General features: G+C 56.8%; 53 protein-coding genes (2 of these 53 running past the window's edge). 17 read left to right on the top strand and 36 right to left on the bottom strand.

Annotated features, from left to right (window positions below; translation table 11 throughout):
- The 5 genes in view from ACR0IU_RS11030 to ACR0IU_RS11010 are tightly spaced (at most 12 nt apart) and all read right to left on the bottom strand, a layout consistent with a single transcriptional unit that may run on beyond the window.
- On the bottom strand, window positions 1–449 hold the 5' portion of the coding sequence (locus ACR0IU_RS11030) for an Ldh family oxidoreductase (RefSeq protein WP_170771378.1). Its footprint begins 562 nt before the window's first position; only the first 449 of its 1,011 coding nucleotides appear in the window; it begins with the start codon at window positions 447–449; the stop codon falls past the left edge of the window.
- 12 nt (window positions 450–461) lie between these two features.
- Entirely contained in the window at window positions 462–1,091 is a 630-nt protein-coding gene (locus ACR0IU_RS11025) for a DUF3726 domain-containing protein (protein ID WP_480716271.1), read from the bottom strand.
- Window positions 1,088–2,773, bottom strand: coding sequence for a hypothetical protein (locus tag ACR0IU_RS11020; protein ID WP_480716270.1), 1,686 nt, complete (start codon window positions 2,771–2,773; stop codon window positions 1,088–1,090). The genes ACR0IU_RS11025 and ACR0IU_RS11020 overlap by 4 nt, the downstream gene beginning before the upstream one ends.
- Window positions 2,770–3,747 (bottom strand): membrane dipeptidase, encoded by a 978-nt coding sequence (locus ACR0IU_RS11015; protein WP_480716269.1) that lies wholly within the window; start codon window positions 3,745–3,747, stop codon window positions 2,770–2,772. Before ACR0IU_RS11015 ends, ACR0IU_RS11020 begins: the two co-directional genes overlap by 4 nt.
- Window positions 3,747–5,201 carry an aldehyde dehydrogenase family protein gene (locus tag ACR0IU_RS11010; RefSeq protein ID WP_480716268.1) on the bottom strand — a complete coding sequence of 485 codons (1,455 nt, stop codon included), beginning with the start codon at window positions 5,199–5,201 and terminating at the stop codon, window positions 3,747–3,749. The genes ACR0IU_RS11015 and ACR0IU_RS11010 overlap by 1 nt, the downstream gene beginning before the upstream one ends.
- Window positions 5,202–5,288: 87 nt before the next feature.
- Here ACR0IU_RS11010 and ACR0IU_RS11005 point away from each other — a divergent pair, with 87 nt between their 5' ends.
- Complete coding sequence (locus ACR0IU_RS11005; protein WP_480716267.1) at window positions 5,289–6,161, top strand: LysR family transcriptional regulator; 873 nt, start codon at window positions 5,289–5,291, stop codon at window positions 6,159–6,161.
- A gap of 128 nt (window positions 6,162–6,289) precedes the next feature.
- Window positions 6,290–6,712, top strand: coding sequence for a hypothetical protein (locus ACR0IU_RS11000; RefSeq protein WP_480716266.1), 423 nt, complete (start codon window positions 6,290–6,292; stop codon window positions 6,710–6,712).
- Here ACR0IU_RS11000 and ACR0IU_RS10995 read toward each other — a convergent pair.
- From ACR0IU_RS10995 to ACR0IU_RS10975, 5 genes are all read right to left on the bottom strand, one after another.
- Window positions 6,709–6,954: a MoaD/ThiS family protein gene (locus ACR0IU_RS10995; protein WP_480716265.1), complete on the bottom strand. Its 246-nt coding sequence runs from the start codon at window positions 6,952–6,954 to the stop codon at window positions 6,709–6,711. The two genes, ACR0IU_RS11000 and ACR0IU_RS10995, sit on opposite strands and share 4 nt — an antisense overlap.
- Complete coding sequence (locus ACR0IU_RS10990; protein ID WP_480716264.1) at window positions 6,951–9,203, bottom strand: xanthine dehydrogenase family protein molybdopterin-binding subunit; 2,253 nt, start codon at window positions 9,201–9,203, stop codon at window positions 6,951–6,953. Before ACR0IU_RS10990 ends, ACR0IU_RS10995 begins: the two co-directional genes overlap by 4 nt.
- Window positions 9,203–9,682 (bottom strand): (2Fe-2S)-binding protein, encoded by a 480-nt coding sequence (locus tag ACR0IU_RS10985; protein ID WP_480716263.1) that lies wholly within the window; start codon window positions 9,680–9,682, stop codon window positions 9,203–9,205. The genes ACR0IU_RS10990 and ACR0IU_RS10985 overlap by 1 nt, the downstream gene beginning before the upstream one ends.
- Window positions 9,679–10,545, bottom strand: coding sequence for an FAD binding domain-containing protein (locus ACR0IU_RS10980; RefSeq protein WP_480716262.1), 867 nt, complete (start codon window positions 10,543–10,545; stop codon window positions 9,679–9,681). The genes ACR0IU_RS10985 and ACR0IU_RS10980 overlap by 4 nt, the downstream gene beginning before the upstream one ends.
- A gap of 128 nt (window positions 10,546–10,673) precedes the next feature.
- Entirely contained in the window at window positions 10,674–13,886 is a 3,213-nt protein-coding gene (locus ACR0IU_RS10975; protein WP_480716261.1) for a reductive dehalogenase, read from the bottom strand.
- A gap of 77 nt (window positions 13,887–13,963) precedes the next feature.
- On the opposite strand from ACR0IU_RS10975, the gene ACR0IU_RS10970 reads away from it, so the two are divergent.
- Window positions 13,964–14,866, top strand: a complete 903-nt coding sequence (locus tag ACR0IU_RS10970) for a LysR family transcriptional regulator (RefSeq protein ID WP_480716260.1) — start codon at window positions 13,964–13,966, stop codon at window positions 14,864–14,866.
- Here ACR0IU_RS10970 and ACR0IU_RS10965 read toward each other — a convergent pair.
- On the bottom strand, window positions 14,857–15,708 hold the full coding sequence (locus tag ACR0IU_RS10965) for a LysR substrate-binding domain-containing protein (RefSeq protein WP_480716259.1): 852 nt from the start codon (window positions 15,706–15,708) through the stop codon (window positions 14,857–14,859). The genes ACR0IU_RS10970 and ACR0IU_RS10965 overlap by 10 nt on opposite strands.
- A gap of 103 nt (window positions 15,709–15,811) precedes the next feature.
- Between ACR0IU_RS10965 and ACR0IU_RS10960 the strand changes: the two genes are divergently transcribed.
- Window positions 15,812–16,513, top strand: a complete 702-nt coding sequence (locus ACR0IU_RS10960; RefSeq protein ID WP_480716258.1) for an SDR family oxidoreductase — start codon at window positions 15,812–15,814, stop codon at window positions 16,511–16,513.
- A gap of 3 nt (window positions 16,514–16,516) precedes the next feature.
- On the opposite strand, the gene ACR0IU_RS10955 is transcribed toward ACR0IU_RS10960, so the two are convergent.
- The 3 genes from ACR0IU_RS10955 to ACR0IU_RS10945 are packed head-to-tail and all read right to left on the bottom strand — an operon-like array spanning window position 16,517 to window position 21,053.
- On the bottom strand, window positions 16,517–17,788 hold the full coding sequence (locus ACR0IU_RS10955) for an NAD(P)/FAD-dependent oxidoreductase (protein WP_480716257.1): 1,272 nt from the start codon (window positions 17,786–17,788) through the stop codon (window positions 16,517–16,519).
- Window positions 17,789–17,829: 41 nt separating this feature from the next.
- On the bottom strand, window positions 17,830–18,864 hold the full coding sequence (locus tag ACR0IU_RS10950) for an ACP S-malonyltransferase (RefSeq protein ID WP_480716256.1): 1,035 nt from the start codon (window positions 18,862–18,864) through the stop codon (window positions 17,830–17,832).
- On the bottom strand, window positions 18,861–21,053 hold the full coding sequence (locus tag ACR0IU_RS10945) for a dehydrogenase E1 component subunit alpha/beta (RefSeq protein ID WP_480716255.1): 2,193 nt from the start codon (window positions 21,051–21,053) through the stop codon (window positions 18,861–18,863). The genes ACR0IU_RS10950 and ACR0IU_RS10945 overlap by 4 nt, the downstream gene beginning before the upstream one ends.
- Before the next feature lie 191 nt (window positions 21,054–21,244).
- Between ACR0IU_RS10945 and ACR0IU_RS10940 the strand changes: the two genes are divergently transcribed.
- On the top strand, window positions 21,245–22,144 hold the full coding sequence (locus ACR0IU_RS10940) for a LysR substrate-binding domain-containing protein (RefSeq protein WP_480716254.1): 900 nt from the start codon (window positions 21,245–21,247) through the stop codon (window positions 22,142–22,144).
- Between the two features lie 7 nt (window positions 22,145–22,151).
- Here ACR0IU_RS10940 and ACR0IU_RS10935 read toward each other — a convergent pair whose 3' ends face one another.
- Both ACR0IU_RS10935 and ACR0IU_RS10930 read right to left on the bottom strand, forming a co-directional pair.
- Window positions 22,152–22,904, bottom strand: coding sequence for a nuclear transport factor 2 family protein (locus ACR0IU_RS10935; protein WP_480716253.1), 753 nt, complete (start codon window positions 22,902–22,904; stop codon window positions 22,152–22,154).
- Window positions 22,905–23,052: 148 nt separating this feature from the next.
- A complete protein-coding gene (locus ACR0IU_RS10930) occupies window positions 23,053–24,210 on the bottom strand; it encodes an acyl-CoA dehydrogenase family protein (RefSeq protein WP_480716252.1) in 1,158 nt (385 codons plus the stop codon).
- 211 nt (window positions 24,211–24,421) lie between these two features.
- Between ACR0IU_RS10930 and ACR0IU_RS10925 the strand changes: the two genes are divergently transcribed.
- The 5 genes from ACR0IU_RS10925 (at window position 24,422) to ACR0IU_RS10905 (ending at window position 32,169) form a co-directional block, all read left to right on the top strand.
- Window positions 24,422–25,054: a pyridoxamine 5'-phosphate oxidase family protein gene (locus ACR0IU_RS10925; protein ID WP_480716251.1), complete on the top strand. Its 633-nt coding sequence runs from the start codon at window positions 24,422–24,424 to the stop codon at window positions 25,052–25,054.
- A gap of 111 nt (window positions 25,055–25,165) precedes the next feature.
- Window positions 25,166–27,640, top strand: a complete 2,475-nt coding sequence (locus ACR0IU_RS10920) for a heavy metal translocating P-type ATPase (RefSeq protein WP_480716250.1) — start codon at window positions 25,166–25,168, stop codon at window positions 27,638–27,640.
- Complete coding sequence (gene cueR / locus ACR0IU_RS10915) at window positions 27,637–28,026, top strand: Cu(I)-responsive transcriptional regulator (protein ID WP_480716249.1); 390 nt, start codon at window positions 27,637–27,639, stop codon at window positions 28,024–28,026. The genes ACR0IU_RS10920 and cueR overlap by 4 nt, the downstream gene beginning before the upstream one ends.
- A 101-nt stretch (window positions 28,027–28,127) precedes the next feature.
- On the top strand, window positions 28,128–29,000 hold the full coding sequence (locus tag ACR0IU_RS10910; RefSeq protein ID WP_170771418.1) for an NAD(P)-dependent oxidoreductase: 873 nt from the start codon (window positions 28,128–28,130) through the stop codon (window positions 28,998–29,000).
- Between the two features lie 103 nt (window positions 29,001–29,103).
- Window positions 29,104–32,169 (top strand): aminotransferase class III-fold pyridoxal phosphate-dependent enzyme, encoded by a 3,066-nt coding sequence (locus tag ACR0IU_RS10905; RefSeq protein WP_480716248.1) that lies wholly within the window; start codon window positions 29,104–29,106, stop codon window positions 32,167–32,169.
- Between the two features lie 46 nt (window positions 32,170–32,215).
- Here ACR0IU_RS10905 and ACR0IU_RS10900 read toward each other — a convergent pair whose 3' ends face one another.
- A complete protein-coding gene (locus tag ACR0IU_RS10900; RefSeq protein WP_480716247.1) occupies window positions 32,216–32,692 on the bottom strand; it encodes a hypothetical protein in 477 nt (158 codons plus the stop codon).
- On the bottom strand, window positions 32,689–32,856 hold the full coding sequence (gene hemP, locus ACR0IU_RS10895; RefSeq protein ID WP_010441016.1) for a hemin uptake protein HemP: 168 nt from the start codon (window positions 32,854–32,856) through the stop codon (window positions 32,689–32,691). Before hemP ends, ACR0IU_RS10900 begins: the two co-directional genes overlap by 4 nt.
- A gap of 221 nt (window positions 32,857–33,077) precedes the next feature.
- Between hemP and gph the strand changes: the two genes are divergently transcribed.
- Entirely contained in the window at window positions 33,078–33,746 is a 669-nt protein-coding gene (gph, locus tag ACR0IU_RS10890) for a phosphoglycolate phosphatase (RefSeq protein ID WP_480716246.1), read from the top strand.
- A 220-nt stretch (window positions 33,747–33,966) separates the two neighbouring features.
- Here gph and ACR0IU_RS10885 read toward each other — a convergent pair whose 3' ends face one another.
- Both ACR0IU_RS10885 and ACR0IU_RS10880 read right to left on the bottom strand, forming a co-directional pair.
- Window positions 33,967–35,139 (bottom strand): acetate/propionate family kinase, encoded by a 1,173-nt coding sequence (locus tag ACR0IU_RS10885; RefSeq protein WP_480716245.1) that lies wholly within the window; start codon window positions 35,137–35,139, stop codon window positions 33,967–33,969.
- Window positions 35,140–35,349: 210 nt separating this feature from the next.
- On the bottom strand, window positions 35,350–36,618 hold the full coding sequence (locus tag ACR0IU_RS10880; protein WP_480716244.1) for a cytochrome-c peroxidase: 1,269 nt from the start codon (window positions 36,616–36,618) through the stop codon (window positions 35,350–35,352).
- 15 nt (window positions 36,619–36,633) lie between these two features.
- On the opposite strand from ACR0IU_RS10880, the gene ACR0IU_RS10875 reads away from it, so the two are divergent.
- The gene (locus ACR0IU_RS10875) at window positions 36,634–37,104 is read left to right on the top strand and encodes a tetratricopeptide repeat protein (protein ID WP_170476070.1); all 471 of its coding nucleotides are present in this window, start codon (window positions 36,634–36,636) and stop codon (window positions 37,102–37,104) included.
- Window positions 37,105–37,134: 30 nt separating this feature from the next.
- Here the strand turns inward: ACR0IU_RS10875 and ACR0IU_RS10870 are convergent, their stop codons facing one another.
- From ACR0IU_RS10870 to ACR0IU_RS10845, 6 genes are read right to left on the bottom strand one after another with little or no spacing between them, the layout of a single operon-like run.
- Window positions 37,135–38,196, bottom strand: coding sequence for a TRAP transporter substrate-binding protein (locus ACR0IU_RS10870; protein ID WP_480716243.1), 1,062 nt, complete (start codon window positions 38,194–38,196; stop codon window positions 37,135–37,137).
- Window positions 38,197–38,216: 20 nt separating this feature from the next.
- Complete coding sequence (locus tag ACR0IU_RS10865; protein WP_170476074.1) at window positions 38,217–39,506, bottom strand: TRAP transporter large permease; 1,290 nt, start codon at window positions 39,504–39,506, stop codon at window positions 38,217–38,219.
- A complete protein-coding gene (locus ACR0IU_RS10860) occupies window positions 39,507–40,094 on the bottom strand; it encodes a TRAP transporter small permease (RefSeq protein WP_480716242.1) in 588 nt (195 codons plus the stop codon).
- 53 nt (window positions 40,095–40,147) lie between these two features.
- Window positions 40,148–40,663 carry a flavin reductase family protein gene (locus ACR0IU_RS10855; RefSeq protein WP_480716346.1) on the bottom strand — a complete coding sequence of 172 codons (516 nt, stop codon included), beginning with the start codon at window positions 40,661–40,663 and terminating at the stop codon, window positions 40,148–40,150.
- Window positions 40,663–41,553 (bottom strand): aldo/keto reductase, encoded by an 891-nt coding sequence (locus tag ACR0IU_RS10850; protein ID WP_170771431.1) that lies wholly within the window; start codon window positions 41,551–41,553, stop codon window positions 40,663–40,665. The genes ACR0IU_RS10855 and ACR0IU_RS10850 overlap by 1 nt, the downstream gene beginning before the upstream one ends.
- Window positions 41,553–42,707, bottom strand: a complete 1,155-nt coding sequence (locus ACR0IU_RS10845; protein ID WP_480716241.1) for an LLM class flavin-dependent oxidoreductase — start codon at window positions 42,705–42,707, stop codon at window positions 41,553–41,555. Before ACR0IU_RS10845 ends, ACR0IU_RS10850 begins: the two co-directional genes overlap by 1 nt.
- 105 nt (window positions 42,708–42,812) lie before the next feature.
- Here ACR0IU_RS10845 and ACR0IU_RS10840 point away from each other — a divergent pair, with 105 nt between their 5' ends.
- Together ACR0IU_RS10840 and ACR0IU_RS10835 are read left to right on the top strand one after the other, a co-directional pair.
- On the top strand, window positions 42,813–43,523 hold the full coding sequence (locus ACR0IU_RS10840) for a GntR family transcriptional regulator (protein WP_010440994.1): 711 nt from the start codon (window positions 42,813–42,815) through the stop codon (window positions 43,521–43,523).
- Between the two features lie 12 nt (window positions 43,524–43,535).
- Window positions 43,536–44,636, top strand: a complete 1,101-nt coding sequence (locus ACR0IU_RS10835; protein ID WP_480716240.1) for a Gfo/Idh/MocA family protein — start codon at window positions 43,536–43,538, stop codon at window positions 44,634–44,636.
- Window positions 44,637–44,645: 9 nt separating this feature from the next.
- Here the strand turns inward: ACR0IU_RS10835 and ACR0IU_RS10830 are convergent, their stop codons facing one another.
- From ACR0IU_RS10830 to rplK, 5 genes are all read right to left on the bottom strand, one after another.
- Window positions 44,646–46,502 (bottom strand): SLC13 family permease, encoded by a 1,857-nt coding sequence (locus tag ACR0IU_RS10830; protein WP_037321196.1) that lies wholly within the window; start codon window positions 46,500–46,502, stop codon window positions 44,646–44,648.
- 200 nt (window positions 46,503–46,702) lie between these two features.
- Window positions 46,703–47,623: a hypothetical protein gene (locus ACR0IU_RS10825; protein WP_480716239.1), complete on the bottom strand. Its 921-nt coding sequence runs from the start codon at window positions 47,621–47,623 to the stop codon at window positions 46,703–46,705.
- Window positions 47,620–48,288 carry a class I SAM-dependent methyltransferase gene (locus ACR0IU_RS10820; protein ID WP_480716238.1) on the bottom strand — a complete coding sequence of 223 codons (669 nt, stop codon included), beginning with the start codon at window positions 48,286–48,288 and terminating at the stop codon, window positions 47,620–47,622. The genes ACR0IU_RS10825 and ACR0IU_RS10820 overlap by 4 nt, the downstream gene beginning before the upstream one ends.
- 159 nt (window positions 48,289–48,447) lie before the next feature.
- On the bottom strand, window positions 48,448–49,146 hold the full coding sequence (gene rplA / locus ACR0IU_RS10815; protein WP_010440987.1) for a 50S ribosomal protein L1: 699 nt from the start codon (window positions 49,144–49,146) through the stop codon (window positions 48,448–48,450).
- Window position 49,147: 1 nt separating this feature from the next.
- Entirely contained in the window at window positions 49,148–49,597 is a 450-nt protein-coding gene (rplK, locus tag ACR0IU_RS10810) for a 50S ribosomal protein L11 (RefSeq protein ID WP_010440985.1), read from the bottom strand.
- A 381-nt stretch (window positions 49,598–49,978) separates the two neighbouring features.
- On the opposite strand from rplK, the gene ACR0IU_RS10805 reads away from it, so the two are divergent.
- The 3 genes from ACR0IU_RS10805 to ACR0IU_RS10795 all read left to right on the top strand — a co-directional run bounded on the left by ACR0IU_RS10805 (window position 49,979) and on the right by ACR0IU_RS10795 (window position 53,827).
- A complete protein-coding gene (locus ACR0IU_RS10805; RefSeq protein ID WP_480716237.1) occupies window positions 49,979–51,196 on the top strand; it encodes a peptidoglycan-binding domain-containing protein in 1,218 nt (405 codons plus the stop codon).
- 302 nt (window positions 51,197–51,498) lie between these two features.
- Window positions 51,499–52,374: an alpha/beta fold hydrolase gene (locus ACR0IU_RS10800; protein WP_480716236.1), complete on the top strand. Its 876-nt coding sequence runs from the start codon at window positions 51,499–51,501 to the stop codon at window positions 52,372–52,374.
- 268 nt (window positions 52,375–52,642) lie between these two features.
- Window positions 52,643–53,827: an adenylate/guanylate cyclase domain-containing protein gene (locus ACR0IU_RS10795; RefSeq protein ID WP_480716235.1), complete on the top strand. Its 1,185-nt coding sequence runs from the start codon at window positions 52,643–52,645 to the stop codon at window positions 53,825–53,827.
- 53 nt (window positions 53,828–53,880) lie between these two features.
- On the opposite strand, the gene nusG is transcribed toward ACR0IU_RS10795, so the two are convergent.
- The 5 genes from nusG to ACR0IU_RS10770 form a co-directional block, all read right to left on the bottom strand.
- On the bottom strand, window positions 53,881–54,414 hold the full coding sequence (gene nusG, locus ACR0IU_RS10790) for a transcription termination/antitermination protein NusG (RefSeq protein WP_010440977.1): 534 nt from the start codon (window positions 54,412–54,414) through the stop codon (window positions 53,881–53,883).
- A gap of 199 nt (window positions 54,415–54,613) precedes the next feature.
- Window positions 54,614–54,811, bottom strand: coding sequence for a preprotein translocase subunit SecE (gene secE, locus ACR0IU_RS10785; protein WP_010440974.1), 198 nt, complete (start codon window positions 54,809–54,811; stop codon window positions 54,614–54,616).
- Between the two features lie 79 nt (window positions 54,812–54,890).
- A complete protein-coding gene (gene ccoS, locus ACR0IU_RS10780; RefSeq protein WP_170476097.1) occupies window positions 54,891–55,049 on the bottom strand; it encodes a cbb3-type cytochrome oxidase assembly protein CcoS in 159 nt (52 codons plus the stop codon).
- A gap of 5 nt (window positions 55,050–55,054) precedes the next feature.
- Window positions 55,055–57,232 carry a heavy metal translocating P-type ATPase gene (locus tag ACR0IU_RS10775; protein WP_480716234.1) on the bottom strand — a complete coding sequence of 726 codons (2,178 nt, stop codon included), beginning with the start codon at window positions 57,230–57,232 and terminating at the stop codon, window positions 55,055–55,057.
- Between the two features lie 4 nt (window positions 57,233–57,236).
- On the bottom strand, window positions 57,237–57,327 hold the 3' portion of the coding sequence (locus ACR0IU_RS10770; protein WP_170476102.1) for a FixH family protein. Its footprint extends 368 nt past the window's final position; 91 of the gene's 459 nt are visible here — the last part of the coding sequence; its start codon lies beyond the right edge, outside the window — the gene reads right to left on this strand; the stop codon is at window positions 57,237–57,239.

The raw sequence follows: 57,327 nt of genomic DNA, 5'->3' as shown, positions 1-57,327 counted from the left end.
GGCGCAATTGAGGCCGGAGCGTTGGTGAAACCCAGACCAACCAGGCCGGCCTGCGCCAGACGATAAGTGTGATATCCAAGAACGCCGCAGTTATAGCTGTTTCTGATCGCCAGCGCCGCAATCCCCTGCGCGCGGGCAGCGGGGATCAAGGCGTCGAACCCGGCTTCAATGGCGGAATGCGCAAATCCGGTGGCAGCATCGACTGTAACGACGCCGGGGCGTGGCTGCGCCAGAACGGGCTGTGCCAGCCCATCAACCTTGCCGCATTGAACATGCTCACAGTAGATCGGGATATAGGCCAGACCATGGCTGGCAACCCCGTCAGCCTCGGTTGCCGCGGTCGCAACCGCCAAGGGACGCGCGTTTTCTTCGCTCGTCCCCGCAGCCACCAGCGCGCGAAAGGACAGGTCTTCAATTTCAGCAAGTGAAAGGGTGCGGGTTTCAATCATGTCTGTCTCTTTTCAGTCATTGTCAGAAAGCCCAGCCCCTGCGCCGAGCAAACGGGATTCTTCAGTCGCAGGAGCATAGGTAAGATGGGCAAAACGGTTGAGTATTGTCCATGCCGCCGGATCAGGCGTTGCACGCGTCTGTCGTGAACACGGCTCGATCAGTAGGTCGCTGAATGCAACCTCGACATGATCCGCGCGAACCGGGCAGTCGTTTCTCGGCATCAATCTCGCACCATCCGTCAAAGCCTTGAAATCGCCCGCCGTGACTGAAACCACCGCGTTGTGCATGCGCGCAGCATAGGCCGCAAATGGCAGTAGCATCATTGGCGAAGCAACCTGTCTGATCCGGATCGGGCCCGCCAACAGCATGTGCGCACAGTCGGAAAGCAGAGCACCGACCATCAGTGGGCATAGGTCTTTGCGACCAACCCAGTCTCCGTCCAGCCCTGCGGGAACATGATCTTCCAGTGACCCGGCAAACTCGCCTTCCAGCACGCGCGACAATTCGACCGTTCCGTCCAGCCCCTGCGTACAGAGCCATCGCGTCGCTTTTGCGGCCTCTTCAGAGATGCCCCAGGCATAGCCCGCACCCCGCGTTGCACGCTTGGCCGTGGCTTCGATTTCATTAAGGGAAAAACTCATTGGGCGCGCTCCGGATACACCCACAAATCCGCGTTCTCCGGACTCAGTTCCTCGGGGTAAGGTGCCCCCGAATACATGCAAATACGCACCCAACGATCCGAGCGCGGGTCGAAATGCGTGGCACCAAAGAACGACAATTTGGCGCGCAACATGTCAATCGGCAGAACCTCCGCACTGATCGTATTGTCGCTGATTTCGCCATATGGTGCCAGACGGCTCATCTGCGCACGACGTACGGCGTGGCGGTGTTCTGGGTGGCGCAGCAGGAATTCGGCGATCGGACTTTCGCCCGACCAGTCCGCCAAAGCCTTATCGGCAAGCGCGGAATCACGTGCCGGAGCAAGAGGTTGCTCATACTCCTCTATCGGTTCTTCAAACCGTTCCCCCAAACGAGGCTCAAGCTTTTCTTCCGACACATACCAGGCGCGCGCGCAGTGTTCAGGCGCCGACCAGTCAAGATCGAGCGCCCAGCCAAAACTGGAGCGGATCAGGTCGCGCACCTGTGCGACTGGCATCGCGCCGTCAATTGTAAAGGCCGTGCTATTGCCATCCGCCATGCAACTGGCCAGCCCGTCCACCAACTCGCCATATGGTTCAAGGATCAAAGAAGCCAGTAACTCTTGCCCTTCTTCGCTAAGCGCGGTCCGGGACCACAGGATCAGGCGATCCCAAGGCTGATCTTCCGTCAGATCGGTCTGATCGAGATGCGCGGCTATCGCGCCCAGATCGGCATTCAGTGCGGTGAGTTTTTCGATCTGGATCGGGTGTTCGGACCGCCACCACGAGATCGACAATTTACTGCGCTCGAAAATCTCGCGGAACATGGCCACTTCGGCCTCTGTCGCGGCATCAAGGGACCGAACGCGCGCGATGGCCTCTTCACGGACCATGATCCAGTTGTTGAACAGGATCGGGTGATTGACGATGAAAGGCGCCATGCCCAATCCAGTCGAGTTGCCGATCCCCAGCCAGCGGGCGATATCGGGGTCAAGCTGCGCGGTCTGTGTACCACCCTTAGCCTTTGCCATATGCTGCACCAGATCACGGACGAATATTCGCGTCAGATATACCGACAGCATCTCGGCCTGAAACGGGCCGCTGACCTCGGGGCGGTCTGCGATCTTTTCCCGATCCGCCGCACCGAACTTGCCCGATCCGTAAACCGCAGTTGTGCGCATCAGATAGCCAACCTTGTAGATCTGCGCGAGATCCGGTTGCTGGCCCGCAGCCAACTGGTCGACCACATGAGCCCACAACCGAACAGAACGGTTGGCACGCGACAGCGACAACTCGTTTTCACTGACACGCCCGGCCTCTTGCAGTGGTACGTTCCGAGACAAACGTTGGATATCGTCCTTGGTGGGAACGCCATCAAACAAGGTGAAGGTGGCATCCCAGGCCTCGGCGATCACACGGTCCGAGCGTTGCTCGGGCGGCAGGTCATGGGCGAATGCGACCAGTGAATAAGTGCGATCGGGTCCATGTGCGGAATAGACCGCGTGGCCAACCCCGTTGTCATCGATATCGAATACGGGGCGGCTAAAAACCCACTGCTCGGCCGCCATGCGACGGGTGAGCTGGCGCATAAAACTGAGCCGACATTGATGAAGCGAGCCCAGACGCGAAAGGCGCATCACCGTGGCGGGATCGCGGCGTTCGATATTTGGGTTCACGGTATTCATGGTTTATAAGGTCCAAAGTTTTCTGCAAAGAACCGATACCAGTTGCCGCCCATGATTCCGGCGACTTCCTCGGCATTCATGCCAACGGCACGCAATCCAGATTCGATATTGCCAAAATCCCGATTGTCGCGGAACCAGTTTGGCATCGGCGGGAACCCGGCGTTAGAAGCCGAGCCTTCGCCATAGTCGATCTCTTTTGTCCAGCGCCCAACCCGCATCCATTCGACCACGCTATCGGGTTGGTCCTGACACAGGTCCGTACCAACCCCCAGATGCTGCGCCCCGTACTTGTCAGCCGCGCGGGCGATCATTTCGCAAAAGCTTTCCAACGTGCAGTCGGACTTGTCTTTCAGATGATGAGGATAGACCGAAAAGCCTAGCATCCCACCTTTTTCCGTCACCGCCCGGATCACGTCATCCCGCTTGTTGCGAAGCGCTGGAGACCATTCATGGGGGTTTGCGTGGGTGATCGCGATGGGACGCTCGGACAGTTCTGCCGCTTCGATGGTCGAACGGTCCGCCGAATGGCTCATATCAACCACCAACCCCACACGGTTCATCTCTTTGATCACCTGCTTGCCCATGCGGGTGATGCCGGTGTCTTCGGCCTCATAACACCCAGTCGCCAGAAGGGACTGGTTGTTATAGGTCAATTGCATGAACCGCGCGCCCAGATCGTGCAGGATTTCGACCAGCCCGATATCGTCTTCGATGGGGCTGGGGTTCTGGAAACCGAAGAACACTGCCGTCCGCCCGGTTTCGCGGGCTGTGTCGATATCGCTGGCCCAGCGGCCTTTCATGATCAGGTCCGGATATTGCTCGAACCAACGATTCCACTTTTCAAAGTTCAGAACGGTTTCGCGAAAGTTTTCATGATAGGCGATGGTGACGTGGATGGCGTCCACGCCTCCTTGACGCAGTTGCCGGAAGATCTTCTCCGACCAGTTGGCATATTGCAGGCCATCGATCAGCATCAGACAGGGCCTGCGCTGATATAGGCGGTTTTGACGGTGGTGTAGAACTCCGCCGCTGCCTTGCCCTGTTCACGCGGACCGTAAGAACTGTCACCCCGCCCACCGAAAGGCACATGGTAATCGGTGCCTGCGGTCGGCAGGTTGACAGTAACAACACCCGTGCGGGCATTGCGACGGAAGTGAGTGGCACGTGCCAGAGATTTAGTAACGATGCCCGAAGTCAGACCGAAATTGGTGTCATTGACCACGCTCAGCGCCTCGTCATAGCTGCTGACCTTGATGACGCTGGTCAAAGGCGCGAACATTTCCTCGCGGTTGATACGCATGTCATTATTGGTGTTCAGGAACACGCCCGGTGACATGTAGAAGCCATCGTGCGGCATCTCAAGGCGCTGACCACCGCAGGCCAGTTCCGCGCCTTCGGATTTGCCCAGATCAACATTAGCGAGGTTCTCGCCTAGTTGTTGTTGGCTGACGACGGGGCCCATCTGAACGCCCTCTTCCAGTGCATGGCCGACCTTCATCGCCTGTGCACCTGCAACCAATTTCTCGACAAATGCATCGTGAATGCCTGCATGAACCACCAGCCGCGACGAGGCCGTGCATTTCTGACCGGTGCCACCGAACGCGCCGCCCAAGGCCAGCGAGACCGCCAGATCCAGATCGGCATCGTCCATAACCGCCAGCGCGTTCTTGGATCCCATTTCCATCTGAACCTTCGTCAGATTCTGAATGGCAGCGGCAGCAATGCCCTTGCCCACCGGAACCGAACCGGTGAAGGAAATCGCGTTGACCTTGGGGCTTTCAACAAGACGCTGCCCGATTGAGCGCCCCGACCCCATAACGAGGCTAAACAATCCTTTGGGAACATCCTGACGCTCGATGATCTCGGTCAAGGCCACTGCCGAGGCCGGGGTGATGTTGGCAGGCTTCCAGACGACAGCGTTGCCATAGCACAGCGCCGGAGCGATCTTCCACGAGGCCGTCGCGGTGGGGAAGTTCCACGGGCTGATGATCGCAACAACGCCAACGGCTTCGCGACGCACATCCACTTCGATATCCGGGCGCACAGAGTCCGCGTTCTCACCGATCTGACGCAGGCATTCGGCAGCGTAATAGGTAAAGAACTGGCCTGCACGGAACACCTCGCCCTTGCCTTCGGCCAGCGGCTTGCCTTCTTCGCGGGCCAGCAGCGTGCCCAGCTCTTCAGCACGGGCCATCAGTTCATTGCCGATGGCGTTCAGCACGGCCTGCTTGCGTTCCAGCCCGTAAGCCGCCCATTCGGCCTGCGCGACGCGCGCCTGATCCAACGTCGCCTCAAGCTGATCGGCGCTGGCTTGCGCGAACATGCCGACCAGATCGCTCAGGTCCGAAGGGTTACGGTTTTCAATTTCGCTTTCGCCTGCCAGCCATTCGCCAGCGATCAGGTTCAGTTTGGTCACGATGCGCCCCATGTCAGAATTTGTCTGCTACAGGATGGATTTTTGGGACAGGATCAGTCAAACTCAATTTACTGAACGCAATTTCAATAAAACTGAAATATGACACTCAAGATCGAAATGCTGCGTTGCTTTTGCACGGTTGCCCAAACCGGCAATCTGGTCGAGGCGGCAGACCGGCTGGGGCGCACGCAATCGGCCCTGTCGATGACGCTGAAACAGCTTGAGGATCATCTGGGCAAGAAACTCTTTGACGGTGAGCGCAAGAACCGTTTGTCCCCTTTGGGAAAGCAAGTGTTCGATCTGGCCTTGCAACAGGTTCGTCACTTCGATCAGACAGTCCAGAATATCGAGGCCGCAGCCCGTGCGGAACAGGGGCTGATCCGCATTGTCTCGGTCCCGTCTGTCGCCGCGCTGATCTTTCCAAGTCTCTTGGAGCATATGAGCAAGCAATTTCCCGGCGTGCAGATTGATCTGCGGGACACTGACACCCAGCAGGTGCTGGACGCCCTGAGCCGCGATCAGGCCGATATCGGCATCGCTTCGGGGCAGCATGCGCTGAATGGGGTCCGTGCCGTTCCCTTGTTCGCGGATGCGTTTGGCCTTGTGGCGGCCTCGGATCATCCGTTGATCGCGCAGGACACCCCTCCGACCATCGCGGAATTGCATCGGGCACCGTTCATACACAACAGGCTGTGCGACCTGATCCGGACGCCTGATTTCGCACCTGTCTCAGAGGCTGCCGAGGTCACCATCCACAACACCCATTCGCTGATCACGATGGTGCGATCCGGTAAGTGGGTCACCGTTCTGCCTCAGACCGCAGCCGAGTTCTTGCCGTTGGAGGTCGCCTTCCGCCCTATCTTGAATCTGCACGACAAACGTCAGGTCTATCTTTATCTTCGTGAGAGGACTCGCTTCCCCACTTTGACAGCAGCCTGCAGTCAGTTTATCCTGTCGCACGGATATTCCTGACCAGGAATCGTCAGAAACTGATCTGCACTTTCCCTCGCCAGGCTGTGAGCCAGTATTACTAGGCAGAAACCGAAGGCAACCACATCTTTCTGTCAGGCCCACAATTGGTGTCAGAGATAGGAGAGATGATGAAACAACCCATCACGACATATCTGCCTGCATTCGTTGTTTTTCTGGCTGGACAAGCTTTGGCTGCACAAGAGATCGCAGCGTATGGCCCATCGGGATACAAGCGCATCGCGACCTTGGGTGTTTACTACGATAGAACAGCAGATCCCCATATTACACTGCATCACGCTCTCGCCAAGAACCGGGCGCAGGTTGATCTTCCGGTTGTGAAGGTCAACAGGCACAAACCGAAGATCAAAGTGAAGAAAATCAAGCAGCCGAAGCAAAAGCAGCTGTATCGTCAGCCGACGTATAAGCGCCCCAAATATCGACAACCGGCGTATAATCATCCCAAATACAGGGCCCAGAGGCCGCATCAGCGTTCCAGAGGCTATCGCGCTCCCCATTACCGCTATGCCCCCAAGCCGTATCGCCGGTACTAGCCTCCGCGCAGGCGCTGCATAAGATAAACTTCGGCACCTTCCGGGATCGGCTCGGACAGACCCGTCGCGATGATGCGACCGTCAACCGCGACCGATACGCCCGCGTCAATTGGGGCCTGTAATCTGGGATGATGGCGCACCAGTTCGTTCAACAACTCCCCCGTGGTAGCCGCCTCAACTTCGACCACCTGCTGGCCTCCGGTCAGAGACCGGAGGCTGGACCAGAGGTGAACCTGGATCATTTTTCCTTAAGCGCCGCCAGAATGCGCGGCGGCGACATTGGCAGTTGCTTCATCCGCACACCAGCTGCGTTGGATACCGCGTTGGCGATGGCGGCCAGAGGCGGCACGATCCCGGTTTCTCCCACGCCGCGCACGCCAAAGGGGTGGCCGGGGTTGGGCACTTCGACAATCACCGTATCAATCATCGGCAAATCGCTTGCGACCGGAATGCGGTAGTCAAGGAAGATCGAGTTCTGCAATCGACCATCCTCGCCATAGATATATTCTTCGTTCAGCGCCCAGCCGATGCCCTGCGCGGCGCCGCCTTGGTATTGGCCTTCCACATAGGTCGGGTGGATTGCCTTGCCGGCATCCTGAATGACCGTGTAGCGGACGATGCTTGTTTTGCCGGTTTCCGAATCCACCTCGGCATCCACTATATGAGTGCCAAAGGACACACCCGCGCCTTCAGGGGTGGCTTCGAAATGACCTGAGATCGGACCTCCGGTCGCGCCCATATCTGCGGTGATGTCAGCCAACGGCAGCGGGTCGAAATCGCCCGCATTCGGGCCCGACGGTACTGCGCAACCATCCTCCCATTTCACCGCATCAACCGGAATGCCCCATTTGGCTGCTGCGCGTTCGCACAGTTTCTCAACCGCGTGGTTTGCGGCTTTGATCGTCGCCAGACCACTGGCATAGGTTACGCGGCTGCCGTGAGAGACATCATTGTAACCAAGCGAAGCGGTGTCCGCGACGGTCACCCGAATGTTTTCATAGGGAATACCCAGAACCTCGGCCGCCATCAGGGCCATTGATGCACGCGAACCGCCAATGTCAGGCGTTCCAACCATTACTTGCGCCGAGCCATCCTCGGATAAAGCCAACGAAACAGACGTCTCGCCACCATGGTTGAACCAGAAGCCACAGGAAATTCCGCGCCCCTGTCCCGGTTTCAGCGGAGCCGAATAATGCGGATGTGCTTTGGCTGCTTCAAGTGTTTCGACAAGGCCGATGCGCTCATATGTGGGTCCATAGCTGGCTTTTGAACCTTCAGCCGCCGCGTTCTTGAGGCGCACATCCACAGGGTCGAGGCCCAGTTGATTGCACAGCTCATCCAGCACGGATTCAACCGCAAAAGCACCCATTGGTGCGCCCGGCGCGCGATAGGCGGCCTGTTTGGGGCGATTAGCTATTACGTCATACCCCACCTGCCGCACGTTGGTCAGGTCATAGGGCGCAAAAGCACACATCGCAGTCAAATCGCCGGGTGCACCGGGAAACGCGCCGCCCTGCAGACGAAAAATACCTTGGGCCGCTGTGATCGTGCCGTCTTTCTTCATCCCGATCTTAATATCCATCGACGCGGATGAAGTGGGGCCAGTGGACCGGAATACCTCGGATCGGTTCATCACCAGCTTGACCGGGCGGTTGGCTTTGCGGCTTAACGCCAAAGCCACCGGTTCAATGAAAACAGTGGTTTTGCCGCCGAAACCTCCTCCGATTTCGGAAGCTGTCACGCGCAACTGCGCGGTTTCGATGCCTAGCAACGTGGCACAGTATTTCTGAGCGTACCAATGACCCTGAGTGGTGCACCACAGTTCTCCCTTACCATCCATGCCCAACGACGCAAGACAGGCATGAGGCTCGATATAGCCCTGATGAGTCGCCTCGGTCAAAAAGCTGTCTTCGATGACCAGATCAGCCTCGCCAAACCCGGCCTCCACATCTCCGTGACCGCTTTCATGATAGCGTACGACATTTGGATGCATGCCTTCAGGCACCGAATAGTCGGCCGCACCTTCGCGGATCACCGGTGCATCCGCAGCCATCGCCTTGTCTACATCGGTGACATGAGGCAACACTTCATATTCCACCTCAATCAGTTTCAGCGCATCACGTGCAGCCAACGCTGAAGTCGCGGCAACCGCAGCAATCGCATGGCCGTCATACAGCGCCTTCTCGCCTGCCATGACGTTTTCTAGGACATTCCAGAACTCGCCTTCCAGACCCGGCTTGAACGGGAGTACGGCAAAATCTGCGCGAGTGACGATAGCCTTGACGTCCTTGAGCGCCTCGGCCTTTGAGGTGTCGATCCTGACGATCCGCGCATGTGCGTGGGGTGAGCGCAGGATTGCCCCGTGCAACATACCCGGCGCGTAGGCATCAGCCCCGAACCTGGCACGACCTGTCACTTTGTCGAGCCCATCAGGGCGGTCGGGGCGCGTGCCTACGAAGTTGAAGATGGACTTACGATCGTCGAGTGCCATTACGAAGCCTCCCGCAGCTCAGCAGCCGTATCCATCACGGCGCGGATGATCTTGTCATAACCGGTGCAGCGGCACAGATTGCCAGCCAGCCAATAGCGCGCCTCTTCCTCGGTTGGATTCGGGTTCTTTTCCAACAGGGATTTGGCCGCAACCAATATGCCCGGCGTACAAACACCGCACTGCAGAGCGGCGTATTCAATGAATTTCTTCTGCAACGGATGAAGGACATCGCCATCTGCGATCCCTTCAACGGTTTCGATCTGCTTGCCCTCAGCCTCGACGCCCAGCATCAGGCACGAACACACCAAACGACCATCGACGGTCACAGAGCAAGCGCCACAATCACCCGTGCCGCAGCCTTCTTTCGCGCCGGTCAAGTTCAGCTTGTCGCGCAAACAATCCAGCAGCGTTTCACGCGCATCGCAAAGATATTCAACTTCATCACCGTTTACGGTGGTCGTTACGTGCAGCTTACTCATGCTTGCTCTCCCTTGGCGCGGGTATAGGCGATCTTGGCGGTACGCTTGGCAAGAACTCCGGCAACTTCGGTCCGAAACGCGATGGTGCCACGTTTGTCATCAATTGGGTTGCACGCGGCCGATGCGGCAGCGGCGAGAGCATCGAGAGCGGCGTCATCCAAAGTGGTGCCAATGATCGCGCGGGCTGCTTCTTCGACCAGAAGAACGGTCGGAGCGACAGCCCCAAGTGATACGCGCGCCTCGGTGATGATGTCGCCGTCCAGTCGCAGGTTTACACCCACTCCGACCACGGCGATATCCATTTCGGTACGCGGGATGAAACGCAGATAGGCATCCCCACCGTTTTCGCCACGCGCCGGAATGTTGACAGACGAGATTACCTCACCCTTAGCCAGTGAAGTTCTACCGGGGCCGGTCGGGATGTTTTCAACCGCCACGTCCCGCACACCCTCTGGGCCAGTGACTGTGACCGTTACACCTGCCGCGACCATGGCGGGAACGGAATCAGCCGCCGGAGAGCCATTGCAAAGGTTGCCGGTCAACGTCGCGCGCCCCTGTACCTGAGTCGATCCGATCAGGTCCATTGCCTCGACCACGCCGGGCCAGTCGTGGCCAAGCTCAGGGTGCTCGCTCATCTCTGCGCCGGTTGTGGCTACACCCAATGTCCAACTGCCGTCGGAATTACGGGTGATGTCATGTACGCCGTTGATCTTCTTGATATCGATCAGCGTATCAGGTGTCACCAGTTCCGAGCGCAGTTGCACCAGAACGTCGGTGCCCCCCGCCAGAAACCGCGTGATGCCCGTTGCATTTTGTGCCAGCGCCGAAGCTTCGGCAAAACTGGCGGGGCTGTGATAGTCCATGAAAGTACCTCGCACCTGTTGATCAGGGTTCACTGGGTTTTGCGAGGGACGTTAGTGCAGCGACCCCTGTTCGTCCATGGCCTGTGCGACCTATTTTTTGATCTAAATATGTCGCATTCAGACTGCGCTCAGAGATCGATTTCGATCACACCGTCTTTTTGCGCCGCACGGCTTTGGCAGAGTATGATCGCCCCTTCTCGTTGTTTGTTCGATAACACAAAATCACGATGTTCGATTTCGCCCGAAATCACTCCGCATTTGCAGACACCACAGATGCCATCGGCGCATTTCACATCAACGTGTATTCCCGCTTCATTCAGGACCTGAGCAGCAGCTTTGTCCTCTGGCACTTTCAGTTCCCGACCGGATTTTGCCAGCTTGAGGGTGAATTCGTGGTTTTCGTATTCCGGCTGTTCAGGGACCGAAAAGTACTCCAGATGCCGCGCTTCTTCTGGGAAACCCTGCGCTTCGGCGGCTTGCATGACGCCATCCATGAAACGATCCGGACCGCAGGTGTAGACATGCCAACCCTCCTGATAACCGCCAAGGATCGCATCCAAATCAGCACGCGTGCCCTCATCTGAAAAATGATAGCGAACGTGATCCGCCCAGGGCATCGTGGCCAAGTCGTCCAGATATCCCGCCCCGGCGCGCGTGCTGGCAGAATAGTGCAGTTCAAATGGACTTCCTAACGCGTGCAATCGATGCGCGAAGGCAATCATCGGAGTAATCCCGATGCCGCCCCCCATCAGGAAGGTTCTCGATGCATCTTCATTCAGCTCAAAGTGGTTGATCGGTTTGGAAATGAAAACCTTACGACCTTCATTGAAAATCCGATGCAAGAGGGCTGATCCACCCCGCCCCTCGTCTTCACGCAGAACGCCGATCTGATAGGTCGAGCAATCTGACGGGTCGCCGGACATGGAGTATTGCCGCAAAAATTCAGGTGCGACCAGCACGTCCAGATGCGCACCAGCGGTCCATTCGGGCAGCCGGGCACCATTGAGCGTCGAGAATTCATACTTCGTGACATCCGCGGTCATCTTATCGACCTTAGTCAGCTCCACCCTCATGACCGGAGCATCGCCTGCGATCTGATAACGATGAATGACCGACATATCGCCTGCAGCCTTGCGGGCTTTGTATTCATCGGCAGTCAGCATCGCTTCATACGCTGCGATCCCGGCCTCGCGGTCCATCGCAAACGGATAGGGCCACGGATGCGGCGCAAGATAGGCCGGATAAACCGCAAGCGTCTGATCCTCGTATTTCAGGTCGAGGTCCTTTTGCAGATCGCGCCGGTTCAGGGGATGTTGCGTTGGGCGATAGGCACCGTCAGCTTCCAGCTCTATATCCCACCACCATTTCTTGGTGTCATTCAAACCGCCATTGCCGACGGCATCGTCCAGCCTTGCCAAGGCAGGCGCGGCCTGAGGGATATTCATCGCGGCCCATCGGAAAGGGCGTTCCTTGAATATGCCTTCCAGGTTCCAGGGGCAGGTTTTCATGCAACGCCCACACATGGCGCCGCCCGGAGTGGTGACCCGGTAGGTCGCGCATTTCTGGCTATCGGACTTCCAGATTTCGTAGCCATTGAACATCAGCTTCGGCCCGGCGGTGATCGCACCCGATGGGCACTCACGCGCACATTTGTTGCAGCTTTCACAAAAAGTCTGCAGGCCAAAATCAATCGGCTTGTCATGCGTCATCGGCATGTCGGTTGTCACGACACCCGATTTCAATCGGGGGCCGAGATATGGGTTCAGAATAACTTCTCCGATCCGACTGACCTCGCCCATTCCTGACAGTAGCAATAGAGGGGGCTGCAGCACCTCTCCATCCATCACCGTATGGGCCTTGGCTTTGTAGCCGAGGTTGCGGATTTGTTGCGCGATAACGCCGCCCAAAAGCGAAAACCGCAGATATGCACGCATCGACTGGGCCACGCTGATCCAGTCATCACCGCTGGCACCTTCCATTGTCTCGTAACCCTGATCAATGATCATGCTGATTGCCTGATCATGTGGCGGGTTTATCTCTTCACCAGTGGCGTCGTGGGAATACCAACTCCATTCCGGGCACCGGCTGAGGCCCACCGCGTCGACCCCAAGGAAGTAAGTCGCAGCCTTGATGTTCGCGGCATTCCGGTCGGCATCTGTAGGTCCTTCGAGCTTGGCGCTGTCGCCATCCTGCAGCAGAACAAACGCGCCCAGCGCACGGCGCTGTGCAAAGCTTGGAGCCGCTTTGCGGACATAATAGCCGCCCTTGGCTGCGTCCTGCAGGTTTTTGCCCATGTCGCCGAACTGTGCGCGCGCGAACATATCCGCCCGTTTGGGAACGCGGGCGACATTCTCTTCGTCGATATATGTGGTGGGGTTGTCCACGCGTTTGAGGTTTTCGAACGGATGCGCACCATCGACATATCGACGCTTAGCATACGGATCACGGTTCATGGCATTCTTCGCAAAGCCGGTACCCAACCACCACGCCGGACCCTGGGTCCGGAACCAGGGTTGTTCCGCCATGGGACAAAGCGGGAGGTCATGAGCAATTTCCATTTCGGTGGTTACCGCAGCCAGACCAAAGCGTTTGCCAAGCCAGGGCACTACGACTTCGCCGTCCTCCAGTGAAGCCAGGCCTGCGGCCACGGCGAGTTTGCCCAGATCAACCTCGGATGACATTGCCGAGTGTGCCCGTGCATCAAAACCCAACAAACGAATATAGTTGGCTATCACAACGGCATTTTCGGTGGCCAAGAGGCAGGCGCGTTGGTCCTGCGCATCCGCAATCCAATCGGCCCCCGGCTCCGAAGGATCAGGATCACGGTTGAATTCATAAAGAAACACAAGTGCATGGCGATGGCTGTCAATGGGCTTGGGCGCGGCTTCCATGCTTTCTTTCAGATCAGCCATGATCACATCGATGCCCGAGGCCAGGGTTTTGGTCTGACGGGTTCGAAGGGCATGGGCCAAGCGATCGATATCCGGGTTGCGCCGGGGTTCGGCCAACATTGCATCCGGCAGCAGAGGTCCGCAGCCCATCATCGACGCGTCGTTAAAATAGCCGAACGCTTTCAGGTGGTTGACGCGATCAACGGGATCGGCTGGGATTTCAGACGCGACTGGATTCACGAAACCGTCCCGGATCGCATCCAGCATTGCCTGGAATTCTCCCATTGCATTGACGATGCTTTCGGGCCGATCAGAACGGTGAAAGCTGAGCGCGCGCATTGGTGGGACTTGTGTCAAGTCAGGCATCCGGTTTTGCCGTGCCAGCCGTTCCAACGGGTACGAGCCCATATGAACGGGTCGGTTCTTGTCCGAGAAAAAGCGGATCCCCATCGTGTGCCTCCTGCTTGCTGCCCTTCCCCCTATCCCGGCATGGACACCAAATCCATTCATGAATAATCATATACAGTATGAATAAAATTGATTTCACTGATCTTGATGGCAAAGTCCTTCGGGTATTTCTGACAATACTCGAAGAAAGTTCAGTCTCGAAGGCAGCCGACCGGCTCGGGGTGACGCAATCGGCCATCAGCCATACGCTGGGAAAGTTGCGGCAAGTGCTTGGTGATCCGCTGTTCGTTCGATCCGGTCAAGGGCTGACCCCGACTGAACGCGCGCTTGCCCTCAAAGAGCCGGTGCAACAGGTGTTGGACAACATGCGCGCCCTGACCGTCGGCCGTCCATTTGATCCTGTGTCTGAACAGATGGGCATCCAGATCGCCACCAATGATATGCCGCGCGAGCTGATCTTTCCCGAATTGCTGCGGGAAACACGCGACGAAGGCGTCCGGCTGCGGCTGGAATTCATCCCTTCGGGGGTTCCGGACCCGGACCTACTACGCAGTGACCGGTGCCAGTTGATGCTGACCCCATTGCCGCCAGATGGGCCGGATATCTTTCAGAAACGGCTGATCACCAGCCCGCTAATGATTTTCTACGATGCCTCCCACCACGACCCGCCCAAGGACTGGCAGGCATATTGCGATAGCGATCATGTCGAGGTGCGTTTCGCCGACGGACGAAATGCCCGTGCCGTAATGCGTGGCGTGGACCAAAGCCAGATCAGACCACCCGTTGTTACCTTGCCGCATTTCAACGCAATCCCGCCCTTCGTGAAAGGCAGCGACCTGATCTCGACCGATACAGCTTTGATGCAACGCGGCCCGCTGGCGACACTGGACTGTGCGCCCTTACCATTTGGGTGTGACCCAGTGTCGATCTACATGGTCTGGCACCAGCGCTCGACCAACGATCCCGCGCATCGCTGGATACGCACACGGATCGAGAGCATTGCCGCCAATCTTCAGACCTGAGACAGAAGCCAGTCGCGCATGTGTCCTACTAATTCTGGTTGACGTGGCTTCTTAGGGGTGACGATAAAAAAGCTCAGATCATCAACCAGCACCTCGGATAATGGTTGCGATAGGCGCCCCGAGGCCAGTTCATCCGAAACAAGCGGGGCATTGGCCAGCGCAAACCCCTGACCTGAGATTGCGGCGTCAATCGCCAGGCTTGTCTGACTGAAGCTTATCATCCGGGGTTTCCCCTCTACCCCGGCACGTTCCAGATACAGAGGCCAAAGTCCGTGGGAATCGCTGAGTAGAACGTACTCCATCAGATCATCTGGGCTGGAGATTTGTGACGCCAATTTTGGAGAGCTGACAACAACGAACTCGGTCGAGAATAGCGGTATGGCATTCAGGTCCTGCGCAATCGGCGAACGGCTTTGACGTACTGCGATGTCGATCCCATCCGATCTGAAATCCGCCAACCGCTCGCGTGCATCAACCTGAACTGAAATATCGGGATAGCTGGTCAGAAAATCATTCAAACGCGGCACCAGCCATTTAGATGCAAAACTGGGCGTGACCGATATTGCGATCTGCCTATTATTGGATAGGTCATCGAAGGCATCTTCGATCAGACGAAACGCCCGACATAGTGGCGCTTGTAGCCTGCGTCCCGCTTCGGTTAGCCGCAACCCGCGCGGAAGGCGTTCAAACAGAGCAGTCCCCAATCGCGCCTCAAGTCCACGCACTTGCTGAGCAACGGCCCCTTGAGTGACCCCAACTTCTTCCGCTGCAAGGCGAAAGTTCAAGTGACGCGCCGAGGCCTCGAAGGCGCGCATCGCGTTGAGAGGTGGAAGAGCAGGCATTCAAAGACTGTAGATTTTCTACTGCTACTGCGCAACAGAACTGATTGGTCAAATTGATACGGGTCAGCCATCTTCACATCAGATATCGCAGAGGGGCGCGAAGATGGAAAAAGTTGCATTGATCACTGCAGGCGGCAGCGGTATGGGCGCGGATAGCGCGCGCCGGTTGGCGGCGGACGGATTCAACGTTGGCATCCTATCCTCTTCGGGTAAGGGTGAGACGCTGGCGCATGAATTGGGCGGGGTCGGTATTACGGGTTCGAACCAGTCAACTGATGACCTGCAAAAACTTGTGGATGCGGCGATGAACCATTGGGGGCGCATCGATGTATTGGTCAACTCGGCTGGTCATGGCCCACGCGCACCGGTGCTCGAGCTTACGGATGAGGACTGGCACACTGGTATGGATGTCTATTTCATGAACGCGGTGCGGCCCACACGTCTGGTTACCCCTATCATGCAGACGCAGGGTGGTGGATCGATCATCAACATCTCGACCTTTGCCGCCTTTGAACCTGACCCGGTGTTTCCGACTTCGGGCGTATTCCGCGCGGGGCTGGCGGCCTTTGCAAAACTGTTCTCGGACAAATATGCCATCGACAATATCCGCATGAACAACGTCTTGCCGGGGTTCATCGACAGCCTTCCCGAGAAGGAAGAGTTCCGCGCACGCATTCCGATGGGCCGTTATGGGCGCAGCTATGATGAGATCGCCTCGGTCGTCTCGCTGCTGGCTTCCGAAGGTGGTGGATATATCACCGGCCAGAATATCCGTGTGGACGGCGGTATTACCCGGTCTGTCTAAACTTCAAAATCGGGTTTTGACGAGGTGCGTCAGTGCAGCTCCGGTTTCGAAAAAAGCACGGCGCAGACCCGTCCAGCTCTCACGGTACTCCGTTATCGGCGGCACAGGCAGCAGCGACGGATCATCGTTAAGTAGGCTTTCGGCCATCAAGCGACCGAACACGGTGCCCGGTCCGATCCCACGCCCCGAAAACCCATGCGCGGCCAGCGCATGCGGACCGATCTGAATGATCTTGGGGATGTGGTCTGAAGTCATCGCAATGCGTCCGTGCCAACCTTTGACCAGCGGTTGATCCGCCAGTTGCGGGTAGACCGCTACCAACTTGCGACTGACCCAAGCTTTGTGCGCAAAGCCTCCGACGCTGTTCAGATCACCCATTCCGCCGATGATAAATCGTCCCTCCTGATCCAGCCGGAACGATGTCATGATCAGCCCTGTATCCCAACACCCTTCACCCTCGGGCAGTATGCTGGCTCGTAGGTTACGCGACAGCGGAGCAGTGGCGTATTGGAAATAGTACACAGGTACGTAGGCGGGCGCGGTATCGACGATGCCTTGATGATAGGCGTTGGTCGCCTGAATGATCGATTTGGCACGCACGGTGCCGTTTTCTCCGTGCAAAACCCACATCCCCGCCTCCTGTCGCAGGGATTGGATTGGGCTTTCGGTATGGATCAGCGCCCCCACATCCTGCGCGGCGCGTGCCAAGCCGACTACAAAGGCCAGCGGTTGAATTGTGCCAGCACGGGGGTCGAACAAAGCGCCATGGACAGCGGGGCTACCTGTGCGCTTGCGTGAGGTGTTTGCATCAAGTAGCTCGACCGGCGCTCCAGAAACGCTCAACTGGCTATGGCGTGTATGCAAATCCTCAAAGCCCTTGGCCGAATGGGCACAATGTAACGTGCCATGCCTCACCGGCTCGCAGGCGATCTCATGCGCATTGACCAGCCCAAAGACTTCAGACGGTGCAATCGCCAGCAGATCGATCAGACGGCTGCCCGGCACCTGCCCCAGGTGCGATCGAATTTGATCAGGCGGCAGCCAAAGCCCAGCATTGACCAACCCAACATTTCGACCCGAGCCGCCATGCCCAATCTGATGTGCTTCGAGTAGGCAAACCGAAGCCCCAGCCTTTGCTGCGGTCAAGGCGGCAGAGCATCCCGTGTACCCGCCTCCTATAATTGCAATGTCTACGGTTACGTCACCGGAGAGTTTTTGCGTTTTGATACTCTCGCCGCAGGTCTGCCGCCATAACGATTGATCATAGTCAGGCATTCCCAAGCCTCGCCAAATTTTCATCGATCATCAGGCCGGATCTAGCCAGTTGCAAGGGCGCGTTGATCGGCCCGCCCCATGGCAATCAGAAACGGGTCAGTTTCCTGCAGCGACTGGAACGACATCTTGTCCGTCATACCGCGCCAGTTCCCCAAAGTCAGAGATTGCGCGACGGCACCGCCTAGCGTTGCACCGGGGCCTGTCACAATAAAGAGGTCCGGAGCAAACTCGCGCGCGGCCGTCTGGATGGCATGGGTGAAATCATAGGTCTCGGTCACCTGATGGCCAAGTGTATACTCCCACAGTGCCCCGGCATCTGTCGCTCCTGGCCACCAGATTTTGCCACGGCCGTCGATCATCGGGTACACGGGTTGGCCAAACAGATCAGCGCACAGTAGCGCCCGACCTTCGGTCGCCACTGGTGCCTGTAGCGCGGTGTGGAAGGCAGCGTGGTTCGCCAGTCGCAAAGGAAACCTATCCTGCACAACGGGATTGGCGGTTTCAAATGCATTTAGCCCTGCCTCATTCCCTGCAAGTACCAGCATCCCGCCCAGATCAATTGAAAGCGCCAGAGTATGGTCTTTCAATGTGTTGATCCGTGCAACCGCGTCTAACAACGCTGATTTGCGTGCAACATCATTCGACCATTCTTCGTCGACGAACGGGTACACCAATTGGCCACCGATCAGTTGCTTTTGCATCAGCGCACCCATCGTATTGACCACACGAAAGCCGTTCTCTGGGGTCAATGCACCAGCGACGGCCAGCGCGATGTACCATCCCATCGAATTGCCGGTGACGGCGACTACCTCAATATCCTTGGTAAGTGCCTGCGTATCCGCCAATGACGCCGCATAGATCAAGGGTGAGGCCACATCGCCACGCGAATATTTACCAACGCTGAAACGGCCAGCACCATCCAGCGCCGTAACCGTCTCCTGACCCGCTTCAGCACGGATCTCATCGAAACTGTGAAATTGGCTCATCCGACCCGCATGATGTTGATGCAGGTAGCCCAATTCAGGCTTGTTATAAGTACCCCGACCAGGACAGATCACAACAGCAGTGCGGGTCATGATTTTCCTCCGGTCAGCGCAAAAGCAGCGTCAACAATGCCGTCCCTCGAAGGGAGTGGAGCAGCATAGGCCGGTCCGGTCGCGATAAAGCAATCCTCGGCCACAACACGAGCAGTTGGTATTGCGGGGCTGTTTTCCGCGAAGAAAGTCATCAACGCCTCAGACTGGCTGCCGGTGCGGCGGCATTCATCAATGATCAATACATGTGCGCATGAGTTGGTGGCCTCGCGCAGGGCGTCAGTGGGTAGTGGAGCAAGCCAGCGCATATCAATGATCCGGGTTTTCAACCCTGCCGCCTCAAGCTCGGGCAAAGCCTGTCTCGAAAGATAGTGCCCATTGCCGTAGGTCACGATCGCCAAATCTGTGCCGTCACCATGTACGCCAACCTCGCCCAGCGCGATCTTTTGATCCGGTGACGGATATGTGGTCATCCACCCTCCATCCTGCGCCCCGTGCAGATCGCGCATGGGATAGAGCGCGATCGGTTCAAGAAACACCACAACCCGTTGCTCCTCTCGCGCCAACCGCACGCACTCGCGCAGCATTTTTGCCGCATCCGTACCAGTAGAGGGGCAGGCGATGATCACCCCCGGTATGTCCCGCAAAACGGCCAGAGAATTGTCGTTGTGAAAATGCCCGCCGAATCCCTTCTGATACCCCAGACCAGCGATCCGCAGGACCATCGGATTAGTGAATTGTCCATTCGAGAAGAACGGCAAAGTTGCTGCCTCCCCCCTGATCTGATCCTCGGCATTGTGCAGATAGGCCAGAAACTGGACTTCGGGGATCGGCACGAAGCCGTTATGACCCATGCCGATAGCGAGCCCCAAAATAGATTGCTCGTCCAGAAGTGTATCAATCACCCGGTCCGGGCCAAAACGCTGCTGTAGCTTCTGTGTTACGCCATAAACGCCACCTTTGCGTCCTACATCTTCGCCCATACACACGATCTCATCATGCGCCAGCATCAGATCGGTCAGCGCCCAGTTGATCAGCCGACTCATCGGCTGGGGCTCATCCATCGCACGCGTATCGCCGCCAAAAGTTTCAGTCCGCGCTTTGGCACTCGGGCCATTTGTCGGCTTGCAGGGACGTTTGGGCGGGATCAGGCTTGCCATAACCCCGGCCGCATTCGCCAGATGAGGACGACTGGCAGCCTCGGTCGACACGCGGTCGGTTCTTGCGCAAGTGTCGCGGTAAATACTCAGCGCCTGGTCCGGCGACAACGCACCTGCCTGATCCAGCAGCCGTACGGTGTGCAACAACGGATCGTTTGCCTCATCTGCTTCAACTTCAGACTTTGGCAGATAAGTTGTCGGCACATCCGCACCAGCGTGGCCATACAGGCGCACTGTTTTCAAATGCAGGAAAGCTGGTTTTCGACGCCTGCGGACATAGTCGGCAGCCTTTTTTGCGACAGTGTGAGTTTCATAGATATCCAACCCGTTTGCCTGAAAATACCTGATCCCCGGACGGTGCTCCATCGACGCCTGAATCCAGCCTTTGGGCGTTTTGACGGAAATCCCGATTCCGTTGTCTTCGCACACGAACAGCAAGGGCAGCGGCGTCGACTGCACGCTTGTCCACCCTGCAGTGTTGATCGCCCCCTGAGCCGTCGAGTGATTGGCTGAAGCATCCCCAAAAGAACACATTGCAATTCCGTCTTCCGGCAGCACGCGATGTTCAGGCGTGTTTCGGCGCGCAGCCCCCAGCGCGTAAGCCGCACCGACAGCTTTGGGTAAATGGCTGGCGATGGTCGAGGTTTGTGGCGGGGTCATCAGTGCTTTTGACCCCAGAACCTTATGCCGTCCGCCCGAGATCGGGTCATCACTTGAGCACGCAAAGCTGAGCAGCATGTCCCATGTGATCTGTTGACCCGGTACCTGTTCCGCCCGCGCGATCTGGAAGGCCGCGTCCCGATAATGGAGGAACGCAATATCGGTCGGGCGCAGGGCATGCGCAACGGCTGCCATCCCCTCATGCCCGGACGAGCCAATCGTATAGAACCCCTGCCCAGCCTTTTGCATCGCTCGGCTGGTCCTGTCCAATGCACGGCTCAGAACCTGTGACCGGAACAGCGAAACCGCATCTGCATCGCTCAACCCGGAGCACGGCGGCACACCGTCGGGAAAATCGCGATCTGCAACGCGGGTCAGAAAATTCTCATGTACGATCTGGGCGCGGTCCATGGTTCTCGCTTTTGTTTGGTCTGTATCATCGGCTTTGACCGATCTCGGCGCTGGTTCGCCCAGCCTCTCGATTTTCCCGCGCCCGGGCGCGCGTTTCAAGATCACAATTGGCGATGCGTTCCAGCTTTCATCGCTCTGGTGGTTGGAAAAAACCAGTGTTATTGCGTTCAGAAGGTATGAGGATAAGTCATATGATTACGCCCAGGCGGTTTCTTCCCTCCATCTCATCTCTGCTCGCGCTCGAGGCTGTTGACAGGTTGGGCAGCGCTTCGGCTGCGGCAGCTGAACTGTCCCTGACCCAAAGCGCAATCAGTCGCCAACTGAAGACAATGGAGGACCAGTTGGGCGTGCAACTGATCGAGCGCAGCCAAATGCGGCTGCACCTCACGCCCGCCGCCAAAGATTATGTCCAGACCGCAAGGTCTGCAGTGCAGGAACTGGCGCGTGCGGCATTGAAGCTCAAAGCCAACCCGGCTGGCGGGTCGCTTGACCTGTCGATCCTTCCCGCGTTCGGGATGCACTGGCTTGCACCGCGCCTGCAGGATTTTGCCCGCCGCCATCCTGAGGTCACAGTCAATCTGGGGACCCGCCTCAAGCCATTTGATTTTGCCTCTGAACCATTTGATGCAGCGATCCATTTTGGTCAACAAGATTGGGCGGGTGTTCAGTATCTGCCGATCATGAGGGAAGAGGTCCTGCCCGTTTGTGCCCCTGCACTTACCAACGTCAATTTCGACACCTTGGATACCCTCTGCGCCGCGCCGCTGTTGCACCTGGATTCCCGACCAGATGCCTGGGAGCGCTGGTTCGAGATGCAGGGCCAATCAGTCACCGGCCTGCGGGGTATGATGTTCGATCAGTTCTCGACCATGATCCAAGCCACGATCCATGGATTGGGCGTAGCTTTGGTGCCTTCATATCTGGTTCAGGATGATCTGCGCTCAGGGAGACTTGTTAAGGCGTGGGACGGTCCGTATGTGAGTCTTGGCAGCTATTATCTCGTATGGCCGAATGACCGGTCTACCCCCGAGCCGCTGCGATCTTTCCAAGGCTGGATCAGTGAACAATTGGAGCCTGATACCAGCCTTTAGAACTCTCTTAGAATTTGCCGTTGTCATTCTTCCATTCGCTGCGCGGTGCAATGGTCTCAACCGTATCCCAATGTTCAGTGATCTTGCCATCAGATACGCGGAACAGATCATAGAAAGAGCTATGCTTGCCTGCTCGCTCGCCCTCACAAACGGTCAAAACAAAATCGCCTTCCGCCAGAACCCGGTGAAGATGCTGATAGTTTATGGCCTCTATGTCGGACAATGCGGCGCGCAACGCTGTTAACTCGTCTGAGAAACCCGGGCTGTGTTCCGCAAAGGCAGTGGTGTTAACAAAAGCTTCTATCTGATCTGGATCTCCTGCGATCAGGGCATTTTCGACGAAAGAACGGACAAGCGTCCGGTTCTTTTCTGTATTCTCGATGTCCCGGCTTTCTGTGGGGCCATCCACCATACTGCGCCCCGAGTCATTTGGGCCCAATCGTTTCTGAATATTGTCCCAATGCTCGACCGCTTGCCCGTCTTCAAAGCGGAATACTTCAAATCCAATGTTTCGGCGCGAGAAATCATATTCGGTATGCGCAAAGACAAAGTCTCCATCTTCAAACGCGCGCACAATGTTAACGCGTGGTGAAGTATCAGACAGCCGCTTGAACAACGCCGCCAAGCCCTCACTGCCTTCATGAGTTTGTGGATTATGCTGGATATACCGCGCTTCGTTCACCACTGAAATCGGGCCCGGATCGCCCGTCTCAATACTCTTGAGCAGGGCGCATATGCGATCCTTGTTAGACGCAACCATGTCGAGGTTCCTCTCGGACAGAATATCCCTCGATCACAATGGCAGGCAGAATGCAGTGCTTCAATGGTAACGAGTGCCACAAACCTGCCTGACCCAACGGGAGGAGACGTTCTACATGGAATGTCGACGACGGCGGGAGTGCCTCGTATTAGGCGTCCAGCGAACGGGCGATAAGCTCTTTCATCACTTCGTTAGTGCCACCGTAGATCATTTGCACCCGCGCATCCGCGTAGAGCCGCGCAATCGGATACTCCATCATGAAGCCATAGCCGCCGAACAGTTGCAGGCATTCATGCATGATTTCGTTCTGCACCTCTGAACCCCAGTATTTCACCATCGAGGCTGTCGCTGCGTCCAGTTCACCGGCCTCTAGCTTGCCGATGCAGTCATTGACGAAACTGCGCAGGACTTCGGCCTTGGTCTTACACTCGGCCAGCTTGAAACGGGTATTCTGGAAATCCATCACCCGCTGGCCAAAGGCTTTGCGTTCCTGCACATATTTCACAGTCTCAGATATTGCAAAGTCGATCGCGCCCAGCGCCATGATCCCGATGGTCAGCCTTTCCCACGGCAGCTGTTTCATTAGCTGATAGAACCCTTGCCCCTCCTCTGGGCCCAGCAGATTAGTCATTGGAACTTTGACATCCTCAAAGAACAACTCTGCCGTGTCATTGCCCTTCATCCCAAGCTTTTCGAGGTTCCGTCCCCGGCGGAATCCCTCGGTTCCTTCGGTTTCGACAGCGATCAGCGAGACACCCTTTGCCCCAAGGGACTTGTCGGTCTTCGCCGCCACGATGACCAGATCAGCCGATTGCCCGTTGGTGATAAATATCTTAGAGCCATTAAGCCGATACGAATTGCCATCCTTCTCAGCCGTAGTCTTCACTGCCTGCACATCCGATCCAGTACTCGGCTCGGTCATGGCAAGCGCTCCGATCATCTCGCCCGAGGCAAGCTTTGGCAGCCATTTGTGTTTCTGATCCTCACTGCCATAGGTGGTGATGTAATGGGTCACAATGGACTGAATGCCATATCCCCATCCAGCATCACCGCGTGCGGTCTGTTCGTACAAGGTGACAGAATCGAAGCCCATTCCACCGCCAACACCGCCATATTCCTCGGCAATCGAACCAGCCATCAGACCCGTCTGACCCGCCTGCAGCCAAAAGTCCCGATCGACAACGCCGTTTTCGGCCCATTTCTCTGTGTTGGGAACCAAAGCATCGTCCATGAAACGGCCGGCCATCTCGGCAAACATCCGGTGTTCGTCAGTAACCCAGGCGGCGGTGCTGGTAAAAAGCGACATCAATAAGCTCTCCAGATCAGGTGTTTGACCCAAGGCTACCTGCGTGTGCGATTCCTTCCAATCCATGTGACGTGGCGTCGAAAAGCGTTGCTACGCAACGTCTTTGGTCCAGTTTCCGGCCCTGTTCACTTCTGCGTTCCCACATCTGACAGCCCACGCAATTGTCATCCATATTGAAGACAATCCGCGAAAGACTCAGGAGACAGCAAAAATGCCCCGCGCCTTTTCTGAACTGACCTTCACGCCCGCAGTGCGCGCCCATCAAGAACGGATGGGATCAGCCAAAACCTACTCAAAATTCCTCGAACCCGGGCCGCGGCAAGGCCATCAAATCGGACCGGCAGAAGAGGCATTCATTTACGCACGCGACGGATTTTATCAAGCCACTGTATCAGAAACAGGGTGGCCCTATGTTCAGTTTCGGGGTGGACCGGTCGGGTTCCTGAAAGTGCTGGACCCGCAAACTATCGGTTACGCTGACCTGTCGGGAAACAAGCAGTACATCTCGCGCGGAAATCTTGATGGAAATGACCGCGTGGCGTTGATTCTGATGGATTACGCGAACCAGCATCGCCTCAAGATGCTAGGGCGGATGACATTTTCCGAGGGTGTAGAGGCCGCAACCAATCTCTACGTCGATGGCTCGGAGACCGAGGCAGAGCGTGCTGCCATCATCAAAGTTGAGGCGCTCGATTTTAACTGCCCGCGCCATATCACGCCCCGCTTCACCGAGACCGAGCTACGGCCCCACCTAAACACACTGGGTAAGCAACTGGCTGATCTACATACAGAAAATCAGCGGCTGCAACGCGAGTTGGCCGAGCTCAAGGATTCCGGCGCGTAGATCAACTTCAATCCAGGTGCGACGGTGGCGCGCAGTTGAGAACAGTGTCTTGACCCTCCAGTGACTGGAGCCTCTATATCGAGGCCAAAGTACATTACCAGGACGCCACGAATGGCCGAGTTACTGCATACACAGATCAGGATTACGGGCATGGGATGCGCCTCGTGCGTTGGCCGGGTCGAGGGCGCATTGCGTGCGACACCCGGGGTGTGCTCCGCCGAAGTCAACTTCGCGACCAAGACGGCCGATATCACCTATGAGGCCTCATTCGACGAGATTCTAGACGCGCTCAACACAGCGGGCTTTCCCGCGGCGACAAGACAGATACGTCTAGACGTCGATGGCATGACCTGCGCCTCGTGCGTGAACCGGATCGAGCGTATTTTGCAGGCAAGCCCGGGTGTGTCAGATGTGGCAGTCAATCTTGCCACGAAAAGCGCCACGGTGACCTATGCCGAGGGTGTAACCGAAGCGGCAATGCTTGCGAAGACTTTGACCGAAGCGGGGTATCCGGCGCGCCCGGAGGCCGAGGACGGAGCCGATCATAATTGCAAAATAGATGAATTTGCAGGACTGCGGCGCGCGACGGTGTTTGCGGCCATGTTGGCCTTGCCGGTTTTTGTTTTGGAAATGGGCGGGCATATGATCCCTGCATTTCACCATTGGGTTCATTCTACTATCGGCCTTCAAGCAAGCTATCTGATCCAGTTTGCGCTAGCTTCAGCGCTGCTTGTTGGTCCTGGCCGAGTGTTCTACGCCAAAGGTATCCCATCACTGCTGAGGGGTGCCCCCGATATGAACGCGCTGGTCGCTTTGGGGACAGGCGCGGCATATCTGTACTCGGTCCTCGCGACATTTGCACCGCAGGTTCTGCCGCAAGGCACAGCTAACGTTTATTTCGAGGCTGCGGCAGTCATCGTTGTACTGATCCTGCTGGGCCGTCTGATGGAGGCCCGCGCAAAAGGGCGAACAGGTGCAGCAATTCGCAAACTGGCCGGACTCCAACCTAAAACAGCACGGGTCGAGAGGGATGGAACAACCCAAGACCAGCCTATCGCTGAGATCATTGTGGGTGACATCATTCAAATCCGCCCGGGTGAGCGCGTTCCCGTGGACGGGAACGTTTTGGACGGAACCTCGTATGTCGATGAGAGCATGATTACCGGTGAGCCCATACCCATCGGCAAAGCCAAGAACGATCCGGTGGTCGGAGGAACGGTGAATGGAACAGGTGCCCTTCGCATTCGGGCCACGCATGTAGGTTCGGATACCGTGCTGGCGCAGGTTGTCAGACTCGTCGAACAGGCACAGGGGGCAAAGCTGCCCATTCAAACGTTGGTGGATCGAATCACATACTATTTTGTACCTGCGGTGATAGGCGTGGCCTTATTGACGGTTGCTGCGTGGCTGATTTTTGGGCCCGCCCCTGCTTTACCGCTGGCACTGGTGGCCGGGGTTTCGGTGCTGATCATCGCCTGCCCTTGTGCGATGGGTCTGGCTACGCCGACCTCGATCATGGTGGGTACCGGGCGTGCAGCTGAATTGGGCGTGTTGTTCCGCAAGGGCGATGCATTGCAGCAGTTACAACAAGCCAAAGTCATCGCCCTGGATAAAACAGGCACGCTGACTCTGGGTCGGCCCGAACTGGAAGAGGTTGCGACAACAAACGGCTTTGACTGCGCCGAAGTCCTGCGCCTGGCCGCGGCGGCTGAGGCGCGATCGGAACACCCTATAGCTACCGCAATCACTCGCGCAGGTCCTGACATTTTGCCTGACGTGAAGGAATTCAGCTCCCTGACAGGGTTGGGCTTGCGCGCGCAGGTCGAGGGGCATTCTGTATTGATTGGGTCTGACCGCCTTATGGTACAGACCGGCATCGACCTTGGTAGCCTGCGGCCTGATGCGCAGATACGTGCAGCCCAAGGGGCTACACCGATCTATGTTGCAATTGACGGACAAGCCGCTGCTGCGCTGACAGTTTCAGACCCAATCAAACCGGGCACGCCCGAGGCACTGACCCGACTGCATGAGATGGGTGTGACCCTCGCCATGGTCACCGGCGATAACGCGCAAACCGCACAGGCGCTGGCCGATAAGCTGGGCATTGACCACGTCACCGCCGAGGTGCTGCCGGAGGGGAAGGTTGACGCAATCGAAAAGTTGCAAACCAGGTTTGGAACGCTTGCCTTTGTTGGTGATGGCATCAACGACGCGCCTGCTCTGGCAAGGGCTGATATAGGTGTGGCAATCGGAACCGGCACTGACGTGGCAATCGAAACCGCGGATGTCGTGCTGATGTCGGGCGATCTGCGCGGTGTCGCAAACGCGGTCGAAATCAGTCAACGCACGATGCGCAATATTCGCCAGAATCTCGGTTGGGCTTTCGGATACAACACGCTGCTAATCCCGGTCGCAGCCGGAGCGCTATATCCGTTAGGCGGTTATCTACTGTCACCCGCTCTAGCCGCCGGGGCCATGGCCTTTTCCAGCGTCTTTGTCGTGTCCAATGCTCTGCGGCTGCGGCGCATCCGGACCAGCATACCGGGGGCCAGCGACAATTCACTTCGGCGGGAGGCTGTAGCATGAACATCGGAGAGGTCTCGACCCATACGGGCCTGCCCGTCAAAACCATCCGCTATTATGAAGATATCAACCTGATCAAACCGCTGCGCGACAACAATGGGTATCGTCGGTTCCGCGATAAGGACATTCACAAACTGAATTTCCTGGGTCGCGCCCGAACGCTCGGGTTCACTATCGAAGACTGCCGCACATTGCTGGCCCTCTACGAGGATGAGACCCGGGCCAGCTCTGACGTAAAACGCGTTGCGCGGGATCATCTGGCGCAGATTGACGCCAAAATTGCCGATCTCAGAGGTATGCGCGAAACGCTTAGCCATCTCGTCGACGCGTGTGCCGGGGACGACCGTCCTGATTGCCCGATTCTGAAAGACTTGGGCGGCAAACTGTGACGCAGGGTTGCCCTTTAGCCCAACCTTTGATTTGTCTCTGCTGAACATCTCGCCCTGTTGTGCTGTCGAGGCCTGGGACGGATTACAAAGAGGATCATCACATGGCAAAAATCGCTTTCCTTGGTCTGGGCGTCATGGGCTACCCGATGGCCGGGCACCTTCAGGCCGCCGGTCACGACGTCACAGTCTATAACCGCACCGCATCCAAAGCAGAAGCCTGGGTTGCCCAGCATGGCGGAACCATGGCGCTCACCCCGCGTGAAGCCGCAGCAGGGGCAGAATTCGTGATGGCCTGTGTCGGCAACGACGACGATCTGCGCATGGTGTGCACAGGTGAGGATGGGGCCTTTCACGGAATGGCCAAAGGTTCAATCTTTGTGGACCACACTACGGTATCCGCCAAAGTGACGCGCGAGTTGTACGAGGCTGGCAAAGCTGATGGGATCGCTTTTGTGGATGCCCCGATCTCGGGCGGTCAGGCCGGGGCAGAGAATGGTGTATTGTCGATCATGTGTGGTGGCGATCAGGAGGCCTATGACGCAGCTGAACCGGTGATGCAGGTCTATTCCAAGATCTGCCGCCGCATTGGCGACAACGGTGCAGGCCAGATGACGAAGATGTGCAATCAGATCGCCATTGCCGGGCTGGTGCAAGGCCTCAGCGAAGCGCTGCATTTTGCTGAGAAGGCCGGTCTAGATGGCCGTGCTGTCGTCGAGGTAATCAGCCAGGGCGCTGCGGGCAGTTGGCAAATGGCAAACCGGTACGAGACCATGTTGGATGACCACTTCGAACATGGCTTCGCCGTGGATTGGATGCGCAAGGATTTGGGGATCTGCCTGAATACAGCAAATGAGACCGGCGCATCGCTGCCCGTTACCGCGCTAGTCGATCAATTCTACAAGGATGTGCAGAAACTGGGTGGCGGCCGGTGGGATACGTCCTCGCTGTTCAAACGCCTGCGTGCTTTGAGCTGACGGCAGGGGGGCTATCTGCCCCCATCGAGCCGGGGCGCGATCCCCCCGAGAGTATTTTTGGCCAGATGAAGGGGATCAAGTTGGGAATGGCATGGGGTAATGCATGGGCGATCTAAATGCATATTGGGCTGGAAAGCTGCGTCACAACTGGGGGCTGGAAGCCCGTCTAACGCGGTTGGATGGGGAATATGACCTCAACTTTCTAGTCGAGGCCACGAATGGGCAGGACTATGTGCTCAAAGTAATGCGGGCCGGCTGCGACGCTGATCTGGTGGATTTGCAAATCAAAACACTAAAGCATCTCGATACCGAGGCTCCTGGCTTGCCGTTTCCTGACGTTGTTTCTGATTTGAACGGAACCATGTTGCCTGAAATTGCTGACGCGGACGGGCAGCCGCGGCTGGTCTGGCTGCTTGAACGACTGCCAGGGCAGTGCTTTGCCCGCAGTGTGCCAAAAAACGAGGACCTGATCCTCAAGCTGGGGCGTGTTCTGGGCGCAACAGACCGGGCGCTGGAGGCGTTCAAGCACAAGGGCTTAAGTCGTGCAGATTTCAAATGGGACCTGACCCAAGCTGGTTGGATTGTTGATCAACTGGGGGCAATTTCTGATCCGGCACGGCGCGCGCGACTGCGACAGATAGCCCTAGAATTTGATGCCATCGGTGATCAGCTGAACGGCTTACCTAAACAGGCGATCCACAATGATGCCAATGACTACAATATCCTTGTTGAAGGCGAGTTGAGCGAACGTCGAAGCGTCTCGGGCCTGATCGACCTTGGTGATATGTGCGCAGCACCGCGTGTATGCGAACTGGCCATTGCCGGGGCCTATGTCGTTCTGGACCACCCAAAACCCGAACGCGCATTGGCCGCTTTGGTGCGTGGCTATCACGCCGCCAACCGTTTGCGACCTGATGAGATCGACCTGATCTGGCCCCTTCTGCAGATGCGGCTGGCAGTGTCGGTGGTGAACTCTACTCTGATGGCGGCCGAGAACCCGGACGACCCTTATGTGACAATCAGCCAGGCTCCGGCGTGGCGATTCCTGGAAGACGCGAAGATCAATGGCGCGCTCATGCCTGCCCGCCTGCGCGCCGCTTGTGGCCTGCCGGTAGTTGACGGAGCCGAGCGTGTCCACACCTACCTATCCAGTCATCGCGGGCATTTCGCGCAAATGTTCGGGCAGGATTTATGCGATGCGCCGATGGGCTCGTTGTCTGTGGAAAATTCGACATGGCCACAAAATCCATTCCACATGCCGCTTGCTGAGGCGGCACGAGTCGGAGAGGAATTCGGAGAGGGCCTCTGGCTTGGCTATTATAATGAACCCCGCTTAATCTATGCGGAGCCAGGGTTCCGCAAGGGTCCGTGGAAGGCCTCGGATCGGCGCACCGTGCATCTGGCGGTGGATGTGTTTGCTCCAGCCGGAACGGTGCTTCATGCGCCGCTGAGTGGTCGGGTCGAGGTGGTTGAGAACCGGGACGCTCATCTCGATTACGGTGGGGTGGTGATCCTGCATCACGAAACACCCGAGGGGGACACGTTCTATACGCTCTACGGCCATCTGGACCCCGAAGTAAGCGAGCGTTTGAAACCCGGTGATCCGGTGGCTCAGGGTGCGGCTTTTGCCCGGCTGGGCAATGCCAGCCAGAATGGAGGCTGGGCCCCGCATGTGCATTTCCAACTAGCACTGACGACCGACGGGATGCAGGCCGACTGGCCCGGAGTTGCCGACCCGGATGAGATGGAACTGTGGAACGCGGTGTGCCCCAACCCGGCGGCTTTGTTGAACCTGCTGGATGAGAAGGTTTTATATCGCCCAACCGACAAGCAAGCTATCCTGCAAGACAGACACGATCACTTCGGCGGCAACCTCAGCCTTACCTATGATGACCCGGTCATGCTGGTGCGCGGTTGGAAGCATCACCTGTTCGACGAATGGGGGCGGCCTTATCTGGACGCGTACAATAACGTGCCACATGTGGGCCATGCACATCCGCGCATTCAAGCGGTCGCGGCGGATCAGCTGAAGAGGATGAACTCCAACACCCGCTATCTGCATCCTGCGCAGACCGCATTTGCTGACAAGATTTTGTCGAAACTGCCAGATCACCTTGAGGTCTGTTTCTTTGTCAACTCGGGGACCGAAGCCAACGAACTGGCCTTGCGGCTGGCACGCGCGCATACCGGGGCGAAGGGTATCGTGACGCCGGATCACGGCTATCACGGAAACACAAACGCAGCGGTGGCGATCTCGGCCTACAAGTTCAACAAACCCCGAGGGGTTGGGCAAGCCGATTGGGTGGAACTGGTTGAGGTCGCAGATGACTATCGCGGTTCGTTCCGCCGTGACGATCCCGACCGTGCCCGGAGGTTCGCGGATCTGGTTGATCCGGCGATTGAGGCATTACAGGCGAAGGGCCACGGCCTTGCGGGCTTTATCGCAGAAACCTTCCCGTCGGTCGGCGGGCAGATCATCCCACCAAAGGGCTATCTGCCTGCTGTCTACGAGAAAATCCGCACTGCCGGCGGGGTCTGTATCGCAGATGAGGTTCAGACTGGTCTTGGGCGATTGGGTGAACATTACTTCGGCTTTGAACATCAGGGCGCGCTGCCTGACATCGTGGTCATGGGAAAACCCATCGGCAACGGCCACCCCCTGGGCGTGCTGGTCACCACCAAAGAGATCGCCCAAAGCTTCGACAACGGGATCGAGTTCTTTTCTACTTTTGGCGGCTCAACCCTGTCCTGCAGGATCGGGAAAGAGGTGCTGGACATTGTCGACGACGAAGGATTGCAAGAAAATGCCCGCGTCATGGGGGCTCGCCTGATGGACGGCCTCAGGCAGATTGAAGCAGACTTTTCCTGCGTTGGCGATGTGCGCGGTATGGGCCTTTTTCTGGGCGTTGAACTTATCGACCCGGATGGCTCGGAAAGTGGCGAGATCTGTAGCTACGTTAAAAACCGGATGCGCGATCACCGCATCCTGATTGGCAGCGAGGGGCCGAAGGACAATATCCTGAAAATACGGCCGCCGCTAACCATCGAAGCGGAAGATGTGGACATGATCCTTTGGGCGTTGCGGGAAGTACTTGCGGAGGTTGGGGACTATAGCCCCGCCCTCGAATGCGATCACGACCATCACCATGCAGGCTGTAGCTGTTGCTGAGTAAAACAAAACCCCGGCAAAATGGCCGGGGTTTTGCTACCACCGATCAGTGGAGCACCGCATTTGGGGGTTGGTGCCCTGTCGTCGGCAAAGGTGCCGCTAAAATCATCCGGCGTAGAGCCAGCCCCAGTTCCTCGGACAATGAGGCCAATGCTGGGGCAAAATCAGGTCGCACAATCAGCGAGGCCATCATCATCGCGTCCTCGCGCGCGCCCTCGGACGCGGCGCCGATCATCTGGGCAAAGCAGTTCTCATCAGCCCCCAGACAGGCGCATCCCAAGCCATGGCGCACCAGCGGGCGGCGACCATGATGCGTACACAGTGAACACAGCCGATCCAAAGTCAGCATCGTGGCATGGCCCTGATCTGCGCCCAGCGCGATGTCGAAATCACTAGCAGCGTTGGCGCGGCCTTTATCACCATCACCCCAGAGACGCAGATACATGACTGCACCGGCCTCAATGGGGCTCAAGTCTGACAGGCGGCCGACGGCCGCCCCGCCGCGCGAAGAAGGTGCACTCATTTGGTCAGGATCAGTTTGCCCGCGCGGGTGATGCGCAGTGTATAAAGCTGATCGCCCAGCTCGATATGGGCCAGATTGCCACCGTTTGTCAGGTCTTCTGCTTTATGAGCCGGCAGCATTGAAACAGCATAACTTTGCGTCGAGGAGGGGGTTTGCATGTTCATCGGGGCATCTCCAGAGCGTCTTTGGCACGTGGCCTGTCGGTTTGTTTCGCTTGATCTGGCTGACCCTGAATAGGGTTGGCTATCTGCTCGTAAGATTAATCTGATAAAAATAGTAAGGTTTGTCAAGCCACAGTTTTGAAGCCAATTATTCGGCTCTCCATTGCGTCGTCACGAATTGCGACCTAGGCACTAATCATCAATAGTTAAAGGTGGATTCGCAGATGACGGCAGTCGTTGTATTTGACCTGGACGGCACCTTGGTAGACAGCCTTGCCGACATCGCTACTGCAGCAAATCGAATGCTTGATGATCAAAGGCATCCGGCCTTGCCTAATGACACAATCCGTAGATTCGTCGGAAACGGTCTGCCTAAATTGGTCGAGCGTGTAATGACCCATTGCGGGATAGAGCCGGATCGGCACGCGGAACTGACGCAGCTTACCTTAAAGCACTACAATGCGGGCGCGTGCGACCAGACCGTCGTTTACCCCGGAGTCTTTGAGGCATTGGAAGAACTGCGTGAAATGGGTTGTGCTCTTGGGGTCTGTACCAACAAACCCGAAGCGCCGGCCAGGCATGTATTGAGCGAATTGAAGCTGCAGTATTATTTCGACACGGTGTTTGGCGGCGACACCTTGGATATTCGCAAGCCCGACCCAGCGCATCTGCACGCCAGCTTTGAGGCGCTGCAGGCTGCCGGCCCGCACATTTTTGTCGGAGACAGCGAGGTTGATGCCGAAACAGCCCAGCGTGCAGGGGTACCGTTTTTGCTATTTGAACACGGCTATCGCAAATCACCTATTTCGGACCTGCCGCACACGCTCAGCTATCAAGACAGCGCCAAGCTGCCTGCACTCGTTCGGCAAATCCTTCAAAACAATACGGTGTGAGCCTAGTCCCCAAAAAAGTAGAGGGGCCGGCCAAGGGGGTAGGAAGCCAGCCCCTCATCGGGGGAAATTAGTGAAAGTGGTTGGGCACACTGGCCCGGTAGTTAATCAAAAGTTAACGCATCCATGGGAATCGCGAAATTGGGGGATTCCCGTAGTGTCGAAACATTTTTGTCTGATCCCAGAAAAAAATTTCAAACCAGCGCGCTTCGAAAGGGAAGATTCAGCCGATCTGCGCAGCCGACGCCCGCGCTATTACCAATTCCTCATTTGTCGGAATGACCATCAATTTCACGCGCGACAAATCGGTGGAAATAACCCGCCTGTTATCAGCGTTTGCATCATGGTCCAGCTCGATGCCCAACCATCCCATATCAGTGCAGATGCGATCACGGATGTAGGTCGAGTTCTCTCCGATCCCACCGGTAAACACGACCGCGTCCAGCCCACCCAGCACGGCGGCCAATGCACCTAGTTCGCGGCGTATCCGGAAGGTGTAATAGTTGATTGCATTACGCGCACCCGGCGTATTCGACGCCTCGAGTGTGCGCATGTCATTGGTCATACCCGAAAGTCCCAGCAAACCGGATTTGCGATAAAGAAGATCCGATATCTCGTCCGCATTCATGCCCTGTTGATCCATGAGATACAGCACAACCCCAGGATCCAACTGACCGCAGCGCGTGCCCATAGGCAAACCATCCATGGCCGAAAATCCCATGCTCGACCCGACCGAGCGGCCTGCGATCATGGCGCACATCGAAGCACCGTTCCCAAGATGGGCTACAACCACACGCCCGCCGTGAATTAGTGGGGCGGTGTTGGCCAAATGGTCCGAGATGTAATCATAGCTCAACCCGTGAAAACCATAACGCCGAACGCCCATGTCGTAATACTCAGTCGGCAATGCGAATGTGTCATTGACCCAGGGGTGATGGCGGTGAAAGGCCGTATCGAAACAGGCAACCTGCTTGGCATCTGGGAACCTTTCCATCGCCGCGCGTGCACCATGCAGATTGTAAGGCTGGTGCAACGGCGCAAAAGGCTCGAGCTTTTCAAGCACCTGCAAACTATCGGGGGTCAGCAATATCGGTCGATCATTGTCCGGCCCGCCGTGCACAATGCGGTGCCCAACGGCTGCCACACGTGCAGCCGGGAATTCTCGCTCTAGAAAATCCAGAATGTAATCCAGTGCGCTGGCCTGATCGTGAAGAGCCTCGGAAGTGGTATCGACAAGTACCCGGCGATCCGTGGTCTTTGCGCTGATCTGTGCCGCCGCACTGCCAATACTCTCAACTTCACCCGAGCAGATCAGCACCGGATCTTCTCCGGTGGTTGTGAACAACCCAAACTTGAGCGAAGACGAACCCGAATTCAGAGTAATGATATGGTCCATCAGAATCTACCCAATATACGTTCCCGTTGCAGAGTCGCATCCAAGGCAGCTGCATCCTGTATTGTGAAGCGCCGCGTCAGATCTGCAATATCGCAATTCTGTAACTGATCATTTGGATTGTAGTGGCAATGCATTGAATCTCTCGGCGGTGGATTTGACCGGAGCATTATGAGATTTCAAGCAAATGTCCAATGACATGGCCAAGCTCTTCTAGGGTTCAAAGCCCTCGGGCACACCAAAGAGCGGCGCAGCAAGCGTCGTTCCCGTCAGAGCATGAAGAAAGGCAACTAGGTCGGCGATCTGATCATCCGTCAGATTTTGCGGGGTAATATCGATTTTGCGGCGCTGGCGAGCCATCTCCAAACTGTCTTCCCAGACGATGAAGTCGACACGTTCCAGCCACGGCACTTCGGGAAGGGCAGCCATATCTGAGGTCCATGTCGCAAGGCTTTCCTGCGGGTTCAGGTGATGGCGCACAATACCTTCAAGATCGGGAAACGCACCGTTGTGACCATAGGGCGCCGTTTTGGCGACGTTCCGCAGCATTGGCGTGCGGAACCGATAGGCGTCTTCCAGGCGATTGCTTTCACCCACACGGCCCACGTCGCGCGCATAAGGATCCCACAGACGGGTTTTCCCCGGACCAAAGGGAGGCAACCCCAATGCATGGAAACTTTGATCCGAAAGTAATGGGCCAGAGTGGCAGGAAGAACAGCCCGCGTCGCCAAAGAACAGAGACATCCCTTCTTTTTGTTGTGGCGTCAGGGCCAACCGATCGCCGGCCAGGAATTGATCAAACGGACTGTCTGTGCTGCGCCACTCCAGCGCCATAAACGCGGCCAGCGCGTTGGCGATCTGGGTAATCGTGATGTCTTCGGTCGTGTCGATTTCATCAAACGCACTGACCATGGCTGGGCCATAGAGAGGGTCGGTGCGGACGCGCTTCGCGAGGATCGGCCAACCTTTGTCGATGCGGTCATGCACCGCGCCCGTCACCTGATTTTCGGCGACATTGCCAGCCATCTCGAACTGCGAGGTCAGCGGGAACAATGCTTGTGCGGCCAATAGGGAGTTCAATCCTTCCGGCAGCCACTCCTGTGCAGGTGAATTGAAGCCGTTGCCGTAAACGTCCGAGATACTCAGGCGGCCGTCGTGAAAGACCGTATGGATCTCCTTGGCCCCCAGATTCCACAAGCCCGGCGAGTTCCGCGGAATTCGCTTGCGGATCTTATCCGCCCCGATGCCGGGCGTGCGGTCCGGGCCTAGCCCTTGCCCGCCTTCGCCGATGCCCAGAGACAGCCCGTCCGAGGTGCCAAAATCCGGGTGATGGCAATGAGCGCAAGCAATGTTTTGGTTACCCGACAGGATAGGATCGTAAAACAGTTGATGACCGATAGCGGCCTGTTCCATATCAAAGGGAATGAAATCAGAATCCGTCAGCGGGCGCGGCAAATCCTGAGCCGCCGCGGCCCCGGCCAAGAGGAAAGCAACCCCATGCGTCAGTTTGTATTTGCCCTTTATCTGCTTGCGACTCCGGCGCTGGCCGAGTTGGAACAGGCGCGTGATTTGATGGAAGCCGGGGAGTTTAAGGCCGCGCGCGAAGAACTGTTGCCAGCGGCGCGATCCGGCAATGCCGAAGCCGAAGAGTTGATCGGTGTGATGTACGGGCTGGGTCTTGGGGTCGAGCAAGACTATGAGCGCGCGTTCGAATGGTATCTGCGCGCCTCGATGAAGGGGCATCCGGGGGCACAATCCGGCATCGGCTGGTATTATGAGCTGGGTCTGGGCATGCCTGCGCCTGATCTGGTGCGAGCCTACATGTGGTACACGCTCAGCGCGATTGGCGGCGACCCCGATGCGGCGATCAGCCTTGAGGAAGTGGTCAAGAAGATGTCGCCGGAGCAGATCGAAAGGGCGCATGTTCTGGTCAACGACTACAAAGGGTGGATGTACCCGTTTCGGTGAGGGCCGGGCCCAAAGGCCCGACCCAACAATTTAGTTCAGATCCGCATCACGCGAGGCGTTTACGTCCGCCTCGGCCGCAGCAACGGCCTCGGTCAGCGCAGTGAACACTTCGTCCCCGCGTGCCACGTTTGACTGGAACCACGCATAGACAGGGGTTGCAGCCTCTTTGAACGCGGCTTTCTGCTCGGGTGTAGGTACGTAGAGATCACCTCCGCCAGCAACAAAATCTTCGTATGCTTGGATCGATTTGCGCTTGGGCGAGGCAAAGGTGGCCTGCTGCAGCGCATAGAAACCATCCACGACAACGCGACGCATGTCCTCGGGCATTTCCTGGAATTTGGCGTTGTTCATCCACCACAGCGCACCCATGTAAGCGTGACCATCAAGCGTGACGTATTGCAGACCCGCATCTGGGAATTTCATGCCCATGATGTCGGTGATGCCGTTTTTGGATCCTTCAACCACACCGGTCTGGAAGCTGGTGAACAGTTCCGGCCACGGGATTGGGGTCGGCGAGGCACCAAGAGCCTTAACCAGTTCTTGTGGCAGGTCGGCCACGACTGTGCGGATTTTCAGACCTTCCATATCGCCAGGCTCGGCAACACGACGCTGCGTATTGGCGAAGTTGCGCCAGCCACCGGTGTTGCCAATGGTCATCAAGCGGATCGCGCCACCGGAATCTTCTAGCGCCATGTCGCGCATCTTGCGGGTGAAATCGCCTGACAACACGTGCTCGGCAATGCGGTCATCAGCCATCAAGTATGGCAGGTCCAGAACCTGCACATATGGGAAGATCCCCGAAGCCCCGCCTGACGTTGAGATATAGATGTCGATTGTGCCGTCAGCTACGCCCTGAAGGCACTCTGCGCCATTTGAGCAGAGCTGCGTTCCAATGAAGAGCTCCACTTCGATCGCACCGTTCGAGGCAGCCTCGACATAGTTTTTGAAAACGACCAGACCGTCATAGTCTTCGTCGTTTTCATTCGAGTTTGCTGTGGCGCGTAGCGTGTAGTCGGCGGCTGTCGCGGCAATCGCGGATGCAGCCACCAACGATGTGGCCACCGCTGCGGTTTTGATAAATCTTCTGAGCATGCGTTTCCTCCCTGTGAAACTCAGTTTGCAAATCCCGTTATCCTCGGGATCGTCATAGATAGTGCGGGGATGTATGTGATCAGGAAGATCACAATGATTTCGACTGCCAGAAACGGCAGGATGGCTTTGGCGATGGTTTCTACCCGCTCCCGCGACACTGCGGCGGCTACGAACAGAACCAGGCCCATTGGCGGTGTGGCCAGACCAACGGTCAGGTTGACGCTCATGATGATGGCGAAATGGATCGGATCCACACCGAGGCTGGTGAAGATCGGACCAAGGATCGGGCCAAGGATGATGATCGCCGGGCCTGCGTCCAGAAACATACCCACGATGAACAAAAGCAGGTTGATCAGGAACAGCAGGATCAGCGGGTTTTCCGATAGGCTGAGGATTAGCGAAGCCAACTGTTCCGGCGCATGGCTGAGGCTGACCACCGTCTTAAACGCCATTGCCGCGCCCACCAACAGCAAGACGACCGCCGAGGTCATTCCCGCGTTGCTAAGTATTTCGGGAACTTCCTTCAAAGTAAGGGTGCGCAAAACAAAGAAACCGATGATGAAAGCGTATCCCACGGCCACCGCGGCGGCCTCGGTGGGGGTGAAAATACCGCCTAGAATACCACCCAGAATGATCACTGGTGTCATCAGCGGAAAGAAGGCCTTAAGGCTGGCCTGACGGCGTTCGGGCCAAGTGTATTTACGGCTCGCGACAGGGAAGTCATAACGATCGGCCATGACCTTGATCATAAGCATCAGGCCAACGCCAACCATCACACCGGGCACGATACCTGCTAGGAACAGGGCCGCCACGCTTTCGCCCATGACATAGGCATAGATGATCATGATGCCCGAGGGTGGGATGATCGGCCCGATCACTGAACTGGCCGCCGTGATCGCTGCGGCGAATTTGCGGGTATAGCCCTGCTTCTCCATCGCCGGGATCAGCATAGATCCAAGCGCCGATGTGTCGGCGACGGCAGAGCCGGACAGACCCGCGAACAGGATCGAGCTAAGCACATTCACATGCGCAAGGCCGCCCCGCAGGTGGCCCATCAGGGCCTGGCTGAACTCGACGAGGCGGATGGTGATACCGCCGCGATTCATCAGCTCTCCGGCAAGCATGAAAAACGGAATGGCCATCAGCGGGAAGCTGTCCATGCCGTTATAGACATTGCGATAGAGCAGCGTGATGTCGTTGGTTTGGCCACTCAGCCACAGCAAGATACCGGGTGCAGCCAGTAGCGCGAAAAAGACCGGCAGGCCGATCAGCAGAAAGACAAGGAATGTAGGCAGGAACCAAATCAGCATCTATTCAGCCCCCACCGCAGCTTCGGGAATTTCGGGCAGAAGATGCGCTCCGCCCAGCATGGTCACTATGGTTCGCAAGATCAGTTCGATATTCACCGAGATCAGCAGGATGATCCCCACCAGCAGCGAAGCCATCATCCAACTGCGCGGGATGCGGTACCATTCATCGAATCCAAAAGACGTGGGCAGATACAGGGCCGCGGTGGCAAACTTGCCGCCAAAACCTGTGACCTCGGACCAGCCAATATTGACTGCAACCAGCAGGACGGCCAGCGAGATCAGCAGCAGGAACAGATTGAGCGAAAGGCCAAGCGCACGCGGCAGGAAACGTGCGAGCATGTCGATGGCGACAAACCCTCCGCGACGGAAAGCGGTGGGGGCCATCAGCCCCGTCATCCAGAGCATGCAGAACCGCGCAGCCTCATCCGGCCACGGCAGGGCGTTGCCCAGAACGTATCGAAAGAACACCTGAATCAGGATTGCGATCACCATAACTGCAATCGCAACGACGCCAACCGCGCGGCCCAATCGCAGCACGGTTTCGTTCACGAATGCAATCGGCGCTAGCGCCGATGCCAGTCCGCCCATGCGGATCCTCCCTTGTTCAGCCGCGGGTTTGCCCCGCAATCGTCATATCGCGCTTAGCTTTGCGCGAATTGGCCGAGTTTTCCGGCAAAGAAAGTCAGCGCGTCTCCATCCGCCATGCTGACCTTCAGAATTTTGCCCACCACGATCACATGATCGCCCGCATCGTGATAAGCGTGCTGCTCGCATTCGAACCGGGCAAGACTGCCCGGCAACAACGGGGTGCCGTTTTCGCAACGGTCATGTTCGATATCACGCAGCGCATGGGCGTCTTTTGAACAGCCAAAGCACAGCTCGGCCTGTTCAGCAGACAGGACATGCACGCTAAAATGGCGTGCCGCGTGAAAATACCGGAACCGGCGCGAATTACGATCGCCCGCCCACATCACCAGTGGTGGGTCCAGCGACAGTGATGAAAAGCTGTTGGCCGTAATGCAGATCGGGCCATCCTCACTGTCGCAGGTCACGATCGTAACACCGGTGGCAAAGCGACCAAAGGCATCGCGCAGGGTGCGCGTGTCGTCTTTATGCGGGACGAATGTATGGTTCATATCGCGCGAGATTGCATTCATCATGGCACCTCATGTCCCAGCGCCGCCTCATACAGGCGGTACCAGCTTTCACGATCCAGCTTGACCTTCAAAGCATCCGAGACGCGCTTGATGCGGCCCAGATTATTTGTGCCCAGAACCGGCAGGATGTTTGCCGGATGCGCGAGCAGGAAGGCAACGGCCACTGCGGCTCGGTCCACGCCGAATTCTGCGGCGATCTCATCCGCTACAACACCGACCGGAGGGTTCCCGGCCATCAAAAGGCCGCCGCCAAGCGGGGACCACGCCATCAGCGGATGTCCATGCTGCTGATGGAACGCCAGATCACCGTTAGTGAACGGGCCGATTTCTCCAAGCGAGATTTCAATCTGATTGGTGACCAACTGGGTTTTCATTGCCGACTGCAGCAGAGACCAATCCCAAGGGCGGAAGTTTGACACGCCTACAGCCCCGACCTTGCCACTGGCAACCACCTCGTCCAGCACTGCACCGGTTTCATTGTGGTCCATCATTGGATCAGGGCGGTGGATCAATAGCAGGTCGATGTGGTCAATCGCCATTTCCGACAGAGACGTATCCACCGATTTCAGAATATGCGCGCGCGACGTGTCGTAGTATTTGACTTTGGCATCCGCATAGCGACCCATTGGCGCGACGATGTCACATTTGGTGACGATCTCCATCTTCTGACGCAGGTTGGGATTGGCGCGCAAAGCGTTGCCCAGAACAGCTTCGGCTGCATACCCACCGTAGATATCTGCCTGGTCGAAGGTGGTGATCCCTTGATCCAGACAAGCCTGTATCTTGGCCTCGACATGCGCTGTCGAGGTGTCACTGTCATCACCCAAGCGCCACATGCCATAGACAAGGCGGCTCATTTCCAGCGTGTCAGATAGTTTCACACGTTGCATTAGCGACGAACTCCGTTGCCCAGCGGGGTCGCCGGGGTGGTTGCTGGCACGCGTCCGTAGGCTTCGGGAAGCGAGCAGGTTTTCAGGTTGGGCATCACGCGGGCGCCAAAATGCTTAGCCTCATCCACGTGCGGGTAGCCCGAGAAGATGAAAGCGCGGATGCCCATCTTCTGATACTCTTCAATCTTAGACATAACTTGATCGGTCGAACCGACCAGCGCAGCACCACAGCCCGAACGCGCGCGACCGACGCCGGTCCACAGGCCGGGTTCGACATAGCCATATTCATCCGCCAGATCACGGTTCTTGGATTGATGCGCCACACCCAACGATGTCGCGTCCAACGCCCTCTCGCGGATCGCGCGACCGTATTCGTCATCCAGTTTCGAAACGATGTAGTCGGCGTATTCCTGTGCCTCAGCCTCGGTATCGCGAACAATCATGTGGACGCGCAGGCCGTAATCCAGAGTACGATTGTAATTCTCGGCAACGGCATGAACAGCTTTCATCCTCTCGGCCAACTGATCCTTGGTTTCCGGCCACATCAGATAGACATCGCAATGCTCGCCGCACAGGTCCAAAGCAGACGGGGAGTAGCCGCCAAAATACAGAAGCGGGCCACCAGCCTGGTAAGGCCGGGCCGGGTCCGTAGTCAGGCTCGAAAAATTGTAGACCTCGCCCGCATGGTTGATCTCATCCTGTGTCCAGGCTTGTTTCAGAATCTCGACCACTTCGCGCGAGCGTTGATAGCGGTACGCGCTGTCGGCTTTCTCACCCGGGAAATCGGATGAGATGATGTTGACCGTCAACCGCCCCTTGAGCATGTGGTCCAGCGTCGCGATGGTGCGGGCCAGCATGATGGGTTGCATCTCACCACAGCGCACGGCGGCCAGCAGGTTGATTTTTTCGGTGATCGGCGCGCACCCTGCGACAAAGCTCAGGGTGTCCTGTCCGACCTGATATGACGATGGGCAAAGGATGTTGCGGAAACCTTGCGCCTCGGCCTCTTTCACGATGCCCGAGCAATGCTCCCAACTGGATCGCAGATCACCATCGGGCACACCCAGAAACTGGTAGTCATCCGAGCAGAGCGCTGCAAACCACGAAACCTCGGCCGCATCCAGGTCGGGGGATGTGATGGGGACGATGGTCATTTGATTCACGCTCCGTACATCTTTGACTTTCCTCTTGCGTAGCAAGCGCATTGATGTAGATCAATAGTGTATCAATTTTTCCTGCGACCGAGTGAAGCGTCCTCAATGTCCTCCAACAGCCGCAACCCAAATGCCCTGCCGATCTATGTCCAGATCTCAGAGCTGCTGATCCGCGATATCGCGGCGGGTCGCCTGATAGATGGTGAACGTCTTCCGCCCGAACGAGACATGGCTTCGAACCTGAATGTCTCGGTCGGGACCTTGCGAAAATCCCTCGCCGAGCTTGAGAAAAAAGGCATGTTGGAGCGTATTCAGGGTTCGGGCAACTACATCCGCGAGACTGGAACGCAGAACAGCGTCTATGCGATGTTCCGGCTGGAATTACCCGAAGGCGGCGGGTTGCCGCGCGCTGATATCCTATCGGTTGATCATCTGCAAAAGCCAGCAGACCTGCCGGAATTCGGCCTGTCTGATCACGGTTCGCGGGTGCGCCGGATGCGCTATTTGAATGACACAATCATCGCGGTTGAGGAAATCTGGCTGGACGAATCGGCTGGGACCATCGACCAGAACCTGCTGTCCGACTCACTTTATCGCTATTACCAGCAACAGCTTGGCTTCTGGATTACACGGGCTGAGGATCGCGTTTCCATCGGTTCATTGCCCGACTGGACGCCTGAAGGCTTCACCAAATCTGCCGGACACACGGTCGGTTACATCGAACGGTTCAGCTGGTCTGAGAAAGCCGAACCTGTCGAGTTTTCAAAAACATGGTTCGATCCGGATCGGGCCAAATACGTTCAACGCCTGAAGTAAAAGGAACTGCGCATGACCCGGACCACCAACTACGGGCTGATCGGATGCGGCATGATGGGGCAGGAACACCTGCATAACATTGCTCTGCTTGAGGGCACACGCGTCGCTGCAATCTTCGAACCCGACCCGGACATGGCGGATAAGGCGCAGGCGATTGCGCCCGACGCGCAGATGGTGTCTTCCCTTCAGGATCTTCTGGCGGTCAGTGACCTAGACTGTCTGGTCATCGCCAGCCCCAACCACCTGCATGTCGATCAACTGGCCGAGATTGCGGAAACCCGCCCCCTGCCCCTGTTGATCGAGAAACCGCTATTCACCGACCCCGCCGATCTTGCCCGGCTTGAGGAACTGGAACGCATTTACCCTCACCCGATCTGGGTTGCGATGGAATATCGCTATATGCCCCCTATTGCGGCGCTGATCGATGAAGCAGCAACCGTCAGTGGTGGGATCAAAATGCTCTCGATCCGCGAACACCGTTTCCCGTTTCTTGAAAAGGTCGACAACTGGAACCGGTTCAACCGCAACACTGGCGGTACGTTCGTTGAAAAGTGTTGCCACTTCTTCGACCTCATGCGCCTGATCCTGCAATCCGACCCGGTTCGGGTTTCGGCAAGCGGCGGCCAAGCTGTCAATCATTTGGATGAGGACTATAACGGCAATACGCCGGATATTCTGGACCACGGCTTTGTCATAGTCGATTTCGCCTCGGGCGCGCGCGCGATGCTCGAGCTTTGCATGTTCGCCGAGGGGTCGCGGTATCAGGAAGAAATCTCGGCCATTGGGCCCAATGCTAAGATCGAAGCGTTTGTGCCCGGCCCGGCCCGGTTCTGGCCCGAACATCTGGGCGACGCGCCGGTACCACAGCTGATCATCAGCCCCCGCGCACCTAAAGGTCCAATCCAGAGAGAGATCCCGGTTGATCCCGAGTTATTGGCGGCTGGCGACCACAATGGCTCCACTTATTATCAGCACAAAGGTTTTCTTGAGTTGATCCGGGGTGAGCGCGCCAAACCCGAGGTCTCTCTGGGTGATGGGATTTGGGCCGTACGCATCGGTCTTGCGGCGCAGCAAGCATCCGAACAGGGCCAAACAATCAACCTGTCTGGATAGTCATCAGGGTTAGAAGATCACGTTCAGCATCAACAGCGAGACGATCAGAAATATGATCGTCATGACGCCGCCGGAACGCACGAAATCCATAACCTTGTATCCTGCGGGCCCCATGATCAGCGCGTTGACCTGGTGGGTCGGGATAATGAAACTGTTCGAGGTCGAAATCGCGACGGTTAACGCAAAGACAGCGGGGTTGCCACCGGCGGCAACCGCGATTGAAACCGCGAGGGGCACCAGCAGAACTGTGGCCCCGACATTCGACATAACCAGCGAAAACGCTGTCGCCAGAATGGCAACTCCAGCCTGAAGCGCCCAGATTGGCCATCCGTCCAGGATGATCATGATCTGTTGCGCAATCCATGCCGCAGTTCCCGTATTCTGCACCGCTTGCCCCAATGGGATCAGGCAGGCCAAGAGAAAGACCGTGTTCCACCCGACCGCGCGGTAGGCCTCGTCCACGCTCAACACGCGCGTCAGCATCATACCCGCAGCACCCGTCAGCAGGCAAAGTGACAACCGGACATCTGTGAATAGAATTAGCGACAAAGAAATCACGAAAAACAAAAGCGCCCAGCCAACCTTTTGCGGGCGTAATTCGTCTTGCGGGAAATCAGACGTGACCACAACAAAATCCGGGTCACGCTTGATCCGCATCAGGTTGTCCCAACGGGTATGGGCAACCAACATGTCACCGGCCTTGAACTTCTCAAGACCGATTTGCGTGGATTCGTGTGTCTCTGTTTCGACATGGCTTAGCGTTTCCTCCCCCCGATGGATGGCGAGCAGAGACATTCCGTAAGTTTTTCGAAACAGCAACTCCCTCGGGCATTTGCCGATCAGCTTGCTCTCGGGCGTCACGACCACCTCTGCGACCCCGGCATTTGTGGGTGCAAACTCTTCGACAAACACATCCAGATCCGGCAGAACGGTCAGCCCGTACTTTTCAGCAAATTCTTCGACAACCCAACGCCGCCCCACAATCGCCAATCGGCATGGCGCGGCGATCTCGGCTGTCAGCACCTGAACCATCGAGGTCTTGCCGCGATAAAAGGTCGAGATGATATAGAGGTGATTTTCAAAGTTGATGTCGGCCAGAATTTGCCCAACCAGAGGGCTGTCGGCCGGTACAACAACCTCAAACACGTCGGCTTTCAGCCCATAAACCCGCTGAAGATATTCCTGCGTCCCGCGCCCGGTACCGGTGCTTTCAGAACCTGAATCACCCGGCAAAACCCATCGCCCAAGCAACAGGAAATACGCGATACCCGTCAAAATCAGCACCGCACCTATGGGTGTGACCGAGAACAACCCAAAAGGCTCCATACGCTGTGCTTCAGGCAAACCTTCATTCGCAGTTTGAATCAGATCATTCAGAAGGATCAGCGGAGAAGAGCCCACCATAGTCATTGTGCCACCCAATATGGCGCAAAACCCCATCGGCATTAGCAATCGAGACAGCGGGATCCCTGATCGAGATGAGATCCGGCTAACCACAGGAAGGAACAAAGCCGCGGCACCGACATTCTGCATGAATGACGAGATGACACCGACGGTGCCTGAAATGATGGGTAGAACCCGTCCTTCCGACTTGCCACCATATTTCAGGATGACCGAGGCGACTTTGTTCATCAGCCCTGTCTTGTCCAGCCCCGCACCAACGATCATTACTGCAATGATCGAAATGACCGCATTCGACGCAAATCCGTCAAACAGATGCGGTACATCTGCCAGATTCTCAAGGCCGGGCGCATAACTCAGCAGACCGACAATGACCAAAACGAGAATAGCGGAAAGATCGATCCGGACGATTTCAGACACAAACAGAAACACCGTGAACGCCAAAAGCCCCGACACCACGGCCATCTCATAGGTAAATGCCAATTGCTCCACAGGGGTCACCGGGCTTCAATCGTAAACTTAATTAACATTTCTAGGCAATTGCCCGGTGTCTGTCATGGTTTTTGTGATCGTTTTACGAAATCAAACCACTGGGCGTAATTTGTCCGTATCGCTATCGACAGATAGAAACTTTGCGAAATGCAGATACTATCGGAGTGATCTCATCACGTGATGCTATAATCGTATTGGCGTAATGGAGCGAACCTGCGGCGGGCACTCGGCCAATCGAAATGAAACAGAGGGTCAGGAATTCGCCAGTTTTTGCCATAGCTCTGAGCAAGCATCGCCGCCTCGTCTCGCGGCAACCCGATTTTACCTCCGTTCAGGGGTTTCAACGGAAAGATCGCATCATCCGGCAGATCGTTAAGTGAGTAAGGATAGACGCTAAAACGCCCGTCCTCTGACCACGCCGGAAAAAGATCAATATCGATCCCTAAGTTGTTCTTGACCTTGAATGTCGGCGAGTTTTGCGACATGGATTCGGGGTCAAGGCAGCTGTGGGCAATTAGGTCTTTTTGGTAAAGCGCCCATTTCTTTGGCACATCGTCAAGCGTGGACTCGCCGAGATATACAGCAAAGTCGACATCATCGTCATGATCAATCAGTCGGCCATCTCTGACATAACCCAGCAAAGCACCCGCATATAGTATGATCGGCTTACCCAGTTGCAGCACCGGGTCTAATTCAGTTTCCAGTTTCGAGAATATCTCTCCCCCTGCCATCTCTGCGAATGTTCGATTGTAGCCATGCGGCGTAATGAATTCCGGATGAAGGGTTTGCTTGACGCATTCAAAAAAGGTCGCGAAACGGGCTTCCTGACCCTTCTTAGCATAGCGTGTCTCCATACGTTTCAGCCGACCGTGGGTTCGGGCGGGTCGAAAGCGCAGGTGGCAGCACAGCAGAACGTAGACCTCTTCCCAATCATCAAATAATGCAGGGTTATTCAATTGTTTGATCATTGGCCTCAACGCGTCTACTGCTAAACGCGTCTTACGTGGTCGTGGCAAAGCAATCTGGGCCGTTGCATGCGTAAACACATGATCGCGCAGGGGCGCGAGCTGTTGGGCAATTTCCACCTCAGTCATGGCTTTCTTTCATAGATCGCCCGCGCAACAATCGCATCTTCTGATTTGTACTTTGCGTATCCTATGCCTTCCACTCCATAGCTCTTTGAGAAGAGGTGCTGCTTCATCTTTTCGTCCAGCTGCGATGGGCACATATAACGCCTGAAATGCGGAGCTGCCACTTTCGCTCGATCCCGATCCGCAAGTGTCCGGAATTCAAACGCCGCGATATCCCCAGGCCTGCAAGCTTCATAAAGCGCTGTTACCAGAAGATCTTCTTCCTCATCTGTAATCGCATGCAAAAAGAAACGCGCATATACGCAGACCGTATCGGCCCTTCGTTCTGACAATACTTTCTGCACCTGACCGTCTGCGAGGTTCGTTCTGAAAAACTCCAGATCATCGCCACCTTGAATGTGTGTTTGTTTCTTTGCAGACGCGATGGCAGCTTCGGACGCATCCAGACCGGTTACTTTGAACCCATGGCGCGAAAAGAAGAAACTATCGCGGGCATTTCCGCATCCGATATCAATAACATGCGCCTGCCTATCAATTTCATTGGCCACAAACGCAGCAAATTGAGACGGCAGAGACAATTCCCATGAAGTGGCGGAACTGGTGTAGAAATCATTCCAAAAATCGCGCCGGCCTTGCGGCTGCGCAACTTCAGGCGCTTTTGGGGTCATTTGTGAGGGTTCTTTCGCGCGGCTACTGGACGTCATTGCCAAAACTCTGCCAGACGTCCAGGGCGACTGCAATCGGTTCTTTGTTAATGGCGGCACAAACAAAAATCCCGGGCAGTTTACACCACCCGGGATCTATTCTCAAAAACTGAAGGCTCAGACTTATTCGCCTGCAGCAGCCGCCACATCCAGAGTCACGCCCGGGCCCATGGTCGAGCTCAGCGCGATTTTCTTCATGTAGGTGCCTTTGGCGCCCGACGGTTTGGCCTTGGCCACGGCCGAGATAAAGGCGCGGACGTTTTCGACCAGCTTGGCTTCGTCGAACGACGCTTTGCCAACACCAGCATGCACAACGCCGCCTTTTTCCGCCTTGAACTGAACTTCACCACCTTTGGCTGCTTCCACGGCCGCTTTCACGTCCATGGTCACGGTGCCAACTTTGGGGTTCGGCATCAGGTTGCGGGGGCCCAGTACTTTACCCAGACGGCCAACGATCGGCATCATGTCGGGGGTCGCGATGCAGCGATCGAATTCGATGGTGCCGCCTTGAATGGTTTCCATCAGGTCCTCTGCGCCGACGATATCTGCGCCTGCTTCTTTTGCTTCGTCAGCCTTGGGGCCACGTGCAAATACAGCAACGCGCATCGCTTTGCCTGTGCCGTTCGGCAGGCCGACAACGCCGCGAACCATCTGGTCTGCGTGACGGGTGTCAACGCCCAGGTTCAGAGCGATTTCGATGGTCTCATCGAATTTCGAAGTTGCGTTGCCTTTGACCAGGGAAACAGCTTCTTCAACCGACAGGTTTTCCTTGCCAGCGACAGCTTCGCGCGCAGCGCGGGTACGTTTACCGAGTTTTGCCATCTTACTTCACCTCGATGCCCATAGAGCGGGCCGAGCCCAGGATGATCTGCATTGCGCCTTCCACGTCGTTGGCGTTCAGATCTTTCATTTTGGCTTCGGCGATTTCGCGAACCTGCTTCGAGGTCACGGTTGCCACGGTCTCACGACCTGGGTTTTCCGCACCGCGGGGGCGGTTACGCTTGCCAACCGGCTTCAGACCAGCCGCTTTTTTCAGGTAATAAGACGCAGGCGGCGTCTTGATGTCCATTGTGAAGGACTTGTCCTGATAGTATGTGATCACGGTCGGGCACGGAGCGCCGGGCTCCATGTCTGCGGTCTTGGCGTTGAACGCCTTGCAGAATTCCATGATGTTGATGCCGCGCTGACCCAGCGCCGGACCAACTGGCGGCGACGGGTTCGCCTGACCTGCAGGAACCTGCAGTTTCATTGTACCAGCAAGCTTCTTGGCCATTTGGTTTTCCTTTCAACTTAGGTAGAACGCGTCCCACCCAGATTATGTTGCGTGGTCCGGCCCAAGATCGCGATCTCAGTAACCTCCCACGAGAGAATCTCGCCCGAAGACGATAGTGGCGGCGTTTACAGTGGAACGAAGACGTTGGCAAGTGGCCGACGACCAATTGGGTCATATCGAATCGCGCTTCGCAGCATCGGGAGTGAGCTCCATGGTTGAGCGATCTCGCCATCAACGTCGCGTGAACAGCTAACTATTCCAAAGCGCGACAGAAATTCCAAATACTCCGCGCACAATCAGCCAATTGTTGCCGGTTTCACCCGCGCGTGCTTAGCTGTGCTATACTCAGCGAAATTAGTGATTTTTGAGTGGAGGTTAATTATGATAATTCGTTTTATTCTATCGTTGGGTATCGCTATTTCTATTGCAGCAATAGCCCCTCAGAATGCGCGCGCTGACGCTGGGGATTTCATCGGCGGTGCTGTCGTCGGAGGGGTCGCTGGATATCTTATTGGCAAAGATCAGCAAAAAAAGAAGACACAGTCATCGACAGCGACCCGAACCTACCGGCAGGGCATCCCATCCACCACTCAAGGGGCGCAAACCCAAACGGCACTGAATTACTTTGGCTACAATGCCGGTCGTGTTGACGGTCAGGTCGGGCGTGGCACGCGCTCCGCCATCGAACGTTATCAGGCCTCAATGGGTTATCCCGTAAATGGGCATGACTTTCAGCCTTATCAATATGACTTCCTGCAGCAGGCTTATTACTGGGCGACAAGCGGTGGACAGGCCGCCACGCAGCTCTCGGGTCAACCGCTGTTGATGGAGTACCGCCGACAGGTTCAATCAGGATCTTCTCTGGCTGCGGCACCTCAGGCTCCAGCTCAGGCTATTCCGGTTATCAAGCCCCAAGATACCGAACCCGCAGCGAACACCACTGAAACAGCATCTGCGAGCCTGCCGACTCTGTTTTCCGGCGGCACCGGAGGTCCATCGCTGGCAAATCGTTGCAGCGGGGTCATGCTGCAAACCTCGACCAACGGAGGCTACACAACGCTTTCGAACATGACGGATGCCGACTTTGCACTCAGCGAGCAGTTTTGCCTTGCCCGCAGCTATGCGATGGCGCGCGGTGAGGATCTGATGCAAGATATTCAGGGCCTGACACCCGATCAGGTATCTGCCCAATGTGCCTCGTATGGTGAGATGCTGGCACCTCAAGTCGACGCCCTGTCCATCAGTTCGAAAACAGAATCTGAAACCCAGGTTCGCAAAATGGCGCTGGATTCTGGATTGAGCCCCGCAGATCTCGCCGCGACGAGCAAGGTCTGTCTGGCGATGGGCTACCGTCAGGACAACATGGATACTGCCGTTGGCTCTGCGCTCATGCTGGTTGCGATGGGTGAACCTGCCTATGGAGAGCTGGTGGGCCACCACTTGCGCGAAGGATTTGGCGTACAGGAGCGTCGCGATCTTGCGATGCAGTGGTATGATGCGAGCCTTTCGGCACTGGATGCCGGTTCACAAGCTGTATTCCTGCCCTCCCAGACCGACCGTCCACAGCTATTGCGGGCGGCTATGATCCAGTCGCAATAAGGCGAACGCAATTCGGTATCGGCCCCTTTAGGGTGCAAAACGCGCCGCATCGCTAGCTGCGTTGCGGCGTTTATTCCGTTCGCGTAGCATGGCTCATCCCGTGATCGCGCGCCTTTCAATCTGGGATGAGAGCCTCTCCACAATTATTGTGACCGCAACTACGCTTAACGCGGAATACCTTGGGGCGGAGTTTTGATACATTCACCTGCTTTTCAAATAGCCAAGCGTCTTTTGTGGAATATTGTGCTATCGATTGTCCATCCAAAGTGCTGAGCCGACAACAGCCCGAAAAGGGGAAATCAATGATGAACACGACAGGCAGAGCAATGGCAATTGCCGTACTGGCAGCCTCGGTCGGCACCGCGCACGGAGAAACCGCCGAGATCAATGGGTCTGATATCTATTATGAAACCGTCGGAGACGGGCCGCCAATTCTGATGATGCACGGCGGCCTTGGCCTGAGCCATGATTACATGAGACCCTATTTCGATACCTTGTCTGATGCGCATACGGTTATTTACTACGACCATTTTGGCAATGGTCGCTCGGGCAGACCCGACGATTATTCTGAAATGACCTTTGGCCGCCTGGTATCAGATGCCGCTGGGCTGATGGATCACCTGGGGCATGATAAATTCACGCTGATCGGCCATTCCTACGGCGGTTTTATTGCCCAGGACTTTGCCACTCAAAATGCGGATCGGCTGGAGGGGCTTGTATTGATTGATACGGTCCCCGCGTTTGACTATGCGCCAACGATTTCCGGGCCAGACGAGCAAATGGCGGCTTTTGGGAAGTTGTTCAGCCAGCCCATGGCCGACAACGACGATTGGCGGTCAACTTGGGGCGAAGTCGTGAAGCTCTACTTCAAGCAATACCCTGAAGACATTGGCGCGGATCTGGATGATCGAACCGTCTATGAGTATCAGGCCTGGAATGCCGCTGGCCCTCTTCTGGGCACATTCAACATGCTGGATAAACTGCCTGATGTGACTGTGCCGACTCTTGCCATGGCTGGTCAGCATGATGGCATTACGCCTCCCGGTCCTGGAGCCGAAAGAATTGGCGCATTGATGCCCAACGCCACTGTCGTGGTTTTCGAAGAATCTGCCCATTACCCATTCATAGAACAGCAGGATGCCTTTTTTGCCAGTCTGAACGAATGGCTGAACCGATAGCAGAAACAGGCGGCGCCCTCGGGCACCGCTTTTGATTTTTTCAGGCAGAGCCCGAACAGGCGCGGCAGCCTACGGAGACCCAAATATGTTTGGGTTATTTGGTCAAAGATCGATTTTGAGACCCGTTCGATCACGTACCAGTCCCTGATAGTCTACTCCATTAGTCACAGCACTATCTTCGCGTGCTACTTGCGGTCTCGGACTAAGACCGCCACAATTTTATCTAACGCGGAACGAACCTGACCCAGCATTCTATCGCGAGAGGCTTATGTTGCCCCCAGCATCCGAAGCGAACCAGCAACAGAACAAGGTTGATGCTCTGATCGAGTGGATGGTTGACGGAGCCCGACCAGCTGGAAATGCGGTCGAGATTATTGAAGGTATCTGCACGCGTCTGCTGGAAGCTGATGTGGCCATTGATCGGTTCGGTTTGTTCATTTGGACGCTGCACCCCAATCTGATGGGCCGGCGTTTCCTGTGGAAAGCAGGCGCTAGCGTCGACAGGGTCGATGCGCCGTCACAACTGTTTACTACGGCTGTTTATACCGATAACCCCTTGCCGCACGTGATCGAGCGTCAGCAATCCATCCGTCGCCATCTGGAAGATCCAAACTGCCCCCAGGACTACATTATCGTCAGCGAACTGCGCGAGCAGGGATTCACGGACTACCTGGCGCAGCCGCTGATCTACCTCAATGGCGATACCCATGTCTGCACTTGGTCAAGTGCTACACCCGGAGGGTTTTCAGAGCGAGATCTGGCAGTCCTGAACCGGGTTCGCGGTCCGCTCGCGCGCCTGACCGAGACCTATATGCTGCGGCTGGACGCTACTTACCTGCTGTCGACCTATGTTGGCCGTAACAGCGGCGCGCAGATACTGGATGGCAAGGTGCATCGCGGTGATGGCAGCACAATCGATGCCGTTATTCTGTTTGCTGACCTCAAGGAATTCACACATCTTTCAAATTCTGTATCCGGCGATGCACTGGTTAGGCTGCTGAATGACAGCTTTGACTGCCTTGTTCCTTCGGTAATGGATCACGGAGGAGAGATTCTGAAATTCATGGGCGATGGCTTTTTTGCCATCTTCCCAACCAACTCGGACCTTACCCCGAGCACACAGATCACAGCCGCCAATACAGCAGTCCGCGAGGGTTTGGCGTCGCTGACCAATGCCAATTTCCAGCACAAGCTTGGCGTACGGACTGCAATCCATCACGGTCGTTTCCACTATGGCAATATAGGTGGCGGTGATCGGCTGGACTTCACGGCCATCGGCCCCGATGTCAATTTAACAGCCAGACTTGTGTCGGCGGCGACAGAACTGAATTGTGATCACGTCCTATCCGAAACCGCCGCAGCGTTTTTGCCGAAACTCTGCGAACCGGTCGGGACCGTATCACTTAAGGGGTTTGGCGAAGATCAAACCGTTTGGCAGGTGAGTGGCCTGTAAACGCAAAAAAGGGTGCCGATAAGGCACCCCATCCAGTGGTTCAAAGATACCAATCAGCTCTGCTTGGTAACCTGTGTAAAGTCCAGCTCGACCGGGGTTTCGCGGCCAAAGATCGAGACCGAGACTTTCAGCTTTTGGGCTTCGTCGTCCACACCTTCGACCATGCCGTCGAAATCCTCGAACGGGCCGTCGTTGACCTTAACCTTCTCGCCAACCTCAAAGGTGATCATCAGCTTGGGCGCTTCTTCGCCTTCCTGAACGCGGTTGAGGATCTGGTTCACCTCGGCATCGCGCATCGGCATCGGGCGGCCCTGCGGGCCCAGGAATCCGGTGACACGGTTAATCGAGTTGACCAGATGATAGCCCTGATCCGACATTTCCATATGCACCAACACGTAGCCGGGCATGAACCGGCGTTCGGTGGTGACCTTCTTGCCCCGGCGCACTTCGATCACCTCTTCGGTGGGCACCAGAACTTCGTCGATATCGTCCTCAAGGCCCTGTTCAGCCACCGACGTGCGGATCTGCTCTGCGATCTTCTTTTCGAAATTCGAAAGAACGCTGACCGAGTACCACCGTTTCGCCATGAACCTGTCGTCCTTGTTTGCCTTTGGCGCGTTCGAACCAGGCGAAGCACCGTCATTAAAATTCTATCACGTCACCCGGAATAAAAAGCGGCGCGCAGCTCGAATCGCCGCACGCCCATTCCGAATAGTTCCGTGTCACCTACTCTGACACGGCGCGCTGTGCAAGGGGCAATGGCGTTTCAACCCGCCCCGAAAGGGCTTAGCTGAACGCGCCCAGGACCAGTTGCAGACCACCGCGAATGCCCAGATCGACCAGTGCAAAAAACACGGCAGTCAGCGCTGCCATGATGAACACCATGACCGTGGTCAACAGCACCTCGCGACGGGTCGGCCAGACGACCTTTGCAACTTCGGCTCGGACCTGCTGAATGAACTGGATCGGGTTTGTGGTTGCCATGAGGCTACAATCTCTCTGCTTGCGGATGGGCCGGACATAGCCGGGCATTGCGGCAATTTCAAGGGCTGTTGGCACCGCGTCAGGGCTTGGGCTTGTCATCCCATTCGTCGCTGAGGATGCGACGCGCATCACCTTCGGGATCTTCATACTGGTTCGAGCGCACGGTGTAGACAAAGGCGATAAGACCAACTGCGCCCAAAAGCAGCGAAATCGGGATCAGATAAGCAAGCACTTCCATCGGGGTTACCTCAGACGCAAGGCGTTCAGTGACACCGTAATCGACGAGGTCGACATCGCCAAGGCCGCGATCAGAGGGGTTGCCAATCCGGCGACGGCCAGCGGGACAGCGATCACGTTATAGACAGTGGCAATGCGGAAGTTCTCGCGAATCCGGCGCGTCGACTTGACGGCAGTTTCGCAGGCCTCGGCAATCGGGGACAGATCGTTGCCCAGAAGCACGATATCCGACGCCACCCGCGCGGCATCCAAGGCGCTGGCCGGAGAGATCGATACATGCGCTGCCGCCAGTGCGCCTGTATCGTTCAAACCGTCGCCGACCATCAGAACATGTCGACCCTGATCACTCAGTTCCTGCACCTTGGTGGCTTTGTCCTGAGGCAAGGCTTGGGCAATCCAGTTCTGGATGCCAAGCTTGTCAGCCAAGGCCTGAACTGCGGGGTGCGTGTCGCCGGATATCAGGATGACGTCTTTTCCCGCCTTCCGAAACGCGGCGATGGCTTCGGCGGCACCCGCGCGCAGGCTGTCCGTAAATGTAAAGCGCGAAGGGGTTTGCGAACCTATCGCCAGCCAAGCTGCGGTCTGCTCACAATCTTTGCCTCCGACCCAGGCTGCGCGACCCAGCCGGACGCGCTGTTCATGATACATGCCTTCGGTGCCATAGCCCGGCACCTCAACCACATCACGCAATGTCGCAGGCTTTATCCCGGCCCCACGCGCCGCCTTTGCAAGAGCAATCGACAGCGGATGGGAAGAGGCCTCAGCCAATGCCAGCGCGACTTCCAGATCAGCGCGGGAATGATCGCCGAGATTGGTCAGCTCGGGCGCCCCTGAAGTGAGCGTACCGGTCTTGTCGAACACCACCGTGTCCACCTCGGCAAGGCGTTCAAGGGCGGTGGCGTGTTTGATCAGCATACCGTTGCGAAATAACCGGCCCGAGGCCGCTGTGGTTACTGCTGGCACCGCCAGCCCCAATGCGCAGGGGCACGTGATGATCAAAACCGCCGCTGCGATGTTCAGCGCGGTGCGAATATCGCCGGAATAGATATACCATCCTAAAAAGCTGAGCGCCGAAAGGATGTGCACCCCTGGCGCATAAAGCTTGGCCGCCTTGTCTGCCAGCGAGGTATAGCGTGACCGGCCCGACTCTGCGATGGCAACCAGATCAGCCATACGGTGCAGCGAAGTATCCTCGCCGACCGCGGTCGCACGGATGGTCAAGGGGCCTGTCAGGTTGACCTCGCCTGCGCTGATACGCAGCCCAGCTTCGGCAAAGACAGGAAGGGTTTCCCCGGTCAGCAGCGATCGGTCCAGCTCGGACCGGCCAGAGATAATTTCGCCATCCACCGGCATACGCCCGCCGGGACGAACCAAGATCAGATCACCCACGCGCAGGTTAGCGACGGCGACCTCCTGTTCTGAACCATCCACCAGACGAATGGCGCGGGGGACTTCCAGCGCTGTAAGCTCTTCGGCAGCCGATCGCGCAGCGGCGCGCGTGCGATAATCAAGATACCGGCCCGCCAGCAGGAAGAATGTCAGCGTCAAGGCCGCATCAAAATAGGCATGTTCACCGCTGAGCGCGGTTTCCCAAAGTGAGGTGACCAGCGCCAGCAGGATCGCCAAAACAATCGGCACATCCATATTCAACCGGCGCACGCGCAGCGCGCTCCAGGCGTTGGCAAAGAATGGTTGGGCCGAAAATGCAATCGCAGGCAAGGCAATCGCTGCCGATATCCAGTGGAACATGTCGCGCGTCGCATCGGTGGCACCAGACCAGACCGAAACCGACAACAGCATCACATTCATCGAGGCAAAACCCGCAACCGCGAGCCGCATCAGAAGATCGCGCCAGGCTTTATCCGATTGCGTAGCCGACAGGGCACCCGGATCCAGTTCGTGTGCTTCAAAACCGGCACGTTCCAGCACTGGTATCAGATCAACCGCACGTGTATCGGGTTTCGCTTTAATCATCGCGCGTTTCAGCGTCAGATTGACCCTCGCACCCTCCACACCGGGATGAGCATTCAACTCGCGCTCGACAGTGGAGATACAGGCCGAGCAATGGATACCCGGCAGCGACAGCGCGATTTGCACGTCCTCGGGGACTGGCCGGGCCGGTTCCGCCGCGGTCGCGACACAACCGGGACAAGCTGCCCGAGCTGGGGTGACTTGCGCTGTCATCGCTCTAACCCTTCACATAAAGCGGCACGCGTTGCGCAAACTCGGCACCATCTTTCGCTTTGGCCACAAGGCGAATGTTCCAGTTACCTTTACCC

Source organism: Ruegeria sp. CL5 (assembly GCF_056536485.1).
This window is presented reverse-complemented; position numbering and strand designations above follow the sequence as displayed.

Coding starts and splice junctions, on each gene's coding strand:
- ACR0IU_RS10925 (WP_480716251.1), top strand. CDS start 24,422: ATGCCCCGCGCCTTTTCTGAACTGACCTTCACGCCCGCAGTGCGCGCC.
- secE (WP_010440974.1), bottom strand. CDS start 54,811: ATGGCAACCACAAACCCGATCCAGTTCATTCAGCAGGTCCGAGCCGAA.
- ACR0IU_RS10935 (WP_480716253.1), bottom strand. CDS start 22,904: ATGGTTGCGTCTAACAAGGATCGCATATGCGCCCTGCTCAAGAGTATT.
- ACR0IU_RS10820 (WP_480716238.1), bottom strand. CDS start 48,288: ATGACCCCAAAAGCGCCTGAAGTTGCGCAGCCGCAAGGCCGGCGCGAT.
- cueR (WP_480716249.1), top strand. CDS start 27,637: ATGAACATCGGAGAGGTCTCGACCCATACGGGCCTGCCCGTCAAAACC.
- ACR0IU_RS10980 (WP_480716262.1), bottom strand. CDS start 10,545: ATGGACTATCACAGCCCCGCCAGTTTTGCCGAAGCTTCGGCGCTGGCA.
- ACR0IU_RS10955 (WP_480716257.1), bottom strand. CDS start 17,788: ATGCCTGACTATGATCAATCGTTATGGCGGCAGACCTGCGGCGAGAGT.
- ACR0IU_RS10795 (WP_480716235.1), top strand. CDS start 52,643: ATGTTGCCCCCAGCATCCGAAGCGAACCAGCAACAGAACAAGGTTGAT.
- ACR0IU_RS11010 (WP_480716268.1), bottom strand. CDS start 5,201: ATGGGGCGCATCGTGACCAAACTGAACCTGATCGCTGGCGAATGGCTG.
- ACR0IU_RS10995 (WP_480716265.1), bottom strand. CDS start 6,954: ATGATCCAGGTTCACCTCTGGTCCAGCCTCCGGTCTCTGACCGGAGGC.
- ACR0IU_RS10885 (WP_480716245.1), bottom strand. CDS start 35,139: ATGGACCATATCATTACTCTGAATTCGGGTTCGTCTTCGCTCAAGTTT.
- ACR0IU_RS10805 (WP_480716237.1), top strand. CDS start 49,979: ATGATAATTCGTTTTATTCTATCGTTGGGTATCGCTATTTCTATTGCA.
- ACR0IU_RS10875 (WP_170476070.1), top strand. CDS start 36,634: ATGCGTCAGTTTGTATTTGCCCTTTATCTGCTTGCGACTCCGGCGCTG.
- ACR0IU_RS10825 (WP_480716239.1), bottom strand. CDS start 47,623: ATGACTGAGGTGGAAATTGCCCAACAGCTCGCGCCCCTGCGCGATCAT.
- ACR0IU_RS10830 (WP_037321196.1), bottom strand. CDS start 46,502: ATGGCCGTGGTGTCGGGGCTTTTGGCGTTCACGGTGTTTCTGTTTGTG.
- ACR0IU_RS10905 (WP_480716248.1), top strand. CDS start 29,104: ATGGGCGATCTAAATGCATATTGGGCTGGAAAGCTGCGTCACAACTGG.
- ACR0IU_RS10950 (WP_480716256.1), bottom strand. CDS start 18,864: ATGACCCGCACTGCTGTTGTGATCTGTCCTGGTCGGGGTACTTATAAC.
- nusG (WP_010440977.1), bottom strand. CDS start 54,414: ATGGCGAAACGGTGGTACTCGGTCAGCGTTCTTTCGAATTTCGAAAAG.
- ACR0IU_RS10850 (WP_170771431.1), bottom strand. CDS start 41,553: ATGCAACGTGTGAAACTATCTGACACGCTGGAAATGAGCCGCCTTGTC.
- ACR0IU_RS10800 (WP_480716236.1), top strand. CDS start 51,499: ATGATGAACACGACAGGCAGAGCAATGGCAATTGCCGTACTGGCAGCC.
- ccoS (WP_170476097.1), bottom strand. CDS start 55,049: ATGGAAGTGCTTGCTTATCTGATCCCGATTTCGCTGCTTTTGGGCGCA.
- ACR0IU_RS10855 (WP_480716346.1), bottom strand. CDS start 40,663: ATGAATGCAATCTCGCGCGATATGAACCATACATTCGTCCCGCATAAA.
- ACR0IU_RS10920 (WP_480716250.1), top strand. CDS start 25,166: ATGGCCGAGTTACTGCATACACAGATCAGGATTACGGGCATGGGATGC.
- rplK (WP_010440985.1), bottom strand. CDS start 49,597: ATGGCCAAGAAGCTTGCTGGTACAATGAAACTGCAGGTTCCTGCAGGT.
- rplA (WP_010440987.1), bottom strand. CDS start 49,146: ATGGCAAAACTCGGTAAACGTACCCGCGCTGCGCGCGAAGCTGTCGCT.
- ACR0IU_RS10960 (WP_480716258.1), top strand. CDS start 15,812: ATGGAAAAAGTTGCATTGATCACTGCAGGCGGCAGCGGTATGGGCGCG.
- ACR0IU_RS10970 (WP_480716260.1), top strand. CDS start 13,964: ATGAATAAAATTGATTTCACTGATCTTGATGGCAAAGTCCTTCGGGTA.
- ACR0IU_RS10910 (WP_170771418.1), top strand. CDS start 28,128: ATGGCAAAAATCGCTTTCCTTGGTCTGGGCGTCATGGGCTACCCGATG.
- ACR0IU_RS11000 (WP_480716266.1), top strand. CDS start 6,290: ATGAAACAACCCATCACGACATATCTGCCTGCATTCGTTGTTTTTCTG.
- ACR0IU_RS11005 (WP_480716267.1), top strand. CDS start 5,289: ATGACACTCAAGATCGAAATGCTGCGTTGCTTTTGCACGGTTGCCCAA.
- ACR0IU_RS10945 (WP_480716255.1), bottom strand. CDS start 21,053: ATGGACCGCGCCCAGATCGTACATGAGAATTTTCTGACCCGCGTTGCA.
- ACR0IU_RS10965 (WP_480716259.1), bottom strand. CDS start 15,708: ATGCCTGCTCTTCCACCTCTCAACGCGATGCGCGCCTTCGAGGCCTCG.
- ACR0IU_RS10775 (WP_480716234.1), bottom strand. CDS start 57,232: ATGACAGCGCAAGTCACCCCAGCTCGGGCAGCTTGTCCCGGTTGTGTC.
- ACR0IU_RS10975 (WP_480716261.1), bottom strand. CDS start 13,886: ATGGGGATCCGCTTTTTCTCGGACAAGAACCGACCCGTTCATATGGGC.
- ACR0IU_RS10985 (WP_480716263.1), bottom strand. CDS start 9,682: ATGAGTAAGCTGCACGTAACGACCACCGTAAACGGTGATGAAGTTGAA.
- ACR0IU_RS10840 (WP_010440994.1), top strand. CDS start 42,813: ATGTCCTCCAACAGCCGCAACCCAAATGCCCTGCCGATCTATGTCCAG.
- ACR0IU_RS10835 (WP_480716240.1), top strand. CDS start 43,536: ATGACCCGGACCACCAACTACGGGCTGATCGGATGCGGCATGATGGGG.
- ACR0IU_RS11015 (WP_480716269.1), bottom strand. CDS start 3,747: ATGCTGATCGATGGCCTGCAATATGCCAACTGGTCGGAGAAGATCTTC.
- ACR0IU_RS11020 (WP_480716270.1), bottom strand. CDS start 2,773: ATGAATACCGTGAACCCAAATATCGAACGCCGCGATCCCGCCACGGTG.
- ACR0IU_RS11025 (WP_480716271.1), bottom strand. CDS start 1,091: ATGAGTTTTTCCCTTAATGAAATCGAAGCCACGGCCAAGCGTGCAACG.
- ACR0IU_RS10900 (WP_480716247.1), bottom strand. CDS start 32,692: ATGAGTGCACCTTCTTCGCGCGGCGGGGCGGCCGTCGGCCGCCTGTCA.
- ACR0IU_RS10845 (WP_480716241.1), bottom strand. CDS start 42,707: ATGACCATCGTCCCCATCACATCCCCCGACCTGGATGCGGCCGAGGTT.
- ACR0IU_RS10990 (WP_480716264.1), bottom strand. CDS start 9,203: ATGGCACTCGACGATCGTAAGTCCATCTTCAACTTCGTAGGCACGCGC.
- ACR0IU_RS10865 (WP_170476074.1), bottom strand. CDS start 39,506: ATGCTGATTTGGTTCCTGCCTACATTCCTTGTCTTTCTGCTGATCGGC.
- ACR0IU_RS10940 (WP_480716254.1), top strand. CDS start 21,245: ATGATTACGCCCAGGCGGTTTCTTCCCTCCATCTCATCTCTGCTCGCG.
- ACR0IU_RS10870 (WP_480716243.1), bottom strand. CDS start 38,196: ATGCTCAGAAGATTTATCAAAACCGCAGCGGTGGCCACATCGTTGGTG.
- ACR0IU_RS10930 (WP_480716252.1), bottom strand. CDS start 24,210: ATGTCGCTTTTTACCAGCACCGCCGCCTGGGTTACTGACGAACACCGG.
- gph (WP_480716246.1), top strand. CDS start 33,078: ATGACGGCAGTCGTTGTATTTGACCTGGACGGCACCTTGGTAGACAGC.
- hemP (WP_010441016.1), bottom strand. CDS start 32,856: ATGAACATGCAAACCCCCTCCTCGACGCAAAGTTATGCTGTTTCAATG.
- ACR0IU_RS10860 (WP_480716242.1), bottom strand. CDS start 40,094: ATGGGCGGACTGGCATCGGCGCTAGCGCCGATTGCATTCGTGAACGAA.